Source organism: uncultured Faecalibacterium sp., from assembly GCF_900066275.1.
In the GTDB taxonomy this organism is placed as follows: Bacteria; Bacillota; Clostridia; order Oscillospirales; family Ruminococcaceae; genus Faecalibacterium; species Faecalibacterium taiwanense.
In genome coordinates, this window is the sequence record NZ_FMFG01000004.1 from 61,614 (window position 1) to 116,810 (window position 55,197).

The 55,197-nt window shown below is 56.8% G+C and carries 51 protein-coding genes, 1 tRNA gene and 1 other annotated feature (1 of these 53 cut by a window edge); of the genes, 24 read left to right on the plus strand and 28 right to left on the minus strand.

All coding sequences use genetic code 11. The features are described 5' to 3' along the window. The 7 genes from secE to QZL71_RS02805 form a co-directional block, all read left to right on the plus strand. A protein-coding gene (secE, locus tag QZL71_RS02775; protein ID WP_005944520.1) for a preprotein translocase subunit SecE crosses the window boundary here: on the plus strand, nt 1–172 show its 3' portion. 80 nt of this gene lie to the left of the window's left edge; 172 of the gene's 252 nt are visible here — the last part of the coding sequence; its start codon lies beyond the left edge, outside the window; the stop codon is at nt 170–172. 30 nt (nt 173–202) lie between these two features. After that, entirely contained in the window at nt 203–736 is a 534-nt protein-coding gene (gene nusG / locus QZL71_RS02780; RefSeq protein WP_005944521.1) for a transcription termination/antitermination protein NusG, read from the plus strand. Between the two features lie 136 nt (nt 737–872). Continuing rightward, nucleotides 873–1,298, plus strand: coding sequence for a 50S ribosomal protein L11 (rplK, locus tag QZL71_RS02785; protein WP_005920496.1), 426 nt, complete (start codon nt 873–875; stop codon nt 1,296–1,298). A gap of 57 nt (nt 1,299–1,355) precedes the next feature. Then, nucleotides 1,356–2,048 (plus strand): 50S ribosomal protein L1, encoded by a 693-nt coding sequence (rplA, locus tag QZL71_RS02790; protein WP_005944523.1) that lies wholly within the window; start codon nt 1,356–1,358, stop codon nt 2,046–2,048. A gap of 277 nt (nt 2,049–2,325) precedes the next feature. Next, on the plus strand, nt 2,326–2,841 hold the full coding sequence (gene rplJ, locus QZL71_RS02795) for a 50S ribosomal protein L10 (RefSeq protein ID WP_005944524.1): 516 nt from the start codon (nt 2,326–2,328) through the stop codon (nt 2,839–2,841). 73 nt (nt 2,842–2,914) lie between these two features. After that, complete coding sequence (gene rplL / locus QZL71_RS02800; protein ID WP_005944525.1) at nt 2,915–3,289, plus strand: 50S ribosomal protein L7/L12; 375 nt, start codon at nt 2,915–2,917, stop codon at nt 3,287–3,289. A 448-nt stretch (nt 3,290–3,737) separates the two neighbouring features. Further along, nucleotides 3,738–4,874, plus strand: coding sequence for an aldo/keto reductase (locus QZL71_RS02805; protein ID WP_294647658.1), 1,137 nt, complete (start codon nt 3,738–3,740; stop codon nt 4,872–4,874). A 156-nt stretch (nt 4,875–5,030) separates the two neighbouring features. Here the strand turns inward: QZL71_RS02805 and QZL71_RS02810 are convergent, their stop codons facing one another. Then, nucleotides 5,031–5,690 (minus strand): GntR family transcriptional regulator, encoded by a 660-nt coding sequence (locus tag QZL71_RS02810; RefSeq protein WP_294647660.1) that lies wholly within the window; start codon nt 5,688–5,690, stop codon nt 5,031–5,033. A gap of 344 nt (nt 5,691–6,034) precedes the next feature. Here QZL71_RS02810 and QZL71_RS02815 point away from each other — a divergent pair, with 344 nt between their 5' ends. After that, nucleotides 6,035–6,520 carry a Fur family transcriptional regulator gene (locus QZL71_RS02815; protein ID WP_097775183.1) on the plus strand — a complete coding sequence of 162 codons (486 nt, stop codon included), beginning with the start codon at nt 6,035–6,037 and terminating at the stop codon, nt 6,518–6,520. 14 nt (nt 6,521–6,534) lie between these two features. Then, nucleotides 6,535–6,797: a binding site (T-box leader), on the plus strand. Nucleotides 6,798–6,860: 63 nt separating this feature from the next. Beyond that, nucleotides 6,861–8,435, plus strand: a complete 1,575-nt coding sequence (gene asnB / locus QZL71_RS02820; RefSeq protein WP_005944530.1) for an asparagine synthase B — start codon at nt 6,861–6,863, stop codon at nt 8,433–8,435. A 550-nt stretch (nt 8,436–8,985) separates the two neighbouring features. Here the strand turns inward: asnB and QZL71_RS02825 are convergent. The 3 genes from QZL71_RS02825 to QZL71_RS02835 all read right to left on the minus strand — a co-directional run bounded on the left by QZL71_RS02825 (nt 8,986) and on the right by QZL71_RS02835 (nt 11,590). Continuing rightward, nucleotides 8,986–9,537, minus strand: a complete 552-nt coding sequence (locus QZL71_RS02825; RefSeq protein ID WP_097776457.1) for a TetR family transcriptional regulator — start codon at nt 9,535–9,537, stop codon at nt 8,986–8,988. A 96-nt stretch (nt 9,538–9,633) separates the two neighbouring features. Beyond that, a complete protein-coding gene (locus tag QZL71_RS02830; RefSeq protein WP_005944532.1) occupies nt 9,634–10,152 on the minus strand; it encodes a transcription repressor NadR in 519 nt (172 codons plus the stop codon). 79 nt (nt 10,153–10,231) lie between these two features. Beyond that, a complete protein-coding gene (locus QZL71_RS02835) occupies nt 10,232–11,590 on the minus strand; it encodes an alpha-amylase family glycosyl hydrolase (protein WP_005944533.1) in 1,359 nt (452 codons plus the stop codon). Nucleotides 11,591–11,826: 236 nt separating this feature from the next. Between QZL71_RS02835 and glgB the strand changes: the two genes are divergently transcribed. The 11 genes from glgB to QZL71_RS02890 all read left to right on the plus strand — a co-directional run bounded on the left by glgB (nt 11,827) and on the right by QZL71_RS02890 (nt 27,809). Next, nucleotides 11,827–13,776 carry a 1,4-alpha-glucan branching protein GlgB gene (gene glgB / locus QZL71_RS02840; RefSeq protein ID WP_294647662.1) on the plus strand — a complete coding sequence of 650 codons (1,950 nt, stop codon included), beginning with the start codon at nt 11,827–11,829 and terminating at the stop codon, nt 13,774–13,776. 135 nt (nt 13,777–13,911) lie between these two features. After that, nucleotides 13,912–15,831 (plus strand): hypothetical protein, encoded by a 1,920-nt coding sequence (locus QZL71_RS02845; RefSeq protein ID WP_294647663.1) that lies wholly within the window; start codon nt 13,912–13,914, stop codon nt 15,829–15,831. Nucleotides 15,832–15,867: 36 nt separating this feature from the next. Then, nucleotides 15,868–16,842: a trigger factor gene (gene tig, locus QZL71_RS02850; RefSeq protein ID WP_294647665.1), complete on the plus strand. Its 975-nt coding sequence runs from the start codon at nt 15,868–15,870 to the stop codon at nt 16,840–16,842. Nucleotides 16,843–16,845: 3 nt separating this feature from the next. Beyond that, nucleotides 16,846–18,195 (plus strand): 4Fe-4S dicluster domain-containing protein, encoded by a 1,350-nt coding sequence (locus QZL71_RS02855; RefSeq protein ID WP_294647667.1) that lies wholly within the window; start codon nt 16,846–16,848, stop codon nt 18,193–18,195. Nucleotides 18,196–18,349: 154 nt separating this feature from the next. Then, complete coding sequence (locus QZL71_RS02860) at nt 18,350–20,383, plus strand: ABC transporter substrate-binding protein (protein ID WP_294647669.1); 2,034 nt, start codon at nt 18,350–18,352, stop codon at nt 20,381–20,383. A 256-nt stretch (nt 20,384–20,639) separates the two neighbouring features. Then, on the plus strand, nt 20,640–21,581 hold the full coding sequence (locus QZL71_RS02865; RefSeq protein WP_097776451.1) for an ABC transporter permease: 942 nt from the start codon (nt 20,640–20,642) through the stop codon (nt 21,579–21,581). Continuing rightward, on the plus strand, nt 21,581–22,612 hold the full coding sequence (locus QZL71_RS02870) for an ABC transporter permease (RefSeq protein WP_005944541.1): 1,032 nt from the start codon (nt 21,581–21,583) through the stop codon (nt 22,610–22,612). The genes QZL71_RS02865 and QZL71_RS02870 overlap by 1 nt, the downstream gene beginning before the upstream one ends. Before the next feature lie 12 nt (nt 22,613–22,624). Further along, nucleotides 22,625–23,677 carry an ABC transporter ATP-binding protein gene (locus QZL71_RS02875; protein WP_154255615.1) on the plus strand — a complete coding sequence of 351 codons (1,053 nt, stop codon included), beginning with the start codon at nt 22,625–22,627 and terminating at the stop codon, nt 23,675–23,677. A 1-nt stretch (nt 23,678) separates the two neighbouring features. Continuing rightward, nucleotides 23,679–24,608, plus strand: a complete 930-nt coding sequence (locus QZL71_RS02880; protein ID WP_154255616.1) for an ATP-binding cassette domain-containing protein — start codon at nt 23,679–23,681, stop codon at nt 24,606–24,608. Nucleotides 24,609–24,829: 221 nt separating this feature from the next. Further along, nucleotides 24,830–26,566, plus strand: coding sequence for a class I adenylate-forming enzyme family protein (locus QZL71_RS02885; RefSeq protein ID WP_294647670.1), 1,737 nt, complete (start codon nt 24,830–24,832; stop codon nt 26,564–26,566). A gap of 205 nt (nt 26,567–26,771) precedes the next feature. Next, a complete protein-coding gene (locus tag QZL71_RS02890) occupies nt 26,772–27,809 on the plus strand; it encodes an SGNH/GDSL hydrolase family protein (RefSeq protein WP_294647672.1) in 1,038 nt (345 codons plus the stop codon). 67 nt (nt 27,810–27,876) lie between these two features. Here the strand turns inward: QZL71_RS02890 and QZL71_RS02895 are convergent, their stop codons facing one another. From QZL71_RS02895 to QZL71_RS02930, 8 genes are all read right to left on the minus strand, one after another. Further along, nucleotides 27,877–29,547 (minus strand): amino acid ABC transporter ATP-binding/permease protein, encoded by a 1,671-nt coding sequence (locus QZL71_RS02895; RefSeq protein WP_294647673.1) that lies wholly within the window; start codon nt 29,545–29,547, stop codon nt 27,877–27,879. Between the two features lie 2 nt (nt 29,548–29,549). After that, entirely contained in the window at nt 29,550–31,280 is a 1,731-nt protein-coding gene (locus QZL71_RS02900; protein WP_294647675.1) for an ABC transporter ATP-binding protein/permease, read from the minus strand. After that, nucleotides 31,277–31,681, minus strand: coding sequence for a metal-dependent transcriptional regulator (locus QZL71_RS02905; protein WP_005944549.1), 405 nt, complete (start codon nt 31,679–31,681; stop codon nt 31,277–31,279). Before QZL71_RS02905 ends, QZL71_RS02900 begins: the two co-directional genes overlap by 4 nt. A gap of 110 nt (nt 31,682–31,791) precedes the next feature. Continuing rightward, complete coding sequence (locus tag QZL71_RS02910; protein WP_044954063.1) at nt 31,792–31,974, minus strand: FeoB-associated Cys-rich membrane protein; 183 nt, start codon at nt 31,972–31,974, stop codon at nt 31,792–31,794. 36 nt (nt 31,975–32,010) lie between these two features. Beyond that, nucleotides 32,011–34,197 (minus strand): ferrous iron transport protein B, encoded by a 2,187-nt coding sequence (gene feoB / locus QZL71_RS02915; RefSeq protein WP_294647677.1) that lies wholly within the window; start codon nt 34,195–34,197, stop codon nt 32,011–32,013. Between the two features lie 25 nt (nt 34,198–34,222). Beyond that, complete coding sequence (locus tag QZL71_RS02920; RefSeq protein WP_005944554.1) at nt 34,223–34,444, minus strand: FeoA family protein; 222 nt, start codon at nt 34,442–34,444, stop codon at nt 34,223–34,225. A gap of 82 nt (nt 34,445–34,526) precedes the next feature. Further along, a complete protein-coding gene (locus tag QZL71_RS02925) occupies nt 34,527–34,742 on the minus strand; it encodes a FeoA family protein (protein WP_005944556.1) in 216 nt (71 codons plus the stop codon). A 445-nt stretch (nt 34,743–35,187) separates the two neighbouring features. Next, nucleotides 35,188–35,772, minus strand: coding sequence for a DUF3793 family protein (locus QZL71_RS02930; protein ID WP_005944560.1), 585 nt, complete (start codon nt 35,770–35,772; stop codon nt 35,188–35,190). Between the two features lie 447 nt (nt 35,773–36,219). Here QZL71_RS02930 and QZL71_RS02935 point away from each other — a divergent pair, with 447 nt between their 5' ends. Next, the gene (locus tag QZL71_RS02935) at nt 36,220–36,819 is read left to right on the plus strand and encodes a uridine kinase family protein (protein ID WP_294647679.1); all 600 of its coding nucleotides are present in this window, start codon (nt 36,220–36,222) and stop codon (nt 36,817–36,819) included. 288 nt (nt 36,820–37,107) lie between these two features. Then, on the plus strand, nt 37,108–37,623 hold the full coding sequence (locus QZL71_RS02940) for a hypothetical protein (RefSeq protein WP_294647680.1): 516 nt from the start codon (nt 37,108–37,110) through the stop codon (nt 37,621–37,623). 97 nt (nt 37,624–37,720) lie between these two features. Here QZL71_RS02940 and rfbB read toward each other — a convergent pair whose 3' ends face one another. The 7 genes from rfbB to QZL71_RS02975 form a co-directional block, all read right to left on the minus strand. Further along, the gene (gene rfbB / locus QZL71_RS02945) at nt 37,721–38,785 is read right to left on the minus strand and encodes a dTDP-glucose 4,6-dehydratase (protein ID WP_294647682.1); all 1,065 of its coding nucleotides are present in this window, start codon (nt 38,783–38,785) and stop codon (nt 37,721–37,723) included. Nucleotides 38,786–38,803: 18 nt separating this feature from the next. Further along, on the minus strand, nt 38,804–39,721 hold the full coding sequence (gene rfbD / locus QZL71_RS02950) for a dTDP-4-dehydrorhamnose reductase (protein ID WP_097775168.1): 918 nt from the start codon (nt 39,719–39,721) through the stop codon (nt 38,804–38,806). Between the two features lie 21 nt (nt 39,722–39,742). Beyond that, nucleotides 39,743–40,630: a glucose-1-phosphate thymidylyltransferase RfbA gene (gene rfbA / locus QZL71_RS02955; RefSeq protein ID WP_005944568.1), complete on the minus strand. Its 888-nt coding sequence runs from the start codon at nt 40,628–40,630 to the stop codon at nt 39,743–39,745. Nucleotides 40,631–40,959: 329 nt separating this feature from the next. Then, nucleotides 40,960–41,751, minus strand: coding sequence for a glycosyltransferase (locus QZL71_RS02960; protein WP_294647684.1), 792 nt, complete (start codon nt 41,749–41,751; stop codon nt 40,960–40,962). Between the two features lie 5 nt (nt 41,752–41,756). Further along, entirely contained in the window at nt 41,757–44,180 is a 2,424-nt protein-coding gene (locus QZL71_RS02965; RefSeq protein ID WP_097775165.1) for a glycosyltransferase family 2 protein, read from the minus strand. Between the two features lie 130 nt (nt 44,181–44,310). After that, complete coding sequence (locus QZL71_RS02970) at nt 44,311–45,360, minus strand: SpoIID/LytB domain-containing protein (RefSeq protein ID WP_294647686.1); 1,050 nt, start codon at nt 45,358–45,360, stop codon at nt 44,311–44,313. Nucleotides 45,361–45,515: 155 nt separating this feature from the next. Beyond that, nucleotides 45,516–47,438: an HD domain-containing phosphohydrolase gene (locus QZL71_RS02975; protein WP_207698711.1), complete on the minus strand. Its 1,923-nt coding sequence runs from the start codon at nt 47,436–47,438 to the stop codon at nt 45,516–45,518. Nucleotides 47,439–47,975: 537 nt separating this feature from the next. Between QZL71_RS02975 and QZL71_RS02980 the strand changes: the two genes are divergently transcribed. Beyond that, nucleotides 47,976–48,054, plus strand: a tRNA-Leu gene (locus tag QZL71_RS02980). Between the two features lie 64 nt (nt 48,055–48,118). Here the strand turns inward: QZL71_RS02980 and QZL71_RS02985 are convergent. From QZL71_RS02985 to QZL71_RS03025, 9 genes are all read right to left on the minus strand, one after another. After that, nucleotides 48,119–49,615: a tyrosine-type recombinase/integrase gene (locus tag QZL71_RS02985; protein WP_294647688.1), complete on the minus strand. Its 1,497-nt coding sequence runs from the start codon at nt 49,613–49,615 to the stop codon at nt 48,119–48,121. Then, nucleotides 49,612–49,983 (minus strand): helix-turn-helix domain-containing protein, encoded by a 372-nt coding sequence (locus QZL71_RS02990; protein ID WP_294647689.1) that lies wholly within the window; start codon nt 49,981–49,983, stop codon nt 49,612–49,614. The genes QZL71_RS02985 and QZL71_RS02990 overlap by 4 nt, the downstream gene beginning before the upstream one ends. 114 nt (nt 49,984–50,097) lie before the next feature. Next, on the minus strand, nt 50,098–50,907 hold the full coding sequence (locus QZL71_RS02995) for a DUF6551 family protein (RefSeq protein WP_097775162.1): 810 nt from the start codon (nt 50,905–50,907) through the stop codon (nt 50,098–50,100). Then, nucleotides 50,898–51,572: a type II toxin-antitoxin system PemK/MazF family toxin gene (locus tag QZL71_RS03000; protein WP_097771475.1), complete on the minus strand. Its 675-nt coding sequence runs from the start codon at nt 51,570–51,572 to the stop codon at nt 50,898–50,900. The genes QZL71_RS02995 and QZL71_RS03000 overlap by 10 nt, the downstream gene beginning before the upstream one ends. 86 nt (nt 51,573–51,658) lie before the next feature. Continuing rightward, nucleotides 51,659–51,886, minus strand: coding sequence for a hypothetical protein (locus tag QZL71_RS03005; protein ID WP_097775161.1), 228 nt, complete (start codon nt 51,884–51,886; stop codon nt 51,659–51,661). A gap of 374 nt (nt 51,887–52,260) precedes the next feature. Further along, nucleotides 52,261–52,752, minus strand: a complete 492-nt coding sequence (locus tag QZL71_RS03010) for a sigma-70 family RNA polymerase sigma factor (RefSeq protein WP_015565818.1) — start codon at nt 52,750–52,752, stop codon at nt 52,261–52,263. 533 nt (nt 52,753–53,285) lie between these two features. After that, nucleotides 53,286–53,993, minus strand: coding sequence for an ImmA/IrrE family metallo-endopeptidase (locus tag QZL71_RS03015; protein ID WP_097784816.1), 708 nt, complete (start codon nt 53,991–53,993; stop codon nt 53,286–53,288). Further along, nucleotides 53,993–54,274, minus strand: a complete 282-nt coding sequence (locus QZL71_RS03020) for a hypothetical protein (RefSeq protein ID WP_097775158.1) — start codon at nt 54,272–54,274, stop codon at nt 53,993–53,995. Before QZL71_RS03020 ends, QZL71_RS03015 begins: the two co-directional genes overlap by 1 nt. A 43-nt stretch (nt 54,275–54,317) precedes the next feature. Then, nucleotides 54,318–54,515 (minus strand): hypothetical protein, encoded by a 198-nt coding sequence (locus QZL71_RS03025; protein WP_097775157.1) that lies wholly within the window; start codon nt 54,513–54,515, stop codon nt 54,318–54,320. Nucleotides 54,516–54,724: 209 nt separating this feature from the next. On the opposite strand from QZL71_RS03025, the gene QZL71_RS03030 reads away from it, so the two are divergent. Next, nucleotides 54,725–55,197: helix-turn-helix domain-containing protein (locus QZL71_RS03030; RefSeq protein WP_294647691.1), on the plus strand; the 473-nt coding region annotated here is incomplete at its 3' end.

Here is a 55,197-nt window from a genome sequence, read left to right on the forward strand (position 1 = left end):
CAAGTTCTTCCGCGACACCAAGAGCGAGCTGAAGAAGGTGGTGTGGCCGTCCAAAGAGGACGTTAAGACCAACACCGTCGTCGTGCTCGTGACCGTCGCCATCGCAGCGGTCGTGATGATCCTGCTGGATGCCATCTTCGGCGGCATCCTGGGCTTGATCATCGGCGCCTGAGAATCATCTTGAAACGGAGGGCAGACCAAAATGGAAGAACAATCCAATGAGGCACTTTGGTATGTAGTGCATACCTATTCCGGCTATGAGAACAAGGTCGCGAACGACCTGCAGACCATGGTGGAGAACCGTCATCTGCAGGATCTGATCTGCGATATCAAGGTTCCCGTCGAGATGGTTCCCGAAATTGACAAGAACGGCAAGCAGAAGATGGTGGAGCACAAGCTCTTCCCCGGCTACGTTCTGGTCAAAATGGTGATGAACGACGATACCTGGTACGTGGTGCGCAATACGCGCGGCTGCACCGGCTTCGTCGGCCCCGCATCCAAGCCCGTTCCCCTCTCTGCTGAGGAAGTAGAGAAGATGGGCGTGGAAAAGGCTGCACCTCTGGCAGTCGACTTCAACGTCGGCGACACCGTGCAGATCACCGCCGGTCCTCTGGAAGGCTTTATGGGCCTTGTGGAGGAGATCGATACCGAGAACTTCAAAGTGAAGCTCAAGGTCAACATGTTCGGCCGCGAGACCCCCGCAGAGGTGGAGATCGGTCAGGTCGAGCTGCCGTAACCAACCGGCACAAATCGTTTACCAAGGTAAGACCGCAGTGCGGTTCTTATAGAGCGTGTGCACTGTGCACATGCTCGTGGGAGGCACGGAGACACCGTGCCGCAACTCACCACAGATTTTTGGAGGTGCATTTATTATGGCACAGAAAGTTACTGGCTACATTAAGCTGCAGATCGAGGCCGGCAAGGCAACTCCGGCTCCCCCTGTTGGCCCTGCTCTGGGTCAGAAGGGTGTCAACATCATGGCATTCACCAAGGAGTTCAACGAGCGTACCAAGAACCAGATGGGTTATGTGATCCCCGTCGTCATCACTGTGTATGCTGACCGCTCCTTCAGCTTCATCACCAAGACTCCTCCGGCAGCCGTTCTGATCAAGAAGGCAGCTGGCATCAACACCGCTTCCGGCAAGCCCAACAAGGAAAAGGTCGCTTCTCTGACCGCCGCTCAGGTGGAAGAGATCGCCAAGACCAAGATGCCCGACCTGAACGCTGCTTCTCTGGAAGCTGCATGCAGCATGGTTCGCGGCACCTGCCGTTCCATGGGTGTCACCGTCGAGGGCTGAGACATAAACAGTGGGAGGGCATAAAACTGCCCGCATGACCACACAGGAGGATATACAATGAAACATGGCAAGCACTATGTCGACGCTGCAAAGCTGGTCGATTCTACTAAGGCATATGATGTGAACGAGGCTCTGGAGCTGGCTTGCAAGACCGCTTCTGCCAAGTTCGACGAGACCGTTGAGCTGCACGTCCGTCTGGGCGTTGACGGCCGTCACGCTGACCAGCAGGTCCGCGGCGCTGTCGTTCTGCCCAACGGCACCGGCAAGACCGTCCGCGTCTGCGCAATCGCCAAGGGTCCCGCAGCTGCCGCTGCTGAGGCTGCTGGCGCTGATATCGTCGGTGATGACGAGCTGATCGCAAAGATCGCCGGCGGCTTCATGGATTTCGACGTTGTCGTGACCACTCCCGATATGATGGGCCGCGTTGGCCGTCTCGGTAAGGTCCTGGGCCCCCGCGGCCTGATGCCGAACCCCAAGGCCGGCACCGTTGCTCCCGACCTGGGCAAGGCTGTTTCCGAGGCCAAGGCTGGTAAGATCGAGTACCGTCTGGACAAGCAGAACATCATCCATGTGCCCGTGGGCAAGGCTTCTTTCGGTGCAGAAAAGCTGTACGCCAACCTGGACACTGTGATGGAGGCTATTGCCAAGGCAAAGCCCGCTGCAGCAAAGGGTACCTACTTCAAGAGCGCTACCATCGCCACCACCATGGGCCCTGGCATCCGTCTGAACACCTTGAAGTACGGTGTCTGATTTGAAGTTCTGATCGTTTTTCTGCCGTTCGTATGGGCGGCAGAAAAATTTTGTCAGAAAATTTCAAAAAAGACTTGACAACTCCGCACGTTTGCGGTAAAATAATCATGCTGTTTTTGAGACAGCAGGTACTGGAGTCCAGTGTAAGGCTATGCCGCCTGCCGAGAAACGTGCGTAAAGTTGTTTTATGCCTCTTTCTCGGCCAAGTGCGGGAAAGAGGCTTTTTTCATACTTGCTCCGGTTTTCGATACAAGTTTTTGAAACGAGGTGAAACCGAATGCCCAGTGCAAAGATTCTTTCTGAAAAGCAGGCTTATGTCGCTGATCTGAAGGCAAAGTTTGAGAGTGCGGTTTCCGGCTGCGTCGTCGCTTACGGCGGCATTAACGTCGAGAACGACACCAAGCTCCGTAAGGAGCTGCGTGAGGCAGGCGTCGATTACATGGTCGTGAAGAACACCATGCTGCGTCTGGCTGTCAAGGGTACCTCTCTGGAGGGCCTGGCTGAGCAGTTCAAGGGCGATACCGCTATCGCTTTTGCTCACGAAGCAGATCCCATGTCCGCTGCCCGCATCCTGTGCAAGTATCAGGATGGCGATAAGTCCAAGAAGTTCGTCGTGAAGGCTGGCTTCATGGAAGGCAAGGTCATGGACGCTGCCGAGACCAACGCAATCGCAAAGCTGCCCAACCGCGAAGGCATGCTGTCCATGTTCGCAGGCGCCCTCACCAGCACTCTGTCTGGTCTGGCCGTTGCAATGCAGGCTTATGCCGACAAGCAGGAGGAGCCTGCAGCCTGATTGCTGCATGACCGCTGCTTAAACAAAACAAGAAACTAACAAACAAAACCATTGATATTGGAGGGTTACTACTATGGCTTCTGAGAAGATTACTGCCATCATCGACTCCGTTAAGGAGCTGTCCGTTCTGGAGCTGAAGGAACTGATCGACGCTTACTGCGAAGAGTTCGGTGTTTCCGCTGTTGCTGCTGCTGCTCCCGCTGCTGCTGGCGCTGCTGCTGCCGCTGAGGAAGAGAAGACCGAGTTCGACGTCATCCTGGCTGAGGCTGGCGCTACCAAGATGCAGGTCATCAAGCTGGTGAAGGAGATCACCGGTCTGGGCCTGAAGGAAGCTAAGGCTATCGTCGATGGCGCTCCCAAGGCTGTCAAGGAGAAGGTCTCCAAGGCTGAGGCTGAGGACATCCAGAAGAAGCTGACCGAGGCTGGCGCTAAGGTCGAGGTCAAGTAATTGAACCTCTTCTGAGAGTCGTTCATTCTTGAACAATGAGGTGCCCGTACCGAAAGGTGCGGGCATCTTTTTTTGTTTGATGATTGGAATGCCCTCCGCTGCGCTCTAGGCATGTTTAGATGAATTATTATTTTTAATTTGTGTTCAGAAAATGTCTGCGGACATTTTCTGAACACTTTTTCACAGGAGGGGCGGTAAAGGCAAGTGGCATCTGTGCGGTAGGAAAATGCATTTGACGCTACGACTCTATGGTGAAAAAACAGCTCCGAAACGACCGCAGTCGTTTCGGAGCTGCAAATATGATTTCCGCTGTTTATGCCCAGAGCGAAGCGGAGGGCATTTTAAATCGTCATCGTCGTATCTTTTCTGCATTCAAAAACTATGCTATACTATCCTCAACAGGAGGAACGGCAGAGCCTTTGTCCCCTCTGCCGCAAAAAGAGAGTTTATGGAACACCGCAACTGGAACAAAAACAACATCCGCACTTCCCTTTTGGGTTACGGCTGTATGCGTTTTCCCACCAAAGCCGACGGCACCATTGACGAGGAGCGCGCCGAAGCTTTGCTGAACACCGCTAAGGCCGCCGGTGTCAACTACTTCGATACTGCCTATCCCTATCACAACGGCCAGAGTGAGCCGTTTGTGGGCCGCGTGATCGCCAAATGGGACCGCAGCAGCTTTTATCTTGCCACCAAAATGCCGCTGTGGAAATGCAAAAGCCTGGACGATGCCAAGCGCATTTTTGAAGAGCAACTGCAGCGGCTGGGCGTGGACTACATCGACTTCTACCTGCTGCACTCCCTGCACAAGGCCCGGTACGAAAAGGCAAAAGCCATGGGCCTTGTGGACTGGCTATGGCAGCAGAAGGCCGCAGGACGCATCCGGAACTTTGGGGTTTCCTGCCATGACAACGCCGCCGGGTTTGAGTATATTCTGCGCGACCAGCCGTGGGATTTCTGCCAGCTGCAATACAATTATCTGGACCGGGACGACCGCGCCGAGGAGATCTCCGGTGACCGGGGCTATCAGCTGACCGAAGAATGCGGCGTGCCGCTTATCATCATGGAGCCCATCAAGGGCGGCACGCTGGCATCCCTGCCTGCAGATGCCGCCGCACCGCTGCACGCCCTGCGTCCGGATGCCACCGATGCCTCCTGGGCGCTGCGCTGGGTGGGCAGCCACAAAAACGTGCATGTGATCCTCTCCGGCATGAGTGCTGAGGATCAGCTGACCGACAACCTTGCCACCTTTGGCCATTTTGAACCGCTTTCCCCCGCCGAGAATGCCGCTGTGGAAAGCGTAGCCAACGAGCTGCACCGCCGCATCAAGATTGGCTGCACCGGCTGCCGGTACTGTATGCCCTGCCCCATGGGGGTGGACATCCCGGACAATTTCAGCATCTGGAACAAGCTGGGCATGTTCGGCCAGAAGGATGCCATCAAAGCCCAGTGGACCACCTGCTTCCCGGACAGCGAAAAGGCCCTGCACTGTGTGCGCTGCGGTAAGTGCGAAGCCGTCTGCCCGCAGAAGCTGCCCATCCGCGATTCTCTGGCACAACTGCAAAAGGAGCTGGACGCACTGTAACTCCTTCCGTCATCGCTGCGCGATGCCACCTCCCTCAAAGAGGGAGGCTTTAAGGCCCCATCTCTGAGGGGGCTGTCGCCGCAGGCGGCTGGGGGAGTTTCATAACAAAAAAGACCGTCACACGTTTTTCGTGCAACGGTCTTTTTTATGCAGTTCTTACCACAACCGGATGACCTTGATCACACTTTCAGCCTTATCGCGGGCCAGCTCCAGATGGCGCTGCAGGGAATCTGCAGCACTGTCCCAGTTGTCGGCCAGAGCGGCATCCAGAATTTCCAGATGTTCGTCACAGGTCTGCTCCTGATTGATCATGCTCACCTTGCCGGTCATGATGCGGAAGCGGGTGTTCAGACCGGTGATGCGGTCATACGCCGAACGCAGGTACTTGTTGGGCAAAGTGCTCATGAGCAGTTCGTGGAACTCATCGTCCGACTCGCAGAAGTCGTTGATGCTGTCCGGGTGATGCATCAACTCGGCAAATGTCTCCAGCTGTTCCCGCGGGATGCCGCTGCCATAAGTACGCAGGGCGTAAGGCTCCACCAGCAGGCGCATCTCGAACATGCTGTGCACGTCCTCCTCGGTGATGCCGGAAACCATCAGGCCCTTCTTGGGCAGAATGGTGATCAGGCCTTCCTGCTCCAAACGGCCAAGAGCATCCCGCATGGGGGTGCGGCTGATGTTGCCCATCTCGGCACAAAGCTTCTGCTCGTTCAAAAACTCGTTGGGCCGGTACTCGCAGTTCAGGATCTTGGTCTTAAGGTACTGGTATGCCTGCAGCTTCAGGCTCGGTTTGGTCTGCGACTCCATTTCTTTCATGTTCTGCACAACTCCTATTCCCTTTTCCCTTGCAAAGAAAAAGGTTCTTCTCCTATAATACTCTGGGGCGCATGCTTTCTAACTTCAAAGCATCTTGTATTCTTGCTGCAATCCAAGTAGTATTCCAGTTCTATTATTTCATAATAGGGCAATTATTACAATACTTTTTTGTGAACTTTAGCGCGTTTTATGTTTTATCTAATTTTTATGTCCCATTTTTGCCAAAATCAACAAGTTTTTTTGTGCTTGTAGCCAATGCCGCTTCTTTTGGCCCGGTTCTTTTGCATCCAATGCAAAAATATGCTACAATGTAAAAAATATTGAAAAGGGTGTGGATCTCTCTTATGGCACGAAGCGACGGCTACAATACCAAGACCCGTCAACTGATTTTAGATTATCTCATCAACAACCGGCAGCACGCGGTGAGTGCTTCCAACATTCTGGAGCATCTGGAAGAGCAGGGCGCAAGCCCCAACCCCACCACGGTGTACCGCTATCTGGATAAGCTGGCCGGGGAGCAGCGCATCATGAAATACGTTGCCGACAAGGGCGAAAAAGCCGTGTTCCAGTACGTGGACGAGGGCCGCCACTGCCGGGAGCATCTGCACCTCAAGTGCGTGCAGTGCGGGCGCATCTATCATCTGGACTGCCACTTCATGGACGAGGTGCGCGCCCACCTGATGGCAGAGCATGGCTTTACCCTGCAGTGCGAGGGCAGCGTTCTGTATGGTTTGTGCCGCCACTGCGCCCAAAAAGAGGAACAGTCCGACTCTGATGGTCAAACCGCACAAAAATGCGCCTGCTGTGTTGACACGGACAAAAAGCCGTGATACAATGCATGCAAGAAAAAGCGTTGACCGGGAAAAGTAAGGTTTCAATGTCCTCTTTCAGAGAGTGCGGGTAGGTGGAAGCCGCGCAGAGAGCGAAACCCGAACGAACACCCGCAAGCTTCACCCTGAACCTGTTTATGCAGCAGTAGGGGCCGACGTGCGCCGCTCGTTATCGCGGCAGTGCTTTCAACGGGGAGAGCGCACAAAAGTGACTGGCATGGTTTTATGCCGGTAATTTAGGTGGCACCACGGATACGGCAGCATATTCGTCCTAGCGATTGGGATGAATGAGCTGCCGTATTTTTATTTAAAAAGAGGGGTAAGAAATATGTGTTGTGTTATGGGCTATACCGGGCACGATCTGAGTGCCGCCAAATTCAAGGAATACCTGCTGCGCACGGTCATGCGCGGCCCGGACGACCAACGTGTGGTGGAAGGACCTTTCGGTCTGATGGGCTTTGGCCGCCTTGCCATCATGGGCCTGACGCCGGAAGGCATGCAGCCGTTCTACCGCGGTGCCGACTGCGTGGTGTGCAACGGCGAGCTGTACGGCTTCCGCTTTGAGAAAGAGATCCTCAAACGCCGCGGCTACAAGTTCCAGTCCGACTGCGACTGCGAGATCCTGCTGCCGCTGTACTATGAGTACGGTCTGGATATGTTCCGCCACATGGACTCCGAGTTCGCGCTTATCATGTACGATTCCCGCAAGGACCGGCTCATCGCCGCCCGCGACCCCATCGGCATCCGTCCGCTGTTCTACGGCTACTCCAAGTCCAGCCACCAGATCGCATTCGCCTCCGAGATGCAGAACCTCATTGGCTGGTGCGACGACATCCGGCCCTTCCCCATTGGCAGCTACTACTGCGATGGCCGCTTCGTCCGCTATGAGGACATTGCCGATGTGCCCGCCCCCATGCAGGACGACATGGACACCGTGCTGCGGAACATCCGCGAAAAGCTGATCGCAGGCGTAGAGAAGCGTCTGGACGCAGATGCCCCTGTGGGCTTCCTGCTCTCCGGCGGTCTGGATTCCTCGCTGGTGTGCTCCATTGCCGCCAAGAAGCTTGGCAAGCCCATCCGCACCTTTGCCATTGGCATGGACACCGACGCCATTGATCTGAAATATGCGCGCCAGACCGCAGAATATCTGGGCAGCGAGCACCACGAGATCATCATCAACCGGGATATGGTCATCAACAGTCTGGAAGAGGTCATCCGCCTGCTGGGCACCTGGGACATCACCACCATCCGCGCCAGCATGGGCATGTACCTGCTGTGCAAGGCCATCCACGAGCAAACCGATGTCCGGGTGCTGCTGACCGGCGAGATTTCCGATGAACTGTTCGGCTACAAGTACACCGACTACGCCCCCACCGCCGATGCCTTCCAGCAGGAGAGCCAGAAGCGCATCCGTGAGCTGTACATGTACGATGTGCTGCGCGCCGACCGCTGCATCTCCTCCAACAGCATCGAGGCCCGCGTGCCCTTTGGTGATCTGGATTTTGTGCGTTACGTCATGGCCATCGACCCGGAAAAGAAGCTGAACAGCTACGGCAAGGGCAAGTATCTGCTGCGCAAGGCCTTTGAGGGTGATTGGCTGCCGCCGGAGATTCTGTGGCGCGAAAAGGCCGCCTTCTCGGATGCTGTAGGCCACAGCATGGTGGACGATATCAAAGAGTATGCCGAAAGCCTTTACACCGACGAGGAGTTCCAGCTGCGCCGGGCAAACTATTCGGCCCACTGCATGCCGTTCACCAAGGAAAGCCTGTTTTACCGCGAAATTTTCGAGAAGTACTACCACGACCAGAGCCGCACCATCGTGGGCTTCTGGATGCCCAACAAGGCATGGCCGAACTGCAACGTCAACGACCCCTCTGCCCGCGTGCTGGCAAACTACGGTGCTTCCGGCGTGTAACGCCAGACCATTTTGAATGCGCTCCGCTTTGCTTTGCGCATGAATAGCGGAAAGAATATTCTATAATTTGTAGATCGGGAAAATCTGCGGATTTTCCCGATCTACTTTTTCACGCGAGGGAACCCTCTCCGTCATCACTACGCGGCAATGGGAGATGGGACATCTCCAGTCAAAGCCGCAAGGACGAAAACGGCTTGTCCTTCGCAAGCGTCCTCGCCCTCTCCGTCACCTGCGGTGACACCTCTCCCAAAGGGAGAGGCTCTGGCGAAGCTGGAAACTTCGCAGTTGAGCTGGAAACCTTGCCGCCATGCCAAGGGCTCTCCCTTTGGGAGAGCTGCCGAGCGGAGCGAGGCTGAGAGGGCTAGCTCTTCCCCCGCTGCGCCGCCGCTTCCATAGGAAGCAGGCGCGGCATCCGCCCCTTGCCGTCCAAGCTCCATCTGTGAAAATGCAATGCCGGGCGGTCCGCAGACCGCCCGGCATTGCTCTATTAAAACTATTTTTCCGCTATTCATGCCCAAAGCGCACGCGGCGGGCATTCTAAATTGTTGTGTTACATCCTGATTTTTTGCGCCGCCCGGGCAATGGACGCAAGCAGAGCCACCAGCCGCTTTTCGTCCATCTGGCCGCAGTAGCTGGTGAAGGTGTAGTAGCAGCCCTGCACGCAGAAGGAAAGCACGATCTTACGTACCACGTCGGCATCAAACGAGGGGTCGCTCTCCGAGATGCATTTGCTCATTGCAGCTTCCACGCGGTTGATGAACAGTCCCTGACGGGAGCCGGAAAACAGAATGCCGATCTCGGTCTGATTCCGGGTAAACGCCCGGAACATTTCCCGAGTCAGCCACTCGGTGCGCTCGCTTACATCACGGGCGGTCAGCTGCGGCAGGCTTTCCACCACCACCTCCACCATTTCGTCCTCCATGGCGTTGGCCAGCGCATAGATATCCTGATAATGCGCATAAAAGGTGGACTTATTGATGCAGGCCAGATCGCACAGCTCCTTGACCTTGATCTTTTCCAGCGGTTTCTGCGCCCGCAGCTCCATGAATGCCTGCTTGATGGCACGCTCCGTTTTTTCAATGCGAATATCCAGAAAACCCACCTCTTTTGCTTTTTCGTTGATTATCCAACCATTTTCCTGTTTTGCGGATAGACAAGGCCCTCAGCCTTTTTTATACTGGGTCTATCCCCATCCGCATCACTCCTTGCGGTACAGGATGCCTTTTTCTTCCAGCTCTTTTTTGATGCGCTCAAAGCTCCCGGCATCCGGGCAGTGCAGGGTGTGCAGATGCACGCCGCCGGTCATGCGGCTCAAAAGTGCTTCCGGCGTGTCCTTGGCCTGCTGGATGAAGTTGTCCACATCGTAGCGGCTGGCAAGGTTCAGGTTGCCGCGCAGCTCGCCATACAGGCTGTTCTCCACGGCCACATCCACCACGATGCCGCCCTGATCCACCACGGTGTACAGCTCGGTGCGCATCTCGTCCTCGGTGCTGTGCACGCAGGCCAGAATGGCGGTATAGCCTTTTTCCGCCGGGTGCAGCTGATAGCCCCGGGGCGTTGCATCGATCTGCGCACCGCCTGCCCGCAGCAGAGCCACATCCCCCACCACGATCTGGCGCGAGACCCCCAGCAAAGCCGCCAGTGCGCTGGCACTGACCGGTGCTTCGGCCCCGCTGAGCCGTTTCAGAATGGATTCTCTGCGCTGCGCTGCATTCATGGTTTTCAAAGCTTCCTTTCCGCTTTACGGTATTATGCTCTTATTGTAGCAAAAGACGGCGGATCATGCAAGAATGCGTTTACTTTTCCAGCTGCAGGATGGTAGCATAATTGGAGGGCAGCTGCACTTTCATGCGGCCCCACTCCATGCTGGTCAAAACGGGCTGTGCGCCCACCGTGTCGGCCAACAGGTCCTTTGCAGAGGATGCCTCCACCGGCAGCTGGAATTCCAGCTGTGCGGGACTGTCGCCGTTGTTCAGCACCACGACGCAGGCCTTTCCATCCAGCACCCGGGCAAAGGCATAGCACTGGGTGGTGAGCTGCAGCTCTTTCACCTCGCCGTCGGTCAGCTCCGGCAGCTCCGCCTTCAGTCTGCCCAGTGCGGCATACACGCTGGTGACAGGGTTGGTGGTCTCAGCGTCCTTGAAGTCGGAAAGTTCCAGGCAGGGGCGCAGCGGCCAGTCGCTTCCCCACTCTTTTTTGCCTTCAATGCCAAATTCTGAGCCATAATAGATGGACGGAATGCCCCAAAGCGTATATACTAGAATTGCAATGTGGCGGATGTGCTCCCGGTTGCGCAGCTTGTTAGGCAGGCGCTCCACATCGTGGTTGTCCGAGAACAGATACAGCCGGGTATCGTGGCACAGGCCCTGCAGACGGCGCATGGTGTGGGCGATCTCGAAATAGTTGTGGTCGTTGTGGCCGCTCCACAGGCCCTTGTGCAGCTCGTAGTTGGTCACCGAGTGCAGCATCTCCGGGTTTGCCCAGCGGCTGTAATCGCCGTGGATCACCTCGCCCATGAGCCAGAACTCTGGCTTTACCTCGTTGGCAAGGCGGCGCAGACCGCGCATAAAGTCAAAGTCCAGCACATCGGCTGCGTCCAGACGGATGCCGTCAATGTCAAATTCATCCACCCAGAAGCGGATGGTATCGTAGTGGTAGTTCTGCACCTCCGGGTTGCGCTGGTTCAGCTTGACCAGCAGATTGAAGCCGCCCCAGTTTCCGTAGGAAAAGCCGTCGTTGTACTCGTTGTTGCCCCAGAAATTCACATCGCAGAACCAGTCCTTATAGCGGGCGTTCTCGCGGTTTGCCTTCAGGTCCTGAAACGCAAAGAAATCGCGGCCCACATGGTTGAACACGCCGTCCACGATCACCTTCTGGCCCCGGGCATGGCACCGGGCCACAAAGTCCTTGAACTCTGCGTTCGTGCCAAGGCGGCGGTCTACCAGCCGGTAATCGATGGTGTCGTAGCCATGGGAACCGCTCTCGAACAGCGGGCCGATATAAATGGCCGTGCAGCCGATGTCCGCTGCGTGCTCAGCCCATGCGTTCAGTTTATTAAACGCGCCGGGCACCGCCTGCCCATCGTTCTCATGTGCGCAGCCGCACAGCCCCAGAGGATAGATGTGATAAAATACCGCATTGTCATACCAAGCCATTGTTCATACCGCTCCCATACAAAAAAATCAGCCTCCGCCCACTGCGGCGGCAGGAATAGTATAGCACAGAATCTGTAAAACATGTTAATTTTTGCTGATTTTTGTCAAGAATCTACAAGAATATCAGCCACTATGCCCCATTTCATCTTGTTTTTATTGGATATATTGCCCAAACACCTGTGTCACATGCAGTGCCGCCGGGCGCTGCCTATCATAGAATGTAAGGAGATCTTTGCATGAATTACCCCGCCATTCCCCGTGAATTCTTCAATGGAGACTGCTTTGATGCCTACCGCATCCTTGGTGCGCATCCCTGCTCTGACAACGGCACCGAAGGGTGGCGCTTTGCGGTGTGGGCCCCCGGTGCCACGGCAGTGGAAGTCTGCGGCGGCTTCGACGGCTGGGAGGCAGGCGTGCCCATGGAAAAAGCCGATACCGGCGTGTGGAGCGCATTCGTCCCTGGCCTTGCAGAGGGCGACCTTTATAAATACCGGGTGCATGGTGCCGACGGCAGTGTGGTGATGCGCAGCGACCCCTACGCATTTTCCACCGAGCTGCGGCCGGGCACGGCCAGCCGTCTGGCAAAGCTGGACTTCCACTTTGACGACAGCGCATGGATGGAGCGCCGCGACAAATGCCGCAACCGCCCGCTGAACATCTACGAGATGCACGTTGGCAGCTGGCGGCACAAGCCCGGCAGCAAGGAGGCCGATGGCTCCGACGGCTGGTACAACTATGAGGAGCTGGCCAAGGAGCTGATTCCATGGCTGCTGGACCATCACTTTACCCATGTGGAGCTGCTGCCGCTGGCAGAGCATCCCTTTGACGGCAGCTGGGGCTACCAGACCACTGGCTATTTTTCCGTCACCAGCCGCTACGGCACCCCCGCCCAGTTTGCCGGCTTCGTCAACGCCTGCCACCGCATGGGCATTGGCGTCATCATGGACTTTGTGCCGGTACACTTTGCCGCCAACGCCGACGCTCTGGCAAAGTTTGACGGCACCCACCTCTACGAGTACGACAGCGATGTGGGCCACAGCGAGTGGGGCACCTGCAACTTCAACTACTACCGCCGCGAGGTGTGCAGCTTTTTGAACAGCGCTGCCGCCCTGTGGATGGACGTGTACCACTGCGACGGTATCCGTATGGATGCCATCTCCCGCGCGCTGTACTGGCAGGGCGACCCGAACCGCGGCGTGAACGAGGGTGCCGTGAACTTTCTGCGCAGCCTAAACCACGGCCTGAACGAGCGCTGGCCCACCGGCATCTACACCGCCGAGGACTCCACCAACTTCCTCAAGGTGACAGCTCCCACCCGCTACGACGGCGTGGGCTTCGACTACAAGTGGGACATGGGCTGGATGCACGACACACTGGACTATTTTGCCACCCCCTTCGGTGAGCGGCCGAATGCCTACGGCAAGATCGTTTTCAGCATGCACTACTTCTACAACGAGCTGTATCTGCTGGCGCTGAGCCACGACGAGGTGGTGCACGGCAAAAAGACCATCATCGATAAGCTGTGGGGCACCTATGCGGAAAAATGCGCCCAGCTGCGCACCCTGTATTTTTATATGTACATGCACCCGGGCAAGAAGCTGAACTTCATGGGCAACGAAATGGGACACTTCCGGGAGTGGGACGAAAAACGGGAGCTGGACTGGGACCTGCTGAAATATCCCTTCCACGATGCCTTCCAGAAATACTTTGCCCACCTGTGCCGGGTGTATTCCACTGAGCCTGCACTCTACGATGGCGAGTACAACCCCGACTGCTTTGAGTGGGTGGCCTGCGAGAGCCGCAGCGAGGGCGTGTACGCATGGCTGCGCAAGGGCCGGGGCGAAAACCTGCTGTGCACCATGAACACGCAGGACCACGCCCACAAAAAGTTCCCGCTGTATCTGCGCTTTCCCTGCAGTGCCGAGGAGGTGCTGAACACCGAATCCCCCGAGTGGGGCGGTGCACTCAAGGGCCGCCGCAAGACAAAGCTTCACACCACCGATGGCGGTGTGTTTGGTCGGGACTATACCCTTACAGTAGACCTGCCTGCCATGGGCAGCTGCCTGCTGCGCCTTGCGCCGGAGGCCCCGAACCCCGATGCAGCCCGCATCAGCGCCAACAAAGCCCTGAACGCAAAGCGCCGCGCTGCCCGCAGCACAAAGGCCGCAGCCAATTCCAACAAGTAATATTCGTTTTAAAATGTCCCGTCTGCGTTCAAAGCGGCGGGACATTTTGTTGTTTTCCGTGCACAGCGGCTGGACAGTGCAGATTTTGCTTGCTATACTGTAGCTGTGATATTCTGCAGCTGAGAGGTTTTTGGGATGAGTGGAATCGTTTCCCGTCTGTCTGTCCTTGGCAAGGTCTGGCTGGGCCTTGCTGCCGGAGCGATGGCGCTTATAATATTTTGCCTTGCCGCACCGGGCAGCAGCCTGTTTTTCCCGCTGGTGAGCCTGTGGTGCAATGCAGCATTGTTTGCACTGGCGTTGCTGGTGCTGCGCCGGGCCGGTATGGAGCTGGACCTGTTCCACAAGGCGGTGCTGGTGGGCCTGTGGGCAGCGGCCGTGCTTTACTTTTACTGGACCCTCAGCAGCCGCACCTTCCTCTACCACTGGGACTACGTAAACTACATTCTAAAGCAGTATCATGCCGAAGCCGCCTTTGCCCAGAGCACAGGCGCAGGCTTCCGGTTTCTCCTCGATTCCATCACTGAGGACTATACGAATTTCATCACCCTGTTCACCGAGTTCCCGTTCTGCCTGAGCGGCAAGACCGGCGATGACTACGCATTCTGTCAGGTATTCAGCGTACTGCCCAGCCTGCTGGTGCTGCTGGCGGGCCTGACGGTCAAGGTGGGCCGGATGCTACGGGTAAAGAACCGGTTCTGGTATTTCCTCATCGGCTTTTCGTGGTGCGCTACCTTCCCGTTCGTGCGCATGTCGGCGGTGCTGGGCCAGCCGGACTGGTTCGGGCTGATTTTTGCCTTCATGCTTATGCTGCTCACACTGGACTACCGCTTTGACGGCATCGACCTGCCCCGCTATCTGCTCATCTTCGCCGCCACGGCGGGCATCATCCTCACCCGGCGCTGGTACTTATATTTTGTGGTGGGCTACTGCTTTGCCTATGTGCTGCTGCTGGCATTTTCCAGCATCCGGCTGGCAAAAGATGGCCAACCCAGCCGCGCTGTGCACCGCATGGTACGGCTGGTGGTGTTCGGCCTGTGTGCGGCCGGGGCCATGGTGCTGCTGCTTCTGCCCATGGTGCGCAAAATTTTAAGCTTTGACTACGCCGGGCGCTACTCTTACTACAACTTCGGCGGCATCACGCTGGAGCTGGCCGCACAGACGCTGCGCATCGGTTTGCTGAACTTCATCCTCATCGGAATGGGGCTGTGGTTTGCCGCAAAACGCCGTCTGCCTGCCCTGCCCTGCCTTGCAGGGGCAGAGCTGCTGGTGAGTCTTGTGCTGTTTACCCGGGTACAGAACACCGGCTCCCACCAGATGCTGCTGTTCGTGCCGGGGTGGCTGCTGCTGTTCCTCGTTGGTTCCGCCGCACTGGCCGACGGCCTGAAAAAGCACACCGCCGTCAAGCTCTGCTACTGGGGCTTTACCATGGTGTTTGCGGTGTCCGTGCGCTGCTCGCCGCTGACCACCGTTGCTCTGCCGGGCTTTGTGGTGGATCATTTTCCCCTCAAGGCCGTGTCGGAATTCGTCCGGCTGGACAAGCTCACCTACGACCGCACCGATGCCGCCCAGATCCAGCGCGTGGACGACTGGATCGATGCCCACTGCGATGCGGAAAAGGGCGAGTTCGCCTACATGATCCCCCACGATATGCTGTACAACTCGGACATATTCCAGTACGCCGCCCTGCCGGACATCCAGCTGCAGGGCAAGCTGGCCGCCGGCATCTCCATCCCGGGCACCCACGAGTTCCCGGTGCGGTTCTTTGAGGCGAAGTACGTGCTCACTGCAGAGCCGCTCCCCCAGACCTTTGTCAGCGGTGGCGAGCTTTCCGGCCGGTGGAATGCCCTCTTCTGCGCCGCGCGGGATGAGCACTTTACGCAGGCCGCCAGCTTTGACATGGGCAACGGCACCGTGTTCACCGTGTGGGAGCGCACCGAGCCTGCCGACCGGGCTGAGGTGGAATATTATCTGGATGCCTTCGCGCAGGAGGATGCCCTCTACCCCGAAATGTTCTCGCAGGTGGCGGAAGCCTGGCTTGCCGGACATGGACTTTAAATTGCAAACGCTTTGGATATAAAAGGAGTATTTCCCATGGAACAGAATGCGAACGCCCTGCCCAAGGTCACGCTGGGCCAATACAAGGGGCTGGAATTCACCCGCCGGGTGCGCCCGGTATCGGAAAAGGCCGTGGAGCTGGAGGCGGCGAACCTTACCCGTACCCACGCTCCCTTTGCACCGGTGGAAAAGTCCGCCGCGCGCGGGATGCGCGTCACGCTGGATTTTGAGGGCTTCATGGACGGCGCACCCATCCCGGAAAGCAAAATGGAAAATGTGACCGTAGTGCTGGGCACCGGTCAGCTGATGCCCGCCGCCGAGGATGCCGTGTACGGCCACAGAGCAGGCGAGAGCTTCCGGTTCGATTTTACCTATCCCGCCGAGTTCCGGGTGCCGGAGCTTTCCGGCAAGACGGCGCAATTCGCCATCACCCTGCACACCGTGGAGCAAAAGCAGCCTGTACCGCTGGACGATGCCTTTGCCAAGACACTGGGCTTTGATACGGTGGATGCCCTGAAGGAGAGCATCCGCGAAAAGAAGCGCCGCTCCCACGAGGCCAACGCCGACCGAATTGCCGGAGCCGCCCTGCTGGGCATGGCCGGTGCCAACCTGACGGCGGAGCTGGATAACGGCATTCTGGACCAGAATGCCGACCATGACATGAACGCCCTGCGCGAACGGCTGCGCCGCAGCAAGATGACCATGGAGCTGTACTGCAAGGCAGGCCAGACCACACCGGACGAGGTGCGCGCCGCCTTCCGCCGGGATGCCGAGCGCAAGATGCGCAGCATCCTTGCTGTGCAGGCCATAGCCAAGGCCGAACAGATCACCGTGTCCAACGCAGAGGTGGATGCCGAGTACGTCCGCCTTTCCAAGCTGCACGATACCCCGGAAGCCGAGATCCGCAATGTGCTCAGCCGGGACGCTGTGGCCTCTGCCGTGATCACTCAGAAGGTGCAGCGTTTCCTGATCGACCACGCAAACATCACTTCGGTTGTGGAAAAGGAGTAAACTATGGGCTTTTTTACACGCACCGCGATGGATATGCTGATGAAAACTACCCATCCCGAGATCAACCGCCGCCAGTGCTGGAACCTGCATCCCCATCGCAAGCCCTGCACCGAGTGCAAGGATATCTGCCCCTATGGCGAACAGATCTTTACCCGCCCGAACCTTGTGAAGGACTGGGACCCCTGTACCGAGTGCGGCCTGTGCGTCTCTGCCTGCCGCAGCGGCTGCATCATCCCTTCGCCGGAGCAGGTGCAGCGGGACACCTCTGCCGCCGATACCGACAATGACACCATCTGGATCGGCTGCAAAAAGTCCACCCGCAAAAATTCCATGGTGCGCACCTGCATCTCTGCCCTCACATGGGAGACACTGGCCTACCTTGCCCTGAACAAAAAGATCGTGCTGGACCTGACCCCCTGCGGTGAATGTGAGAACGACCTGTGCGCCGCCCAGCTGCGCAAGGAGCTGACAAGGCTTGTGGATTTCTTTGGCCAGCCCATGTTCGAGGCACGGTTCACTCTGGCCTACGAGCCGGACGAAGCGCTCTACCACGTAAAGGAGCTGAGCCGCCGCGAAATGTTTGAGCAGGTGAGCCACGGCTCCAAAAGTGGCACCAAAAAGCTGCTGCAGATGCTGCCCGGCCTGCACAGCGAGGACGACGGCGGTGTGGATTTCCGCCTTTTGCTGCACCAGCGCACAAAGCAGCTGAAGGCATCCATGGAAACGCCGCTGAAGTACGGCTACTACCTGCCCAACTTTACCGATAAATGCTTTGGCTGCGGCAAGTGCGAAAAGGCCTGCCGCGCCGGTGCGCTGAAGCTGGAGGACCTGCCCGACGGCCAGACCCGCATCGTCATCACGCCGTGGAAGTGCAGCGAGTGCGAGGTGTGCGTGGCCTCCTGCTCCAACCATGGCATCGACGGCATGAAGCTGCGCCAGCTCACCACCCTTGGCCCGGTAAGTGTACACAAATGCACCAAGACCCTGTGCAAGGAATGCGGCAAACCCATTGCGCCGGGCAGTGTGGATGGTGTGTGCACCGTGTGCCGCATCAAGGCCCGCACCAAAAAGCGGCAGGAAGAAGCCGCTGCCAAGGCAAAGCAGCTGCGTGAGGAGCGCGAAGCCAAAAAGGCTGCAGAGGAAGCCGCCAAGGCAGCAGCCGAAGCCGGTGCCGACGCTGCTGAGACAGCTGTACAGACGGCTGCCGCCCCCGCAGAAACCGCTGCGGCCGGTTCCGTGATCACAGCACTGACCCCGGAAAAAGCAGCCCCCGCCGCGCTGGACGAAACCCCTGCTGCCGCACCGGAAAACACCGCAGAAAAGGATGTGCCCGACACACCGAAAAACGATTGACGGCGCACAGATTCAATGCTATACTGACCATAAGACCACGCACCGTGGCCACCGACTGTTACAAAGGGGTAACGGAGCTATTTCCGTTACCCCTTTCTTATCCCAAAGCACGAAGCAAGCTTTTGCCAAGATCTTACGAAAGAAGGATTTTACTATGGCTCATTCCATCTCCCGCCGCCAGTTCCTGCAAGGCAGCGGTGCAGCCGCCCTTTCTGTAGCAGCGGCTGGTCTGCTGAGCAGCTGCGGCGGCTCTTCCGCTTCCAATGGCGGCAGCACCGGCGCTGCCGGCAGCAGCTCCACCTACACCGTGCTGTATTCCCGTCAGCCCGCCACCCTGAACTATCTGGTCTGCTCAGCTGACCCGGACCTTTACCACGGCACTCAGTGCATCGACACGCTGGTGGAGTACGACAACCGCGGCAAGATCCGGGAGGGCCTTGCCACTGCTTGGGAGTGGGATGCCGACAGCCTGACATGGACGTTCCACCTGCGGGATGAGAACTGGGTGGACTGCAACGGCGAGGTGCTTGGCCCTGTGACCGCGCAGGACTTTGTGGATGCGCTGGCCTATGTGCTGAACCCGGACTACGCTTCCTCCACTGCAAGCCTTGTCACCCCCTATGTGGCCGGTGCGGACGACTACTATAACTACTGCGTTTACCGCAACAACGCCAATAACGGCACCGTGGCCGAGGACGGCACCACCTACGCCATTGATGCCAACGGCACCGTGACCGCCGCTGCCGCCGACGGCACCACCACCGAATACCCGGCTGTGGATTTTTCCACCGTGGGCGTGAAGGCTGTGGACGACCACACCCTGACCTACACGTTGAACTTCGACTTTCCCGGCTTCCTCAGCCTGCTGAGCTATGCTCCCTACGAGCCTGCCTACGGCCCGCTGCTGGAGGAGTTTGCCGACCAGTTCTGCACCAGTGCCGAGACCGCCTGCAGCTGCGGCGCGTTCTATCTGGCCGAGTACACCCCGCTGGAAAACTGGGTGATGAAGAAAAACCCCGAGAACTACGATGCCGACAGCGTTTACATCGACACGGTGCGCTACATCTACAATCAGGAAGAGCTGATCAGCGGCCCGGAGATGGTCAAGCGCGGCGAGATCGATCAGGCTACCATCAGCTCCGACATTCTGGACAGCTGGCTGGCCGACGACACCACCAAGGACATGGTTTCCATGGAGCGCCCGGAAACCGGCAAGAGCTACTTCTACATCTTCAACTTCCTGCCCTACCGCCACGAGTTCTCAAACTGGACCGTGACCGGCGTGGATGCCCAGTACGAGCCGGACAATTGGGCCAAGGCCATCAACTCCACCAACTTCCGCAGGGCTTTCCTGTATGCCATCAATCCCTCCGTCACGCTGGCCGTCACCGCGCCGGAAGGCTACGATAACTACAAGCTGCACACCATCACTCCGCCGTCCTTCTGTGCCAACAGCAAAGGCGTGGATTATACTGAGTGCGGCGGCCTTGCAAACCTCTCCGACTTCTTTGACGAAGCCAAGGCCAAAGAGTACCGTGATGCCGCCGTGGAAGAGCTGACTGCCGCCGGTGTCACCTTCCCCATCAAGATCCAGTATCCGTACAACCCCGCTGTGGTGGACTGGGACAAGCAGTGTCAGGTGTTCAAGCAGCAGGTGGAAGCCGTGCTGAACGACGGCTTCGACTTCATCAGCATCATCATCACGCAGGGTCCGTCCGACAACTTCCTGAACGCGGTGCGCCGGGTGGGTGCCTACCAGCTGATGTCCTACTACTGGGGCGCCGATTACTCCGACCCCGAGACCGAGGTGTACCCCTTCTATCAGGAAGCCGGCGACCGCGGCACCTGCTACAGCTTCCTGCGCACCGGCGTGGAGGACGGCATCGTGACCGGCGAGACCGCCGACCTCGTGATGCAGTACATGTCCATGGTGGAGAACGCCAAGACCATCACCGAGGATCTGGATGCCCGGTACGAAGCCTTTGCGGATGCCGAAGCCTTCCTCATTGAGAACGCACTGGTCATCCCGCTGGGGATGCCGGTGCCGCCCTACATTGCCACCCGCCTGAACCTGTGGGAGGGCCAGTACGCTCCCACAGGCCTTTCCACCAACCGACTGAAGGGCGTGCACATCCTCGACCATTACGTTTCCATGGAGGAGTATAACGCCAACCGGGATGCGCGGTAAAAACTGAATCGGAAACTCCCCCAGTCTGCTGCGCAGACAGCCCCCTCTGGGATGGGGCCTCTGGCGAAACCGGAAACTTTCCCGTCATGCCAAGGGCTCCCTCCCCGAGGGAGCTGACTTTGCGCAGCAAAGGCTGAGGGAGTTTTTGTTTGCTCCTCATTTTTCCCGCAAAAACTCACAAATCACTTTCCAAACGTAAGATTTTGCGTTATTCTATACTTATCTGTATTTATAAAGAAAAGAGAGGTGCACGGCTATGGTGCAATATCTCGCAAAACGCATCGGGCGCTCCATTCTGACCCTGTTCGTCATTGTGACGCTGGTGTTCTGCCTGCTGCGGCTCATGCCGGTGGAAGGCTACTTTGCAAACTACGAAAAAATGACCGAGGCACAGATCCAGGCCGGGCTGCAGTCCATGGGCCTGCTGGACCCGCTGCCGGTGCAGATCGGCCATTTCTGGCGGGATGCGCTGCACGGTGATCTGGGCGTGAGCCACATTTACAAGCTCAACGCTCCCGTGACCAAGATCCTTGCCCAGAAGCTGCCCATTTCCATCGAAATGGGTGTGCTGGCCATGCTGCTGAGCCTTGTGCTGGGCATCCCGCTGGGCCTTGTCATGGGCCGTTATAAGGGTCGCTGGCCGGATAAGCTGGGCACGGCATTCATCGTGCTCATTCAGGCGGTACCTGCGGCAGTGTACTTTTTGTATATCCAGATGTACGGCACCACCGCCATGGGCGTGGGCCTGCTGTTCGATGCCGCCAACTGGCGCTATTGGGTGCTGCCGGTGTGCAGCATGAGCCTTGCAAACCTTGCGTTCTACGCCATGTGGCTGCGCCGCTATATGGTGGACGAGAGCAACAAGGACTACGTCAAGCTGGCCCGCGCCAAGGGCGTGAGCGAGAACAATATCGCCCTGCACCACGTATTCCGCAACGCCATGGTGCCGCTGGTGCAGTACATTCCCTCCGCATTCCTGAACACCGTCGTCGGCTCCATCTACATCGAAAGCCTGTACAGCATCCCGGGCATGGGCGGCCTGCTGGTCACCTGTGTGCAGCGCCACGACAACACCATGGTGCAGGGCATCGTGCTGCTGTACGCCTGCGTGGGCATCATCGGCCTGATTTTGGGCGATGTGCTCATGGTGCTCATTGACCCCCGCATCAACTTTGGCAAGAAAGAAGGTGGACGCTGATGCTCTCTTTTCTGAAACGCGAAAAATCGAAGCAGCTGGAGGATCAGCTGAATGCTGCTCAGGCACAGCGCCGCACCGGCTGGGAAAATCTGCCGGAGGATGAGCTGTTCACCCCCGCCGGGTTCAGTGAGGAACAGGCCGAAGCCACCGCCAGCTCCAACTACAGCTACTGGGGCAGCACCTTCCGTGCCTTTTTCAAGAACAAGTTCGCCGTGGCCCTGCTGATCGCGCTGGTGGTCGTGGTTGCCTTTGCCTTCATCCAGCCCCACCTGCCCGGTCAGGCAGACCCGAACCTGTGCGCCGTGGACCCTGTGACCGGCATCCAGTACCGCAACATCGCCCCCGGGCAGGACGGCTTTATCTGGGGTTCCAACTCCATCGGTCAGGACCTGTGGGCACGCATCTGGGCCGGTGCACGCACCAGTCTGACTATCGCCTTCTTCGTGGCCCTCATCGAAGCGGTGGTGGGCATTACCGCCGGTGTGCTGTGGGGCTATGTGCGCGGGCTGGACTTTGTGTTCACCGAGCTGTACAACATCTTTGATAACATTCCCACCGCCATCGTGCTGATCCTCATTTCCTATGTAGCCACCCCCAGCATCTGGACCATGGTCCTTGGCATGGCCATCAAGGGCTGGATCGAAATGGCACGCTTCATCCGCAACCAGATCCTCATTATCCGCGACCGGGATTATAATGTGGCTTCCCGCTGCATCGGCACGCCCACCATCCGCATCGTGCTGCGCAACCTGCTGCCCTACCTCGTCTCGGTCATCATGCTGCGCATGGCCCTCACCATCCCGGAAGCCATTGGCAACGAGGTGTTCATCACCTACATCGGTCTGGGCCTGTCCGTGGAGACCCCCTCGCTGGGCAACCTGGTCAACGACGGCCGCAAGGTGATGATGCAGGCCGGGCTGCGCTACCAGCTGCTGTATCCCACCCTCATCCTGAGCTTTGTTACCATTGCGTTCTATCTGATCGGCAACGCCTTCTCGGATGCTGCCGATCCGAAAAACCATCTGCAGTAAGGAGGGGATATCATGGAACACAACCAGCTCATTCTCTCCGCAAAAGATGTCAACATCCAGTTCAACCTGCGTGGAAAAGTGCTGCATGCCATCCGTGGCATCGATCTTGACCTCTATCAGGGAGAGGTGCTTGCCATCGTAGGCGAGAGCGGCTCCGGCAAGAGCGTTTTTACCAAGAGCTTCATGGGCCTGCTGGATGCCAACGGCTCCATTACCAGCGGCACCATTGATTACTACGGCATGGCGGACGGCAAGCCGCTGCGCCTTTCTGACCTCAGAACCGAAAAGGACTGGCTGCGGGTACGTGGCCGCGAGATCGCCATGGTCATGCAGGACCCCATGACCAGCCTGAACCCGCTGAAGACCATCGGGGCACAGATCATGGAAGCCGTTGCCCTGCATCAGGGCTTAAAGGGTGCTGCCGCCAAGGAAAAAACGCTGGAATACCTGCGGGATGTGGGCATCTCTGACCCGGAAAAGCGCTTTAAGCAGTACCCGCACGAGTTCTCCGGCGGCATGCGCCAGCGTGTGGTCATTGCCATTGCGGTGGCCTGCAGCCCCAAGATCCTGATCTGCGACGAGCCTACCACCGCACTGGACGTGACCATTCAAGCCCAGATTTTGCAGCTTTTGAAGGAAATGCGGTTCAAGTACGATCTGACCATCGTCATGATCACCCACGATCTGGGCGTTGTGGCAAACATTGCAGACCGCGTAGCTGTGATGTACGCAGGCGACATTGTAGAGATTGGCACTGCTGACGAAATTTATTACGATCCCCGCCACCCCTACACATGGGCACTGCTTTCCAGTATGCCGCAGATGGGCGTGAAGGGCGAGGACCTGTTCAACATCGTGGGCACACCGCCAAACCTGTTTGCGGAAATTCGCGGCGATGCTTTTGCGCCCCGCAACCCGCAGGCGCTCAAGATCGATTTTGTCAAGCGCCCGCCTTACTTTAAGGTAACGCCCACCCACAAGGCTAAAACATGGCTGCTGGACCCCCGGGCGCCCAAGATCGAGCCGCCTGCTGCGGTAAAAATGCTGCGAGAGGAGGGGCTGTAAGATGGAAAATGAACGCGAAGTTCTTTTGGAAGTGAACCACCTGAACGTAACCTACGGCTCCGGCAAAAAAGCATATGAAGCTGTGCAGGATGCCAACTTTAAAATTTATAAGGGCGAGACCTTCGGCCTTGTAGGCGAAAGCGGCAGCGGCAAAACTACCATTGGCCGGGCCATCCTGCGCATTCTGCCCACCTCGGGCGGCGAGATCCTTTATAAAGGCCAGAAGATCAACGGCAGAATTTCCCGCCAGCTGGACAGGCAGATCATCAAAGAGATCCAGATGATCTTTCAGGACCCGCAGTCCTCGCTGAACGAGCGCGCCAAGGTGAGCTACATCGTGGGCGAAGGCCTGCAGAACGTCCGGCCTGATCTTTCCACCGCCCAGCAGGAGGAAAAGGTGCGTCAGGCTCTGCTGGACGTGGGTCTGCTGCCGGAATTTGCCTCCCGCTTCCCCCACGAATTTTCCGGCGGACAGCGCCAGCGCATCGGCATTGCCCGGGCCCTGATCGTGGAGCCGGAGTTCATCGTTGCCGATGAGCCCATCAGCGCACTGGATATGTCCATCCGTGCACAGGTGCTGAACCTGCTGCGCCGCCTGCAGAAGGAACGCGGCATCACCTACCTGTTCATCGCCCACGATCTTTCCGTGATGCGCTACATCTCCGACCGCATCGCCGTCATCCACAAGGGCCGCATCGTGGAGCTGGCCGGGGCCGAAGAGTTGACAGCCCACGCCATCCACCCCTATACCCGCAGCCTGCTTTCCGCCATTCCCATGCCGGACCCCCGCAGGGAGCGGCAGAAAAAGCTGCTGGTGTACGACCCCGCCATGCACGACTACTCCAGAGAGGCCCCCCAGTGGCGCGAACTGCGGCCTGAGCATTTTGTACTGTGCAGCGCTGCCGAAGCCGAGCAGTGGCTGCCGCGCTGACCCCCAACATTTCGGGCTGAATCGTTGTTTTACGGCTCTTTTACGCAACATTCAAAGTTTATTTCTTGACATTCTCCGGCAGCTCCACTACAATAGAATCTGCATCATTGATTCTGATTTTTGAGTTATTAGCGTGTTCTGACCGGCGGCTTTCATCTTCTTTGCAAAGTTGTCGGCTTTTGGCAATGAAAAGAAGAAGAAAGAAAAGAGGACTTTATTCTATGACTACTGAACAGCGTGAACCGCTCTATGCGTCCACTGCGAAGCCCTGGCTGAAGTACTATGACCAGAAATACATCGACATGCCCCTGCCCAAGTGCAGCGCCTTTGAGTATCTCTGCCATCAGAACAAAAACCACCTGAGCGAGACCGCTCTGGAGTATTATGGCCGCAAATTCACCTTTGCAGACCTCTTTGTGAATATCAAGAAAACCGCTGCCGCCTTCCGTGCTCTCGGCGTGAAAAAGGGCGACATCATCACCGTTGTCAGTGTGATGACCCCCGAGGTGATCTATGCCTTCTACGCTGTCGATATGATCGGTGCAACGCTGAATCTGGTGGACCCGCGCTACAGCGTTGAGGGCATCCACGAGTACATCGAAGAGGTAGATTCCCGCCTGCTGATCTGCCTGAATGTGACCTATGAGCGCTGCCACAAGGCAGAAAAGCGCACCAATGTGGAGCGCGTTCTGGTCATCAGCCCTGCAGACTCCCTGCCGCTGCATCTGGCCGTCGGCTACAAGCTGACCAACCCCGATAAGAACCGCTACAAGTCCAATGTGATCCACTGGAAGGACTTTATTGCACAGGGCAAGGATCAGAGCATGAACGCCGAACCCTACGACCCGCAGCACGCCTGCGTGGTGGTACACACCGGCGGCACCACCGGTTCGCCCAAGGGCGTTATGCTGACCGACGACAGCTTTAACTCTCTGGCCCACGAATTCATCGCCCAGAGCAACCTGTTCTGCCGCGGCCAGAAGCTGATGAACGTCATGCCTCCGTTCATTGCCTACGGCTATGCCTGCGGCGTGCACATGCCGCTGGTCATGGGCCTGCACGTCGTCATCATCCCCAATCTGGACCCCGACAAGCTGGGCGCACTGATCTGGAAGCACAAGCCCGAGCACATGTTCGGCGTTCCGGCCCACTACCAGCAGATGGCAGCTTCTCCGCTGCTCAAGAAGAAGAAGGATCTCTCCTTCATCCGCAACTATGCCGCCGGCGGCGACTCGCTGCCGCTGGGCGCTGAGCTGACTGTGAACGAGTTCCTGAAGGCGCACAACGTGGAATATCCGCTGGCCAAGGGCTATGGCATGACCGAGGTCGCCTCTGCCGCTACCGTTGCCGCCGGCAACGTGACCAAGCCCGGCAGCGTGGGCATTCCCATGCTGAACACGGTGGTGTCCATTTTTGAGCCTGGCACCGAGACCGAACTGCCCATCGGTGAGCGCGGCGAGATCTGCATCTGCACCCCCACCGTCATGAAGGGCTACTACAATAAGCCCGAGGAGACCGACATGATCCTGCGCCGCCATGCAGACGGCCAGATCTGGGCACACACCGGCGATGTCGGCTACATGGACGAGGACGGCTTTGTGTATCTGGATTCCCGCATCAAGCGCATGATCATCCGTCACGATGGCTTCAAGGTGTTCCCGTCCATGATCGAGAACGTCATCAGCCGCCACCCGGCCGTGCATCAGTGCTCGGTGGTGGGCTGCACCGATAAGGACCATGTGCAGGGCCGCCTGCCCTTCGTCTACGTGGTGCTGGACCCGGAAGGCGACAAGAAAAAGCGCCAGATCGTGCGGGAACTGCGCCAGCTGTGCAATGAAGAGCTGCCGGAGTATGTGCAGCCGGTGGGCTACAAGTTCATCTCCGAAATGCCCTTTACCCCTGTTGGCAAGGTGGACTACCGCAAGCTGGAAGAAGAGATCACTCCCCGCGATTACTGATCCTGAACTTCACCCTGTAATTTTTCAGACACTGAGCTCTCCCGAAAGGGAGAGCTTTTTTGTATGGAAGAAACTGCAGAATACGGACGCAGCGATGGCCGCAATTTTTTGAATTTTGTCAGTTGACAATTTTTACTTTCCATTTTATCATAGAGACAACAGCTGTGCCGCACAGGTGCAGTCATTCCAGAAAGAAGGAATTACAATGAAAAACAAAAAGTTTGCCAGCTTTCTGGCCGCAGCGGCAGCGCTTGTGCTGCTGGCCATGCCTGCATTTGCTGCCGACGAACAGACGGAGCTGCCTGCCGCCGAAGCAGCAGAGGTGCAGCAGGAGCAGACCGCAGCGCCTGCTGAGCAGGAGACCGCCCTGCCCGCCGATGCCCAGACAGCCGGCGAACCGGAGCAGCAGCTCACCTATGTGGCGCTGGGCGACAGCATCACCTCCGGTGTCGGCCTTGCCGATATGAAATACAACATCGCCCAGATCGGCTACGATCTGCAGCCGAACTTTGAGGGCTACCCTTCCCAATGCTACACCGCCCTTGTGGGCAAGGGCCTTGGGCTGGACCGCCAGCACGCCATCAATCTGGGCCTGCCCGGCCTGATGAGCCCTGACATGCTGGATATGGTGCAGAACAGCGCCATGCCCAAGATGAATCAGGCTTCCGGCGCATATTACGTCTACCCGGAATATCAGGAGTATCTGCGCAAGGCCGATATCATTTCCATCCAGATCGGCTCCAACGACGCGCTGGTGCCCTGCATCGTAGGTCTGGGCGAGGCCACCAACTGGAAGAGCGAGCAGCTTGCCGCACTGATGGTCAGCGGTGCCCTGCGTGATTTCAACTTCCAGAAGCTGGGGCTCTTCCTCGAAGCGCTGAACCGTATGACCCTTACCTTTGACGAGAGCCGCGCCACCAACCGCCTGCTGTTCCGCGGCATGGATGAGATCTGCGATCAGGCCTATACCAATGTGACCAACAGCCTGCCGCAGATCGTGGCCAGTATCCGCGCACTGAACCCGGATGCCAAAATCGTGCTGCTGGGTTACACCAATCCGGTGCCTCTGCTGCCCGCATGGAACCGCTATTTCAGCAAATTGAACCGCTTTGCCAAAGACCTTGCCGCACAGGAAGGCTTGATCTATGTGGACATTCCCCGTGCGCAGACCGCTGCCGACGGCCACCCCACCGTTAAGGGCCACCAGTACATTGCAAACCAGATTTTGAATGCTCTGAAGTGAGCTTTCCATCAAAAAAGCCTGTCTCATTTTTGCGAGACAGGCTTTTTTTGTTTGCGCTGTTCTGTTTTCAGCTCAGCCGGCCGCTTTCCACCGAAAAGCTGATATCTGCCGCAGCCATGGTAGACTTGCGGTGGGAGACCAACAGCACCGTTTTGTCTTTGCACTCTGCCCGCACAGCCTTGAGGATCACACCCTCATTCAGGCTGTCCAGATTGGAGGTAGGCTCGTCCAGCAGCAGGAAGGGTGCATCATGCAGGAAGGCACGCGCCACACCGATGCGCTGGCGCTCGCCGCCGGAAAGTGCACCGCCCAGCTCACCCACCGGGGTATCATAGCCCTTGGGCAGGCTGTGGATAAAGCCGTCCAGCGCAGCCTTTTTGCAGGCTGCTTCCACCTCTTCCCGGGTGGCATCCCGCTTTGCAATGCGGATGTTGTTCTCAATGGTACCGTCGAACAGCTCGGTCTCCTGCGTCACAAGGCTTTCCTGTTCGCGCAGGGCGGCGGTGTTCACGCGGCGGATATCCTCTGCGCCAAAGCGGATGCTGCCGCTGGATACATCCCAGAAGCGCATCAGCAGCCGCAGGAAGGTAGACTTTCCGCTGCCGGAGCGGCCGGTGATGCCCACAATCTTCTTTTCCGGAATGGTCAGGCTCAGGTCATGCAGCACCTCCTCCTTGGCATAGGCAAAGTTCACATGCTCTGCCGCAGCACCTGCAAATGCGGTGTCTGTGCCGTCGGTCACATCGGCGGTGACGGGCTGTTCGTCCAGCAGGTCCAGCACGCGGTCTGCGCTGGCGAACACCTGCGTCAGGCTGGCACCAAGGTTTGCCAGCGCCACCACCGGGCCAAAGGAGCTGAGGGCCGAAAGGGTGCACACCAGTACGCCCTCCACGCCCATTTTACCGCTCTGGTAAAGGTTCAGGCTCACACCCAGCACGGCCAGCACCGTGAGCAGGATCAAGGTGTTCGTGATGGCCACGGTCAGGCCCTCGCGGTATTTCATCGCCTTCTGCTTTTCGCCCAGCATCTCACTGTGGGCCGTGATGCCCTCGGCGCGGGCTGCGGTGTCCTGATACTGCAGGGTATCCTTCAGGCCGCGCAGGCTTTCCAGCACATAGCTGTTGGTATCGGCCAGTGCCTGACGGTACTCCCGGGCGGCACGGTCGCCGCGCTTTGCGCTCCACACCGGCAGGGCCACGCCCACCAGCAGATAGCCCGCCAGCAGCACCAGCGCAGGCAGGATGTGCCAGCTGCCCACAAAGCCCGTCATGCCGATGACGCAGATGAACGCGATGCAGATGGGCGAAATGGTGTGGGCATAGAACACCTCCAGCGCTTCGATATCGGCGGTGATGAGCGAGATCAGGTCACCGCGGTCACGGCCTTCCAGCTTTGCCGGGGTCAGACGGCGCAGCGCCCCGAACACCTTATCGCGGATCAGGGCCAGCAGCTTGAAGGCGATATAGTGATTGGACGCCTGCTCTGCATAGCGCAGAACACCGCGCAGCAGCGCAAACACCAGAATGCAGGCAAAGGCCGTGCCCACGGTCCTCACCGGGCTTGCAAGCCCCAGCGCACGCAGGATGCCAAAGCCGCCGAAGATGGTAATAAAGGTGGCGCAGAAATGGCCTGCCACCCCCATCACGATCGCTGCCAGCATGATGGGCAGCATGGGCTTTACCAGCACGATCAGCCGTCTCACAATGGCAAAGGGGCTGCGATGATTGCTCTTGTTCATGCTCAGGCATCCTCCTCTTCCAGTGTTTCCAGCTGCCGCTGTGCCAGATACAGGCGGCTGTAAGCCCCCTGCTTTGCCAGCAGCTCGGCGTGTGTGCCCTGCTCGATCACACGGCCATTGCTCATTGCATAGATGCAGTCGCTGTGCACCACGTTTGCCAGACGGTGGGAGATCAGGATGATCGTCTTTTTCCCGGCAAGGCTGTGGATGGCCTGCATGATGTCGTTCTCGCTCTCGGCATCCACGTTGGAAGTGGCTTCGTCAAACAGGTAGATGGGCGTATCGTGCAGCAGGGCGCGGGCCATGGCAAGGCGCTGGCGCTGGCCGCCGGAAAGATTGCTGCCGCCCTCATGCAGAGCGGTCTGCAGGCCGTTCTGGCTGCGGCAGAAATCGGCCAGATTCACCTGTTCCAATGCCGCCCAGAGCTGTGCCTCGTCCGCGTCCGGCTTTGCCATGCGCAGGTTGCTCTCCACCGTGCCCTTGAAGATGGCGGCGTTGTGGGGCACCAGCGTCAGGGTGCGCAGACGCTGTTCCTGCTGCAGCTCCTGCACCGGCACGCCACCCAGCGTCACGCTGCCGGTATAGCCGGTGCGGCTGCCGGACAGCAGCGCCGCAATGGTGCTTTTGCCGCAGCCACTCTCACCCACCAGCGAGACAAAACTGCCCTGCGGAATGGTAAAGGAGACATCGTTCAGGATAGTGCGGTCCTTCTCGTAACCAAAGGTGACATGCTCAAGCTTCAGAGTCGTATTCTCTCCGGGCACGCGGTCGCCGTCGGCAGGCTCTTCCGCTGCCAGAAGCTTGAAGATCTTCTCTGCCGAAGCGGCACCGTTCATGGCAATGTGGAAGTAGCTGCCCAGCAGCCGAAGCGGCAGGAAAAAGTCCGCCGCCAGCAGCACGATGGTCAATGTGGCGGTCAGGGTCAGCCGGCCTTCCGCAAATGCAGCCACCGCGCTGATGATGCCAAGGCCCGCACCGCCGTAAGCCATCAGGTCCATCAGTGTCACCGAGTTCAGCTGCATGGTGAGCACCTTCATGGTGATCCTGCGGAAGCGCTCAGCCTGCGCATTCATCTGCTCGTGCTTCCAGCCGTCGGCCTGATAAATTTTCAGGGTGGTCAGGCCCTGAATGTTCTCAAGGAAGCTGTCGCCAAGGGTGGTGTATTCGCCCCAGTAGTTTGCCAGCAGCTTTTTGGCAAACTTCTGCACTGCCACAATGGACATGGGGATCAGCGGCACGCAGCACAGCAGGATGATGGCCGACCGTGCGTGCACACCCACCAGCAGCACAAACAGGGTAACGGGTGCCAGCAGGCTGTAGAACAGCTGCGGCAGGTATTTTGCAAAGTAGGTGTCGATCTGCTCCACACCTTCGCTGGCCAGCATCACCACCTCGCTGGTGGCCGCCGTCTCGGTGTAGTTGGGGCCAAGGCGGGCAAGCTTTGCGTAGATGCTGCTGCGCAGGGTGCGCTTGACATCCTTGGAAGCCTGATCGCTCATGGCCGATGCCAGCATGGTAAAGGCAAAGCGCATGGGCACCGTGGCAAGGCAGAGCACAAGGTTCTGCCACAGCTGTGCACTGGTCAGGCTGCCTGCAAAGGCTGCGCCCACCAGCTGGGCAATGGCCCGCACAAAGATCACGTTGCACAGCATCCCCAGCCATTGGAAAGCCACATTGGCTCCCACATACCGCAGCGCACCGCGGTCAAAGGACAGCAATTTTTTGTTGATCACTGGGCTTTCTCCGTTTCTGCTTTTTCTGCATCACTGCCAAACAGACGCTCATATTCGCCGGTAAAGATGCGCTCCGGCAGTGCACTGGTCATGGCAAGGGCAGCGGTAAAGCGCTCTTCTTCGCTCAGCGGCTCACTGACCGGTGGGAAATGGGTCAGGATCGTTTTCAGCTCCCGATCCACCTGTTTTGCCACCCAGATGCCCCGGTCTGTCATATAGATCTTGCCGTAGTGCTCCTTTACGATCATGCCGCGCTCCATGAGCAGATTCATGATACGCACCACCGAGGGCTTGGTCACGCCAAGCTTTTCCGCAATGCTGCGGGAGCTGATATCCAGATGGGTCTGTGAGACTTCGTAGATCGCCAGCAGATAGCGCAGATGCGCCGACGTAAGTTCCATCCCGATCACTCTCTTTCGTTTTGATGTTACTCAAGGCTAACTTTTTTCTTTTGAAAAAAGGGCGCGAGCCGAATGTTCCAGCCCGCGCCCTTTGCGGATCATTTCAATGCTCAGTGACAGCCGCTGCAACCACTGCAGCTGCCATTGCAGCCGCCTTCGCCGCAGCCGCTGCACCCACTGCAGCCGCCGCCATGCTTGTGGGAGTGCCATGTGATCCAGCCCACACCGCCAAACACGATGACTGCCACAATGATCGTGGGCAGATTAAAATTTGCAGCGAGGAATTCCATCATACAAAACACACCCTTTCACAATGTCATGCGGTTCGATCAGATCTTGGTCACGTCGATCTTGACTTCGTTGTTGCCCGCGTACTTGTTGGGACGCACCAGCAGGTAGATGAAGGCCACCAGAACAACAGCAGCCACGATGGTGAAGAAGTTGAAGCCAATCTCACCGGTGATCAGGCCGCCCAGCTGGTACACCACCAGAGCGGCGCAGTAAGCCAGAGCGCACATATAACCAATGGCGATGGCGGTCCACTTGCCGTTGTTCATCTCGCGCTTGATGGCGCCCATAGCAGCGAAGCAGGGAGCGCACAGCAGGTTGAAGATCATGAAGGCGTAAGCCGACAGAGTGGTGTAGTCCTGCGCAACAGCAGCCCAGATCTCATCGCCGTTCTCAGACAGCTCGCCGCCGAAGTGATACAGAACACCGAAGGTACCAACCACGTTCTCCTTTGCGATCAGGCCGGAGACGGAAGCGACAGTTGCACGCCAGTTGCCGAAGCCCAGAGGTGCAAAGATCCATGCGACCTTGGTAGCGATCGCAGCCAGCACGGAGTTGTCCTGATCCTCGACCATGCCGAAGACACCATTCTCGAAGCCGAAGCCCTGCAGGAACCACAGCACAACGGTAGCGGCCAGAATGACGGAGCCTGCGCGCTTGATGAAGGACCAGCCGCGCTCCCAGGTTGCACGGAACACGTTGCCCCATGCAGGCACATGGTATGCGGGCAGCTCCATCACGAAGGGAGCGGGATCACCTGCGAAGAGCTTGGTCTTCTTCAGGATCACGCCGGAGCAGATGATGGCAGCCATGCCAATGAAGTAAGCAGAGACAGCCACCAGAGAAGAACCGCCGAACATCGCACCTGCGATCAGGCCGATGATGGGCATCTTTGCGCCGCAGGGGATGAAGCAGGTGGTCATGATGGTCATGCGGCGGTCACGCTCGTTCTCGATGGTACGGGAAGCCATAACACCGGGCACGCCGCAGCCGGTACCGACCAGCACGGGGATGAAGCTTTTACCGGACAGGCCGAACTTGCGGAAGATACGGTCCATGATGAAGGCGACACGGGACATATAGCCCACATCCTCCAGAATGGACAGCAGGAAAAACAGCACCAGCATCTGGGGAACGAAGCCCAGAACTGCGCCGACACCGGCAACGATGCCGTCCATGATCAGGCCGTACAGCCAGCCTGCCACGCCGATGCTCTCCAGCAAGCCGCCCAGAGCATTGGGAACAATTTCACCGAACAGGACATCGTTGGTCCAGTCGGTGGCAAAGGTACCAATGGCCCAGCCGCCGTCTGCAATGGAGGTGCCCATGGACAGGGAGTACATCAGGAACATGACCAGTGCGAAGATGGGCAGAGCCAAAATACGGTTGGTCACGATCTGGTCGATCTTATCGGAAACGGTCAGGTGCTCCACGCGGGCCTTTTTCTTAACAGCTTTGCCCACGACGGTGTTGATATATGCATAGCGCTGGTTGGTGATGATGCTCTCAGCGTCATCGTCCATCTCCGCTTCGCAGTCCTTGATGTGCTGGTCGATGTGGTCGGTCAGGCTCTTGTCGAGCTTCAGCTCGTCCATGACCTTCTCGTCGCGCTCGAACAGCTTGACGGCATACCAGCGCAGGAAGCGGTCATCCACCTTGCCCTGAATGGACTCTTCGATGTGGGCAATGGCGTGCTCCACGCTGCCGGTGAACACATGGGGCAGCTCAGCAGCCTTGGTAGCCTTTGCAGCAGCCACAGCAGCCTTTGCAGCAGCCTCGGTGCCCTCGCCCTTCAGTGCGCTGATTTCAACAGCCTGACAGCCCAGCTCTGCGCTCAGCTTCTTCAGGTCGATCTTATCACCGTTCTTGCGCACCAGATCGATCATGTTCACAGCCATGACCACCGGGATACCCAGCTCGATCAGCTGGGTGGTCAGGTACAGGTTACGCTCAATGTTGGTACCATCGATGATGTTCAGGATGGCATCGGGCTTCTCCTTGACCAGATAAGTACGGGAAACCACTTCTTCCAGCGTGTACGGAGACAGCGAGTAGATGCCGGGCAGGTCCTGAATGATAACATCCTTATCGCCCTTCAGCTTGCCTTCCTTCTTTTCCACCGTAACGCCGGGCCAGTTGCCGACATACTGGTTGGAGCCGGTCAGATTGTTGAACAGGGTCGTTTTACCGCAGTTCGGGTTGCCGGCAAGTGCAATTTTAATGCTCATTGCTTAATCCTTCCTCCCTTTGGGATCAGACTACTTCGATCATTTCAGCATCGGCCTTGCGCACGCTCAGCTCGTAGTTGCGCACGGTCAGCTCCATGGGGTCACCCAGAGGTGCCACCTTGCGGACATAAATCTCAACACCCTTGGTGATGCCCATGTCCATGATGCGGCGCTTGACCGGGCCTTCACCGTGCAGCTTTGCCACAGTAGCGGTCTCGCCGACCTTTACGTCTTTCAGAGTTTTCATACTTAACCATCCTCCTCTGCTTGTCTTTATAGAGAGACTATTCCAGTTTCGGAGCAGCTCCCAAACAGCGCCGGGGCACTGTTCAGCCAATCATGATACGGTTTGCCATGGTCTTGTCCAGCGCGATGCGGCTCTCCTTGACCTGAATGATCAGGTTGCCTGCGATCTCGTTGACGACCGTTACCTCACTGTCCACCACAAAACCCAGCTCTGCCAGATGCAGCCGGATCTCGTCCTTGCCGGTGATCTTTTTGATGGTGACGGTCTCCCCTGCTTTTGCCATTGTCAAAGGCATCATACTTCCGCTTCCCTTCCTGTTTGAATCTGGGATATCGCTGCGGTTAGTCAGCCGCAACTACCAACGTGGATAGTTTACGCTCACTAACCTTTTATGTCAATAGTTTTTTCACAATTAAAAGTTAGTTCATATGAACAAACAATTTTTCTGCCCGATTTTTTCCGTTTTTTCACCACAATCAACAACAACTAACTCAAATTATTGAATCAAAGTTAGCCATTGTTTACATTTTCTTGTTCTTTTTGGGCGGCATCTTGTAAACTATCACAAAGCTTTTTCTCTGCTCTGCTGTGCTCTTTTGCTGCAAATGACACAGCCGCGTGGTACAGTGGTCAGTCTGCACCGCGCGGCCGCATGTCAAAAGGAGGATTTCTTTCCTGCCAGTGCGTGGACACCAGCAGGTGCCAGGATAAAAAGAGAGTATTTGAAAAGAGAATGACAAATTTTAAGCCGCCACGGCAAGGCGGAGAATGGGCGTTCCACTGTGGAACAGCCGCAGATAGACTGCTGTGCACTTGCTCAGCTGGTCAAAGTGCTTCTGCGCTGCATCCGGGTCGCCATAGGACTTCCAGCAGCCGCAGCAGGTAAAGTTCTTGCCGCGGTTCTCGATAAAGCCCACAACATCGCCCAGTGGATAGCCAAGGAACACCCCGATCTCATGCGGAAATTCTGCCGAACAGCACAGCTTGCGGGAAAGCTGAGTGAGCATATTGCCCACATCCGGTGCTTCGCCCGCTTCCGGCAGGCGGTAGCCCTCCTGCCGCAGAAAGCTCTGCACCTTTTCATCTGCCAGCACGGCAGCCAGCCTGCTTTCGCGGTAGACATACACAAGATATCGGTGGTTGAGCACGCAGCCCTTGAGCACCCGCACACGCAGGCCCTTGGGGTTCAGCTGAGTGTTCCAGTTTTTCACCCGGCGCGCAAGGTCGGCGCAGTCGCGGGTCTCATAGCGGAACAGGCCTGCCGGTTTCAGGCTGGCCAGCACCGGGGCACACTGTTCGATCATGACCGTCTCAAAATTACGCTCCATGTCTGTGCCCTCCCGCCTTGTTTCTCCGGGCTATTGTTCCCCGGATGCGCCGTGGTTATAAGTTAGATATTTCTAACCCTGATTCCAAAAAAGAAGCAGCTTTGCGCGGAGCATTCAAGGCTTCGGTCTGCCGATCTGTTTCTTGCGGTTAGGTATTTCTAACGTGACTGTATCTTACCACAGCGGTGGGCCGTTGTCAACACTTTTCTTGAAAAAAGTTATTCGTGGCAAACCACGGTTTTCTCCACCTCGCTTTTTGTGCATTCTACCGTTTTGGCGCAGGCTGTGGTATAATAAGGAAAACCCTCTCAGGCGCTAACGCGCCAGCTCCCCCGAAGGGGGAGCTCTTTATAGAGTCAGCGCATTCAAAAGCTCTCCCCTTCGGGAGAGCTGGCATTGCGCAGCAATGACTGAGAGGGTTCTATCTTATAAAAGGAGCACGCATCCATGCCACAGAACATTGCACCGCCGGGCCTGATCTCCCTTCTTGCCGCCGCACTGGCACAGCAGCCCACAAAGCCGCTGGTGCTGGCGCTGGATGGCCGCTGCGGCAGCGGCAAGACCACCCTTGCAAATACGCTGGCCCGGCAGTTCCCGGCCAGCATCACCCTGCACACCGATGATTTTTACCTGCCGCCTGCACAGCGCATCCGCGGCTGGGAGAAAACGCCCTGCGCCAATATGGACCTTGACCGCCTGCGGGACGAAGCCCTGCGCCCAGCCTACGAGGGCCAGCCGGTGCAGTACCGTGCCTATTCCTGCCGCGAGGGTGCGTACCTGCCCGCGCGGGAGCTGGCCGCGCAGCCGCTGGTGATTTTGGAGGGCAGCTACAGCCACCACCCGCTGCTGACCGGCTGCGAAACGCTGCGGGTGTTCCTGACCTGCGCAAAAGAAGAGCAGACCCACCGCCTGCAGGCGCGGGAGGGGGAGCGATATGTAAACTTTGCCGCCCGGTGGGTGCCGCTGGAGGAGGGCTATTTTGCCCAGTACCACATTGCGGAGACGGCAGATTTTGTGGTAGACACCACCCAAGGCGGGACGATTTGAAATGGCTTCTGCTTCGCTCTAGCCATTATCAGCGGAAGAATTATTTTTATTTGTAGTTCCGAAACGCCTGCGGGCGTTTCGGAACTACTTTTTCACGGGGAGGGGGCTCCCTTTTTGCGCACCTTGCCCAAAAAGGCGGGAAATATTTTTCTCTCCCCCTGCCCCCCTGCGGGAATGGGGGGTTATTTTGCATCAAGTCGCACTTGCGGGGAGGGGGTAGCATCTGTTAAACTTATAGTCACGAAGAAAGCAACGCCACGCTACAACAAAGAACGGAGAATGACCCTTATGAAAAAACTGGCAAGACTGACCGCCCTTTTGCTCACCGGTGCGCTGCTGGCGCTGACCGCCTGCGGGGCTGCGCCGCTTGCGCCGGAGCAGCAGGCAAAGCAGCGGCTGCTGGGCGAGATCAACAGCTACCGCGCGACCCTTGAGTTTGCTGCGCCGCTTGAGGAAGTAAAACAGCTCTCTGATGCCGAGCAGATCTGGGTAGAGCAGTTCCGCGCCGCCGGCAAGACCGAGCTGCCAGAGAGCACAACGAACGAAACCCATCAGAAATGGGCAAGCATGACCGGGAACTGGACGCGTTGTGATACTTTCGGCTTGGGTATGAAGAAAGATGCGAGTGGCGAGTTGATCGACATTCTGCTTGCCAAGGTTCCAGCCAATACCCCGGAGGGCAAGGCAGAGCTGTCGGAAGCCTTGAAGCATCCTGCCTTTAATCGCAGCGCTTGCACGAAAATCGGCATTGCCGTTGTGACCATTGACGGGCAGATGTACTGGACCTGCAGCGTGTATTCCTGATTTTCCCTTTCCCCCACAGAACAACACCCCTTGAACCAAACAAAGCCGGACAGCTTGCGGGCTGTCCGGCTTTTGATTTTGCTTGGTTTACAGGCTGTTACTTATTCTTGTACATATCCTGATAGTAGTTCTGGTAATCACCGCTGGTGACATGGTCCATCCACTCCTGATGGTTCAGGTACCAGTCAATGGTCAGCACGATGCCCTTTTCAAAGGGGGTCTCGGGGTACCAGCCCAGATCGTTCTTGATCTTGGTGGGGTCGATGCCGTAGCGGCGGTCGTGGCCCAGACGGTCGGCAACGTGCTTGATGAGGTCCTCGCTGATGCCCTCGTCCTGCAGGCGGTCATGCAACTGGTTGATGATGGTCTTGACGATGAAGATGTTGGGGCGCTCGTTGTGGCCGCCCACGTTGTACACCTCGCCGACCTTGCCGCCGTTGGCTACCATGTCGATGGCCTTGCAGTGATCTTCCACATACAGCCAGTCGCGGATCTGCATACCGTCGCCGTAGACGGGCAGCTGCTTGTGGTGCTTGACGTTGTTGATCATCAGGGGGATCAGCTTCTCCGGGAACTGGTAAGGGCCGTAGTTGTTGGAGCAGCGAGTGATGTTCACGGGCATGCCGTAGGTATCGTGGAATGCCATAACGAACATATCGGCGCTGGCCTTGGAGGAAGAATAGGGGCTGTGGGGGCACAGGGGGGTGGTCTCCATAAAGTAGCCGTCCGCACCCAGTGCGCCGTACACCTCATCGGTGGACACCTGCAGGTACTTCTTGCCCTCTTTCCAAGTCTTGGCATCGGCATCATACCATGCTTCCTTGGCGCGCTGCAGCAGGTTGACGGTGCCCATCACGTTGCTCTGCACAAAAATTTCGGGGTTCTTGATGGAGCGGTCCACGTGGCTCTCGGCGGCAAAGTTGATGACGTAATCGAAATCGTACTTCCGGAACAGGCCTTCCACCAGCTCCTTGTCGCAGATATCGCCCTGCACGAACACATGGCGGGGGTCGCCCTCCACATCCTTCAGGTTTTCCAGATTGCCGGCGTAGGTCAGCTTATCCAGATTGACCAGCAGGATCTCCGGGTATTTCTTGAGCATATAATGCACAAAGTTGGAGCCAATAAAACCGGCGCAGCCGGTGATCAGATAGGTTTTCATAGGTTCAATTTCCTCTTTTCAGTCTTTCATCCCATTGTCGCCGTCCCAGTGGGCGAAGAAGCAGGCCAGAGCGTCTCTCCAGTCGCGCACATCGTTGCCCACGGTGCAGCGCAGCATCCGGTTGTCCAGTGCGCTCCACTTGGGGCGGTCGGCGCTTTCCGGGTGCTTTGCCTTGTATTCCTCGCTGGTGCAGGGTGCCACAGCGGCATCCACGCCGGACAGGCGGATGATCTCGGACGCAAAATCATACCACGAGCAGATGCCCTCGCCGGTGCAGTGATACAGGCCGTACTCGTGGGTGACGCACAGCTGCAGGATCTCGTGGGCCAGATCCACCGCGTTGGTGGGGTTGCCGCACTGGTCATTGACCACTTCCAGCTTGCCAAACTTCTTGCCTGCGTTCACGATGGTCTTGACGAAGTTTTTGCCGTAGTAGCTGTAGAGCCACGCGGTGCGCACGATGAAGTGACGGTGGCAGAACTGCTCCACATACTTTTCGCCCATGAGCTTGGTAGAGCCATATGCGCTGATGGGGCCGGGAATGGTGGCTTCGTCCTGTGCAACGCCGCCGTTCTCACGGCCGGAGAACACATAATCGGTGGAGACGTGTACCAGTCGTGCACCGGTCTTTTCCGCTGCCTGTGCCAGATTGCGGGGGCCGAGGGCGTTTGCCTTGAAGGCGGCATCATGGTTCACTTCGCAGCCGTCCACATTGGTGTAGGCAGCGCAGTTGATGATGACATCCGGGCGGTTGCGGCGGATGAACTCGTCCACCATTTTGTAGTTGGAGATATCCAGATCCGGCAGGTCCACGGCGATCACCGTGGCATTGAGCAGCTTTTCGGGGATGGGGCCGATCTCGCTGCGGCCTTCGCGCAGCTGCTTGAGGATCTCGGTGCCTAGCTGACCCTTGCAGCCGGTAACAATGATTTTCATATGGGTATGCCTCTCTTTTGCTTAATAGCGCAGCTTGCCGTCTGCAACGTTCTTCAGGTGCTGGCCGTAAGGACTCTTGCCGTAGCGCTCAGCGCTTTCCAGCAGGGTGTCGCGGTCGATCCAGCCGTACTTGAAGGCGATCTCTTCCGGCGCACTGATCTTGATGCCCTGGCGCTTCTCGATCATGCGCACAAAATCGGCTGCTTCCACCAGACTGTCCATGGTGCCGGTGTCCAGCCATGCAAAACCGCGGCCCAGCAGCTGAACATCCAGCTCGTCCTTCTTCAGATACATGTCGTTCAGGGTGGTGATCTCCAGCTCGCCGCGGGCAGAGGGCTTGACCTGCTTTGCCATCTTCACGACCTCTTTGTTATAGAAGTACAGGCCGGTGATGGCGTAGTTGGACTTGGGATGCTGAGGCTTTTCCTCCACGCTGAGCACCTTGCCGTCCTTGTCGAACTCCACGATGCCAAAGCGTTCCGGGTCCTGCACATAGTAGCCGAACACGGTGCAGCGGCCTTTGTTTTCCGCATTGGCAGCGGCGGTCTTGAGGATCTTGGAGAAGCCGTTGCCGTAGAAGATGTTATCGCCCAGGATCATGGCGCAGCAGTCGTCGCCAATGAACTCTTCACCCAGAATGAAGGCCTGTGCCAGACCGTCCGGAGAGGGCTGAACTTTATACTGCAGATGGATGCCGTACTGGCTGCCATCACCCAGCAGCGCCTCAAAGCGAGGCGTATCGGTCGGGGTGGAGATGATCAGGATGTCCTGAATGCCTGCCAGCATCAGCGTGGACAGAGGATAATAGATCATCGGCTTGTCGTAGACCGGCAGCAGCTGTTTGCTGGTGACCATGGTCAGCGGGTAAAGCCGGGTGCCGGCACCGCCGGCAAGAATGATACCTTTCATATTTGTGCACTCCTTTAAAATAGATTGAAAAGTTGTGCAGCTGTACGCCGCCCAGACGGGAGACCGCCCGGATGACGTATGGATTCAAAGCGGAGCTGCGTCCGCTGTAAACAAATTCAGGAGCCGCTCCCCCCTGCCCAAAATGGCAAAATGGGAATAACAGTTCACTTTATTTTACTATCAAATCACACAAAAAGCAAGAAAGAACGGCTTTCCCGAAAAATTTTCCGGAAAAGCCGTTCTGAAACTCCTTCAATCTCGCATTTGTTCCGCCCAAAAGGCCCCCTCTCCGAGGGGGCTGGCAATGCCGCAGGCATTGACTGGGGGAGTTACCACGCAAAGCCCCACTTGGAGAAATAGCGCAGCAGGCTGTGCAGCTGCCACAGAAAAGGCTTCAGGCTGCGGTGCGCCGCGCGGTGCCATGCATGGATGGCGGTGTACTGGGGCACCAGATACGCCTTGCCCCGGGTGCGCATCTTCTGGGTCAGGTCAGCGTCCTCCACATACATGAAGTAGTCCTCATCAAAGCCGCCCACGGCCTTGAAGGCTGCAGTATCCACCGCCGAGAAGCTGCCGGTGCAGAACTCGATCTCGGTGGGGCTGGTCAGGTCTTTGTCCGCCATGAGATAGCGCTCGTTGTACTTTGCCCAGAATTTCAGGCAGGGCAGCTGGCGGTACACCATGGCCCGCACACTGCACCGGCGCAGCGGCAGACGCTGGGGCCGCCCGTCCGGGAAGGTGAGTGCGGGCCGCGCCATCACCACGCCGGGGTGCTGTGCCATCCAGTCCGCAAGGTCACTGAGGGTGTCCTCCGTCAGCTGGATGTCCGGATTCAGGATGAAGTGCACCCGGCTTTGCAGCAGGCTGAGCACCGTGTTGTGGCCGGTGCCAAAGCCGCCGTTCTCTGTGCGGCAGAGCACCTCCACCTTCTGGTCCTTGCGGATGTGCAGGGTGCCGTCCTTCGCAGCCTTTGCAAGGCACTGGCCGCTGCCGTCCGGGCTGGCGTTGTCCACCAGATACAGTGTCAGCGGGTGGCGGCGGGTGCAGTCCAGCACGGTCTGTGCCGCCCTGAGCGCTTCATCCGCGCCGTTATAAACTACAATACAAGCAGAAAGTTCCATGTCGTTCACTCCAGCGGTTTGATGTCAAAGCTGAAGTCCTCTTTCATCAGGTCAAAGTTCGGGTTCATGCAGGGGTCGCCTGCGGCCAGCTGCTTTGCCCACCGCTTCTGGAAGCGCTCCACCTCCGAGATAAAGCGCTTGCGCTTGACCGGGTTCTCGTCCAGACCGCGGCTCTTGCTCTCGTAGTGGTACAGCTGTGCAAACGGAGTGAACACGTTGGTATAGCCCGCTTCGCGCACGCGCACGCAGAAGTCCACGTCGTTGAAGGCCACAGCAAAGCTCTCGTCCAGACCGTTCACCTGCTCGTAGACGCTCCTGCGCACCATCAGGCAGGCGGCAGTGACCGCATACACATCCTGTGCATAGACCAGACGTCCCATATAGCCGGGGTGGCCCACCGGGAAGTTCTTGTGCATGTGGGCCGCAAGGGTCAAAAAGCCGAAGCCGATGCCCGCGTGCTGGATAGTGTTGTCCGGATAAAGCAGCTTTGCGCCCACGCAGCCCACACGGTCCTGCTGGGCGTACATGAGCATTTCCTCGATCCAGCGCGGAGAAATGACCTCGGTATCGTTGTTGAGCAGCAGCAGGTATTCGCCGGTGGCTTCCTTTGCGCCAAAGTTGTTCAGGGCGCTGTAGTTGAAGCCGGTGCCCTGCCATGTGATCACCTTCAGGTTCTTGTGCTCCTTCTGCAGCTTTTCATAGCAGCGGAAGGTGGCAGGCTCCCTGCTGTTGTTCTCGATGACGATGATCTCAAGATCCTCATAGGTGCTCCTGCGGTAGATGGACTCCACGCAGGTGCGCAGGTCGGAAGAATGGTCGCAGCTAGGGATCAGGATGCTGACCCGGCCCGGCTTTGTGATGGTATAGTCCGTCTTATAGAAGCCCGGCGTACCCGGGATCATGGAAACTTCATCCACCGGCACACCCACACGCTCGTAGTGAGCATACAGAGCCTTGACCGCAGCTTCCAGACAGTAGGTCTTGGCCGAAATGTTGCTTGCCACGCTGGTGGGGCTGGAGCGCCAGTAGTACAGCAGGTGCGGGATATGCACGATCTTGTGCGCCTTTTCAGTCAGGCGCAGGTAGAGGTCATAGTCCTGACTGCCGTTGTAGGCTGCACGCTCATCGCCGCCCACAGCGGCCAGCAGCTTTGCGCTGAACACGCTCAGGTGGCAGATATAGTTGTTGGAGCGCAGATTATCCAGCATATAATCCGGCTTGAAATGGTAAACGGTCAGATGGTCGATGTCGCCCTCAAAGGTCACTTCATCCGTATACACAAAGTCTGCGCCCTGTTCGGCAATGGCCTGTGCCACGTACCACAGAGCACAGGGGTGCAGGATATCATCGTGGTCCAGCAGGGCGATGAACTCGCCCGTTGCCAGCGCAAAGCCCTGATTGGTGTTGCCCGCAATGCCCTCGTTCTTTTCCAGCTTCTGGTAACGGATGCGGGGGTCTTCCGCAGCACGGGCTGCTACGGTCTGGCCCACCGTCTCGTCCTGACCGGCATCCACAAGGCACAGCTCCCAGTTCTGATAGGTCTGGTTCTGCACCGAGTCCAGCAGCTCCACCAGAAACTGCTGCGGCGTATTGTACAGCGGCACCACAATGCTGATGCGCGGCGCGGCGGGCTGGTCGGCCGCCTGCCTTACCAGCAGCTCTGCGCTGGCAAAGCGGTCGGCGCGCATGGTCCTGCCCGGGAACAGCTTCGCATATTCCTTTTTGGCCTTTGCCTGCGCACGCACGCCGGAAATGCCCACCCGGCGCAGCTGGCCCAGAAAGACGAACGGCGGGAAGGTGTGTGCCAGCTGACGGCCCTTGCTGACAAAGTAGCGCAGCGGCCAGCTCATCTTCCAGAAAGTAGAGCTGGTCACATTGTTCAGTGTCTTTTCCAGATCCTGCTCATGGCTGCGGCTCAGCGAAAGATCGCTGCGCAGACGCTCCAGCTGAGCCGTCTGCTCTTCGCCGGTGCGCTCGGCCTGCTGCATCCGCTCTCGCAGATCGTCCAGCGTCATCTCGTAGCCTGCCAGCAGCTGCTGTGCATCCTGCACAGCGGCGCTGCGGCAGAACAGCGCGGTCTGCTGGGCTTTGCCACGGTTCTTCCACTCAAAATCCCGATACAGGCCCTGTGCGGCCAACTGCTTTGCACAGTCAGCCATGGCCGATGCATCGGTGCATACCAGCAGCACCTGTGCACACTGCAGTGCGGGCAGATCCACCCATTCCGGGTCCTCCACCACCAGCAGGGCAGCGGTGCCCTGCTCTGCATTCTCCGGCAGCAGCTGTGCGCCGGCCTTTTCCAGTGCTTCGGCCAGTGCGCCGCTGCCGCCCAGCACCTGAATGCTGGCAGGGGTCAGCTCCCGCACGATGCGCTGCGCCAGTGCACGGCAGCGCTCGGCCTGTCGTTTGGTTTCTTTTTCCTGATCCATTCCAATCTCCGCTCCTATGGAACTTTTTTATCTTAAAATGATCTCTCAAAAAATCACACGATTTATAGTATACCAAATCCGGCATGATTTGAGAAGGTTTTGCGCGCATTTCTTTGCAGTTTTCCACTGCTTACCAGTGGAACAGGCTGTGTAGCCAGCCAAAGAGCCCACCGCCGGAGCTGCCGGAAGCGGAAATGCTCACACCCGTGTAGTAGTGGCTCAGGATCTCCCGGTAGCCCATGCCCTGCTCCTGTGCGTAACCCACAGCACCGCACTGGCTCATGCCCACGCCATGGCCAAAGCCGTAATAGGTCATGCAGGGAGTGCCGCTTTCGTCCGCGCCAAAGTCGAAGCAGTAACGGGAGGAAACGAACTGGCCGATATAGCGGTAGCTGCGGCCATTGGAAACAAAGGTGTTGTACTGCACAAAGCCGCCCAGATCCTTGTGGGTGGTGTCGGCGTTGACGTAGGGCTCGCCGGTGCGGCTGTCGTTATACTCTTTATAGGTATAATCTTTTCCGATGACCCGGCGCAGCTTGTTGTGGTACTGCTCCTCGTAGGGGCTCTCCACGCTCTGCAGATACGGCACATCGGTGCCCCATGCGTCCCGGCTGGAGCAGGTGCCGTACACGCCGGTCTGGGTGTTGTAGCCCGCACTGGCCGACCACACGGCGTCGCAGACGCTGCCGTTGTAGGTAAGGATCTCATTTTTCACCGGTTCCACCGCCCTGCGGATGGCTTCCCGTGCCGAGGACGGGATCTGATCCACCGGAGTGTAGATGAGCGCATTGGCAGAGGAGCCGTACTGCTTGTGGTATTCCAGATAGGAATGGATGGCCACCGCCTGCGCCTTCCACGCCTGCTGGGCGGCGCTGGCGCTGACATAGCTGCCAATGGAGCCAAGCTCCGTGTAGGTAATGCCCACAAGACAGTCCACAAGGTTCAGCGTGACATTGCGCTGCAGGCCTTTTCCCTTGATGTTGAGGTAAGGCATGGTGATGGTATCACTGGTGCCAAAGAGCCATGCAAGGCAGTTTTCCTCCTCGGCAGGGATCAAGGTCGTGTCCGCGCCACCCATAGTGGTGGCTGCCGAAGCCGCCGGGACCAGCACGCAAACGCACAGCGCTGCTGCCAGCACAAACGCCGCCGCGCGGCGCACAAACCGATGCAGATGTTTCAAAAGTGATCTCCTCCTGTTTTTTGCAGATTTCCGACTGTGTTTTTTACAGTGTAACACAGCCTGCGCCTGCGGGCAAGGACTGGACTTTCGTTTTCACATCTGGACAAAGAAGAAACCGGAGGGCCTTTCCCGTTCGGGCAGCTCTCCGGTCTGATTTATAAGGTCTCCGGCCGACGACGCATGGCATCGTCGATCTCGTTCTCGATCTCCCGCAGGCAGTCCAGCAGCACCGGATTGAACGCCCCGGCCTCGCCGGTGCAAAGCATCTGCACTGCAGCCGCGCAGGGTACCGGCGGCTGGCTTCCGCTGCCAGTAGTCAGCGTTTCGTAGGCATCCGCAAGGCCGACCACCTGTGCCGCAATGGGGATCTGTTCGCCAACCAGCTGGTCCGGGTAGCCGCTGCCGTCGTACCGCTCGTGGTGCCAGCGGCAGATCTGATAGGCTACCCGCACAAAATCTTCGTCGCGGTAGGCATCCAGCTCTTCCAGCATCCGTGCACCCAGCAGGGTATGCTGGCGCATGGTTTCTTCATCCTCCGGCGTGCGCGGCTCCGGGCTGTTCAGGACCTGTTCCCCGATCTCCATTTTGCCAATGTCGTGCAGCACCGAGGCCATGCTGATGGTACGGCGCATCTCCTGCGTCAGGGGGTAAGTCTCGGTCTTTTGCACCAGATGGTCCAGCAGCATTCCGGTCAGGGTGCTGATGTGCTGCACATGGGTGCGGCTCTCGCCGTTGCGTCGCTCCACCACCCGGCTCAGAATGCCGATCATCATTTGGCTGCGCTTTTCCTTTTGCGACACCTGATCCGCCACCATGGCGCTCAGGCGGCGCTGCTTTGCATACATGCGGATGGTGTTGGTAATGCGCTGATACACCACCCTTGCATCAAAGGGGCGGCTGATATAATCGGACGCACCCAGATCAAAGGCGCGGCGCACCGTGTCCACATTGTCCTCGCTGGAGATCATGATGACCGGGATCTCTTCCAGCATTCCGCGCTGGCTCATGGCTTCCAGCACGGTAAAGCCGTCAATGCCGGTCATGTGGATATCCAGCAGCACAACGGAGATGCCGGTGGGGTTCTGTTCCAGCAGGCGCAGGCAGTCCTCGCCGGAAGCCGCTTCGGCAGTGTCGAACTGGCTGTTCAGCATCTGGCTGAGCAGCATCCGGTTCATGGCCGAGTCGTCCACGATGAGCACACTCTGGCGGCTGTGGGTGGGCTGCAGGGCGTGCGGCTCCGGCTGACGCTCGGTGATCACGGTGTTTTTCTGGATGCGTGCATAGTGCATCAGCCGTTCCGCGTGCTGCACCGCATCGTCCACATTTTCGTCGTCGATCCACACGCCGCCAATGCTGGCTGACATGCGGATGCGGGAGTAGCCCGGCACGCTGGCCGCCTGCAGCTGCAGACGGATCTGTTCCAGACGCGGGCTGAGCTGTTCCTGCCGGATGTCCGGCAGCAGCAAAAGCAGCCTGCCGCCGTCGTAGCGGATCAGGCGGTCTTTTTCCGAAAGGCCGCGCCGGATGGTGCTTACCGCCGTTTCCAGCACGCTGTTGCCTGCACCGGAGCCGTAAACATCGTTGGAGAACTTCAGATCGTCCATATCCAGCATCGCCACACCGGCGGTAATGCTGCGGTAGCGATAGTTTTCATCATAATAGGTGCGGTTGTAGGCACCGGTCAGCGGGTCGCGGTAGCGCTTTTCCCGCTCGTCGGTAATACTGTTGAGCAGCCGCTCACCGTTTTCCGGGTCCAACAGAACGCTGCGGTCGATCTTGCGGGTCAGCTCCAGCACACAGAGTTGGCCATCCACCTGCACACAGCTGGCCGTGATCTCGTACAGCTCCTGCCCAAAGTATTCCAGCCTTGTTTTCCGGGTGTTCTTTTCCAGCGCCTGCCTTGCCACGCAGTTTTCACACGGACGGCTGCGCCGCCACTGGGCATAGCAGGGCGCGCTGCCCTTTTTGCCGCCCTGCACCTCGTCCGCCTTCATCAGGCGCACCGTCATGAACACCTTGCGGAGCTGGCGCATTTCCTCTTCCATCTGCTGGCGTGTTCTGTCTTTTTTGCTCATCATCGCATATCCCCCGCTGCAAAACCGCGCGTTTTGGGCCGCACGGCATTCCTTCACGAATAACATTATACTATTTTTTACCAGAATACGTCAATCTTCACCCCTTGCAGCCTGCGGTGCGGAATGTGTCGTTTTGATCCTGTAAAATCAACGTAAGCTCTTTATTTTTGTCAAATTTCCTCATCAGACGCCGTACTGTGCCGCACAAAGCGACGCAAATTGGGGAGTGCAGTTTTCCGGCCGTCTGCTGCCCGCTCTGCCCGGGAACAGTCCACGTGTTTCCGCCGGAAACTCAGTCTTGATTTTGTGCGCAGAATCCGCTATAATAGTAACGTTCTTTTGAATTGCGTATCAGCCGGTGTGTCGGAATGGCAGACGAGGGGGACTCAAAATCCGCTTCGTGATTTTTCGTGTCTGTGCGAGAAATTTACGAGTATTCGTTGAATTTTGAGAGTTTGTCGAAGCAGGATTTCTTACATCCCTCCTGAACATCCCTCCAATCTTCAGAAACCGGTACTAATGTATCAAAATTGAATATAAGCCGATGTGGCGGAATGGCAGACGCAAACGACTCAAAATCGTTCGGGAAACCATGTGGGTTCGAGTCCCACCATCGGCACTCCATCATAAAACAGCTTAGAATCGAAAGATTTTGGGCTGTTTTTCTTTTTCTGCTCAGTTTCTTATACTTTGGTGTTTTCCGGGAAGATATTAACGATTGCATTCGCCGAGGATACCTTACTGGAGAAATCCAGATGTGTATAAATGTTGCTTGTTGTGCTGATGTCACTGTGACCCAGCCACTCCTGAATCTCCTTCAGGCTCACGCCATTGGCATAGAGCAGACTGGCACAACTATGGCGCAGATCGTGAAAGCGGATACGCTTCATCTGGTGTGCTACCAGAAAATCTGGGAAATGCTGGCTCAGGAAATCTGGCCGAATCCGCTTTCCCATCGGGTCTACATAGATATAGTCAAGATAATCGGTGCAATAGCTTTTGCCGCAGACCTTCCGATTCTGCTCCTGCTCCTTTTTCATTTTATTGAGCATCTGCTCACAGGCAGGGATTAGGGGAAGTGTCCGGCAGCTCGACTTTGTTTTTGTCTTATCTCGTGCGATTTCCGTTACTGTTCCGTTGATCTTTGCGGTCACAACCGTATGCTGAATGCTGATTTTCTTGTTCTCAAAGTCAATGGCATCCCATTTCAAACCAACAATTTCACTGCGCCGCAGCCCGTAGAATGCAGCCATGATGACGCCAAACTCCGAAGGGTCACCTTGAATCACCTTGAAAAGTTGCTCCAGTTCTTCACCGCTGTAAATCTCCGACTTGAACTTTTCCTTACGAGGACGTTCAACGCGATCTGCCGGGTTGGAACGGATCATGCCGATTTGAAAAGCATACTGTAAGCATTTGCGGATGTTGGCGTGATAGTGAATGACGGTGTTTGCCGTAAGGCCACAATCCAACTCATGCTGGTAGAAGTCTTGGATGTATTTGGGATGCTGTTCCATATCCTGCAATGTATAGTGGAGCGGTTCAAAATATGGGACGATCTTGTGAATGATTGCTCTTTCATAGCTGGTATAGGTTGTGATTTCCACTCGTGACTTCATCATTTTCAACCAGTCCGTGATGAAGTCGGTGAAAAGTACCGGGGAGTTATCAAGGCAGGGGTCAACTTCTTTGATGGGGCTGACCTTCAGCCAATTATTGGCAACGGCATATTGCAGGGCATCGGTCAACTCCTTGTGCCAATCAAGAAGCTGCTGTACACTGGCCTCCTCCTGCTGACGCTCGTAGCGGAAGAACGTTTCCAGATCGCGCGGAGAGAGTGCTTTCAAAGACAGCCGCTTCTTTTCAAAGTATGGGACAACTACTCTTCCCAGATCATAAGCATATCTGCCATAGGTTTCGGGCGGAAGGTTCATCACACTTTCCCGAAGCCAGCGGTTCAGATATTCCGATACCGGCAGGTCGGAAACCTGCTGCATCGTTTCAGGGTTAAACTCTTTTTGTGTTTTACGCAACAGAGATTCAGCTCTTTTTTTGTTTCCTTTAACCGGAAGTCCTGTGCTGATGGATTTGGTTCTGCGCTTTCCATTTGTGTCTTTCCAGCTCAGAATCATCTGATACATACCGTTTTGTTCTCTTAAATGTCCGGCCACATTTGTCATAGTGATGCTCCTTTCTGTTCGTAGCCAAACGTCCTTTGCTTAGGCATCATAAGTTTAGAAGACTCTGGAGTGTTTTGCAAGGATGGCGCAAGAGAGTTTGAAAGGCGCATCCCTCCAAGTTGCCGATTCTGATCGATCAGGTACTCTACCACGCAGAGTTTTGGTATCTTATAACTGCGTCCTACACGCGCCGAGTGGATCTTATTCTGCTTGACCAGCAGATACGCATTCTTCCGGCAGATGCCAAGCATTTCCTGAAGAATGTCTACGGATACCACATCCGGGTAATCCTTGAACATCATCATGTACCGCTCTGTCTTGCGGTCGGGCTCTTCCTGAATCAAAGTGCAGGCTGCGATCTCGCTCATTCCGGTCCTCTCCTTTCCAGTTCAATATGTCAATTATTTGAAAGAAAATACTATATGTAAAGAGCGATGGCCTTTTCCGGGAACCATCTCACTTGCCAAAGGAGATATTTGAGCTTAGAACTTCATCGGCAGTGCGTCTTTCCTGCACTTGCCGTTGTAGGTGGTGTAGATGGGGTAAACGTACCGCCGCCAGCCCGGAAGCTTGGCGGGGTTATCCCGGCTGACACGGTAGAGCTCCATGGGATGGACGCCGCTCAGCGCACGGACAAGCCGCTCCTCGCTGTACTGCCCATGATACAGCTGCACAAAGTACATCACGCCCCGCAGGACAGCCGCCCGGAAGGAATCCGGTTTGCCCTCCCACGCTTCCACGATGTGCCGCAGAGCTTCGCAGTAGATCTCTTCGCCCAGCTGGTCGTACAGCTTCAGCGCCGTGCCCACGCAGCCGATGCGGTAGTCGCTCAGCTGCATACTGTCGTAGTTGAGGGAAAGCCCCGCCCGGTTAGTGGCTGCGACAAACGCCTTGGAAGGCGCATCGCCGCCCACCACCTTGGCGCGCAGCTTGATGCCCGCCGACAGGGGTGCGGCGTGACCGTTCTGCTCGGCAAAGAGCAGGGCTTCCTGCTCCATCGTCAGACCGGTGTAGACCTTGCAGAGGATCGGGCGGTCCTCGCCGCCGTTGAGGAGGATGCAGCCCTCGATGGTGTGCTGCCCATCCATTACATAGTACCTGCCGTTGCGGAAGCTGACCTTCGGCTCGTTAACGATGTACTCGTTGAAGTCCCTTGCAATCAGCTCCACCCTCTTGCGCTCTACGCCCCGCTGGTAGATCTCGCGGGGATAGATCAGCTTGCTGCTGTGGATGACCGAAAGCTGGTACGGCGGGTTGATACCAATGAAAGTATTGTTGTCGTTCAGGCGCATCGCATTTCCTCCTTGATTCTCCAAATGTACTTCTCGGCTTCCTCTAAGATCTCAGTCACCTGCTGCTTCCGCTTCGGGCTGGTGAGCAGGCTGGGATTGAAGGTGAAGCTATATTCGAGCCGCTGGATCATGGCATGAACCGCGGATTGCAGTTCGGTGTACAGCATCATTTCCTCGATGCTTCCGGCGTTCTCAAAGGACGACCGGATGGGCGTATAGGGGTAGACAGGCGGTTTGCCATCCACCACCTCAGGCGGCGCATAAACCGCCGTAGAGCGCCGGATAGGCTCTATCTGCTGGATGCTGCCCATAGGGTTCAGCGCAAGGCTGATGCGAACCGCATCATCCACCCGGCGCATCTCCTCTGGGGTCAGATGCCCCAGATACTTCAGTGCCCGGCTTTTGTCGATGGTGAAGATCTGCTCTGCCTGCACAACGGACGGCATATTCAACCCTGCGTTTTCCAACAGGCAGTGGGTCGGCTGGTTTACTTTCTTTTCCGCCTTGCTTGTCATGGTCGCAACGATCAGGGTCGGAGAGTGATAATTGCCCACGTCATTCTGAAGAATGACCGCCGGGCGGTCACCGTGCTGTTCCGAGCCGGTGCTCGCCCCGAAATGGGTGAAGAAGATGTCTCCGCGTTGGAATTTCCAGTTTTGCTGCAAAATTGTACCTCCATGTTGTTATGTGCAAAGCCCGCTGCCGGATGTTCCGCAACGAGCTTCGTTCAAGGTATGGTGGTATGGTTGGGTCAGCGGTGCATGACCACATAATCATAGCCGCGCCGCATCTGGCAGACGGTGCATGTGTCCATGCTCCGGTCTGGGCTGGGTACAAGCGCGATTTTGAAAGCCTTTGCATCCACAAAGTGCCGCAGACAGGTACCGCAGAGAGTTCGGATGGACTTGACCATCTCAGGGGTCAGCTCCATCTCCTCGTAGATCTCCTGCTCGCGCACCGTGGGGTTCAACTCGTCCATAAAAGTGTCCTCCTATGTATCAAAAGTGAATATTCGGATAAAGAATAAATAAGAGTACGTAAAAAAACGGGAACTGCCGGATGCGTGGAACGTACCCGACAGTTCCCGGATCAATATGATTAAAGGTCTCGCATATTCGCCCTCGGCTCCCTGCGAGTGGGGCATGAACATCTGGCAGCGGACTTGTACCGCTTCATTGGCATTTCAGCCACCCCGTCTGCTTTGTGACCGGGCCGCGAATTACGGAAGTATCATTATCGGAGTACCAGATGACGGAACTATTCAGTTTTCAAGGTCCCTGAGGTCGGACGTTTCGCCCTGCGGCAGGTGCCGCTTGGGAAATTGTCCTCTCACTTGGTAGCCGACGAGAAAGGTCAATTCGTAGCATTGAAATTGAAGTTTTTCAAAAATTTAGTAATTCTCTTGATTTTGATACTAATAGTGGGCCGAGATACGCCGTAGACTTTAGAAATTTCAGTGATGTCGTATCCCTCGTAAGCGTACATGGTGATGATTTCCAAATCTTCGGTTTTCAAAGTTTCGAGTGCAGTAAGCAACTGCTCGTTCTCAATCTCACCAATCCATGCAAAACGGCTTTTAGTTTCGTGGTAAGTATCTGTCACGGTAATCGCATCCTGATAGCGTAGCATCAAAGGCGACGCTTCTTCCTCAGAGCTTTCATACGCAGGAGCGGTGAATTCCTGCGTCCGCTCGATAAAGGTACGCTCCGAATTGAATTGCTGACGGTCATAATCGTACATCTTCTGGATGGCCTCTTTCGTCATTCCCGCAGCTGCGTACTCGATGCGCAACTTTTCCCAGTGTGCTTCAAACTTCTTCAACTCATAGCCTTTATTAAAAGACATCGTAAACCTCCAAATTTTCGATAAGTCGTAAAAAGTCGAAAATTTGGAAGGCTACGGATATTTCGCCGCTTGGGGCATCCATGAAAAACGGACAAACATAAAGCCTGCTCCTTTTTACGGGAGCAGGCTACCTGAAGGCTAAAAAAATAGCCGGACAACCAACTAACAGAGCGGTTCTAAAGCAGAATCACTCTATCAGCTGTTGCCCGGCTATTTGGTGCGCGTTTCATACATTGCCTTGCGGCAATGGCCCGTTGCTCGGTGACGAACAGTCCATATTCAGGGTGCAATGCACCCGATTTTTGAAATTGTGGTTTGTCTAAAAAAGTCAGCGTCTGCGGTAGGCTAAGTCAACTGTTGCTATGTTACCGCACTTGAGGCACTTTATGCTGATAGAGCCTGAACAGCTCTCGTTTTTTTGGTAGAGCTTGTGTCCGCAAACCGGACAAAACCTCCAGCCAATGCTGAATTGTGCCTGCTGTATATTGTTCAGCGGTTTACTCTTAAAAGAGCGATTATTTGACCAAGTCATATTATTCTCCAAATCGAATGACGTCCAATGGATGGCAGTGGATGGGTTTTCCGTTGATGACCTGCATCTGCTGTAATCTGATCCTGATCGCAGACCACGATACCCCGATCCGTGCAGCCATCTCCAGAATTCTTTCATAGTTCGGGTCCGATGCGGATTTGTACAGGATTCCATTTGGCAGGCACAGCGCTGCACGTTCTATTTCGGCGTTGACCAGAAATGTTGGCATCAGCAGCTCCGCTGCAAGGGTATTCGCCTGCCATTCTTCCCATGAGGGCTGTCCGTTTCGTTCCCGATAGGCAATGTGCCCACGGCACTTGACTGCTTTTCCGTAGTCGTTCGGAAACAGGTCAGCCAGTATATGGTGCGCCGCTTCATGCGCTATCGTGAAATTCCGGCATCCGGTGCAGCTGTCTGACGCAAGGGCGGAATCGATTACAACGTCCTTCGGCATGAACACCTCCACAAGCTTTGTCCCGTCCCCCAAGGTTACGGTAAAACCGCATTTCTGGAAAACAGTCAGTCCTAGAATACTTCCATCGCTGCATAGCGGCAGCATTTTCACATTCAGCCCAAGAACAGAACTTGCGAGCCGTTCAGGGTCAATGGGTTCTGGGTCATCTTTACTGATCCCGAAACGGGTATAGTACTGGTCGATATACTTACCCGCTATGTGCGAAAGATCTGCGCGGGATAAGTATCTTGCCATTACGAAGCACAGCTTTCCGGCACGGAGCAGTAGGCTTCCACGAACCACTTGCCCCGTTCAAGCCAAAGATTCCGCTTCTGACCGCAGATCAGGCAGGTGAAGCAGTGACCTTTTCCGCCTAGGCGTGATGTCCCATGTTTGACTGCCAAGACACGATCAATTCCATAAGTGTGAGCCTTGTCATAGTTTATGGCAAGAGGGCGGATCTTACCGTCAGGAGTAAAACGAACGTCCACTTCGACGTATCTTTTCTCACGGCGAAGGTTGTAATCACCACACATCAGAATTCCTCCTTTTTGCGGATTTATCAAAACACGGCGTGCATTACTTGCGAATCATACTGCGTGCCACGAGCTGTTTTTCGTTCAACAGCGGAACGGACACTGTATGTTTTTTCCACTCATCCATAGAGCAGGTCACTGCTTTGCACAGACGGCATTTTGTCCAGCCACCGGTTTCATCAAGATCCACATCATAATTCATGGTTCCGCACATTGGACATCTTACATTTTCTTTTCTCATAGTATCACCTCGCAAAAAAACGCCAAACAAACACAATCCCATACGAAAATAACACCAAAAGGCTGTTATTTGTGGATTTGGTTTGATTATACACCCACTTTATGGAGATGTCAATTACGCATTTATCGCCATTTTAGAGATTTCCTGTTGATTTCTTATATTTTCTATACTATAATAGAGCTACCGGATCACAAAGGAGTGTTCTTGTTATGAAAAAGAAAACCACGCTCACTAAAATGCACATAGCCCCATCCACAGTGCGCTATGATGCAGTCGCTGCGAGGGATAGCAATGAGGTTGGTCAGATTCTCGCAGGCACACGAAAAAGGAATGGCTATTCACTTGTAACTTTCTCTGAACTTCTCCGTCACTATGGCGTCGATGTCAGTGATAAAGGAATCAGCAAATGGGAAAAAGGCTATACCACTCCTAGCATCTACCAACTAGTTGCAATCTGCTACGCATTGAACATCAAGGAGGGTCCTTCCTACTTTACAAAGAACTTCCAGAAACCCGCCCTTCTAAATGACATCGGGCAAAAAAAAGTCGCTGAGTACGAAATGGACTTGATTGCATCCCGGCGCTACCAGCCAGACGCAGAAGAGCCCGCGGAAATCGACTACATAATGATGCCTGTATCAGAGTTGCCAGTATCGGCAGGTCTAGGAGCTTTTCTTGAGGG

What these genes read in the sequence shown, in the direction of transcription:
- QZL71_RS03010 (WP_015565818.1), bottom strand. Translation starts at nt 52,752, where the DNA reads ATGTCTTTTAATAAAGGCTATGAGTTGAAGAAGTTTGAAGCACACTGG.
- QZL71_RS02885 (WP_294647670.1), top strand. Translation starts at nt 24,830, where the DNA reads ATGACTACTGAACAGCGTGAACCGCTCTATGCGTCCACTGCGAAGCCC.
- QZL71_RS02920 (WP_005944554.1), bottom strand. Translation starts at nt 34,444, where the DNA reads ATGAAAACTCTGAAAGACGTAAAGGTCGGCGAGACCGCTACTGTGGCA.
- QZL71_RS02995 (WP_097775162.1), bottom strand. Translation starts at nt 50,907, where the DNA reads ATGCGCCTGAACGACAACAATACTTTCATTGGTATCAACCCGCCGTAC.
- QZL71_RS02905 (WP_005944549.1), bottom strand. Translation starts at nt 31,681, where the DNA reads ATGGAACTTACGTCGGCGCATCTGCGCTATCTGCTGGCGATCTACGAA.
- QZL71_RS02870 (WP_005944541.1), top strand. Translation starts at nt 21,581, where the DNA reads ATGCTCTCTTTTCTGAAACGCGAAAAATCGAAGCAGCTGGAGGATCAG.
- QZL71_RS03015 (WP_097784816.1), bottom strand. Translation starts at nt 53,993, where the DNA reads ATGGCAAGATACTTATCCCGCGCAGATCTTTCGCACATAGCGGGTAAG.
- QZL71_RS02835 (WP_005944533.1), bottom strand. Translation starts at nt 11,590, where the DNA reads ATGGCTTGGTATGACAATGCGGTATTTTATCACATCTATCCTCTGGGG.
- QZL71_RS02815 (WP_097775183.1), top strand. Translation starts at nt 6,035, where the DNA reads ATGGCACGAAGCGACGGCTACAATACCAAGACCCGTCAACTGATTTTA.
- QZL71_RS02895 (WP_294647673.1), bottom strand. Translation starts at nt 29,547, where the DNA reads ATGAACAAGAGCAATCATCGCAGCCCCTTTGCCATTGTGAGACGGCTG.
- QZL71_RS02910 (WP_044954063.1), bottom strand. Translation starts at nt 31,974, where the DNA reads ATGATGGAATTCCTCGCTGCAAATTTTAATCTGCCCACGATCATTGTG.
- QZL71_RS02865 (WP_097776451.1), top strand. Translation starts at nt 20,640, where the DNA reads ATGGTGCAATATCTCGCAAAACGCATCGGGCGCTCCATTCTGACCCTG.
- QZL71_RS02925 (WP_005944556.1), bottom strand. Translation starts at nt 34,742, where the DNA reads ATGATGCCTTTGACAATGGCAAAAGCAGGGGAGACCGTCACCATCAAA.
- rplJ (WP_005944524.1), top strand. Translation starts at nt 2,326, where the DNA reads ATGCCCAGTGCAAAGATTCTTTCTGAAAAGCAGGCTTATGTCGCTGAT.
- QZL71_RS02810 (WP_294647660.1), bottom strand. Translation starts at nt 5,690, where the DNA reads ATGAAAGAAATGGAGTCGCAGACCAAACCGAGCCTGAAGCTGCAGGCA.
- QZL71_RS02940 (WP_294647680.1), top strand. Translation starts at nt 37,108, where the DNA reads ATGAAAAAACTGGCAAGACTGACCGCCCTTTTGCTCACCGGTGCGCTG.
- rplK (WP_005920496.1), top strand. Translation starts at nt 873, where the DNA reads ATGGCACAGAAAGTTACTGGCTACATTAAGCTGCAGATCGAGGCCGGC.
- QZL71_RS03025 (WP_097775157.1), bottom strand. Translation starts at nt 54,515, where the DNA reads ATGAGAAAAGAAAATGTAAGATGTCCAATGTGCGGAACCATGAATTAT.
- QZL71_RS02965 (WP_097775165.1), bottom strand. Translation starts at nt 44,180, where the DNA reads ATGGATCAGGAAAAAGAAACCAAACGACAGGCCGAGCGCTGCCGTGCA.
- QZL71_RS02930 (WP_005944560.1), bottom strand. Translation starts at nt 35,772, where the DNA reads ATGGAGCGTAATTTTGAGACGGTCATGATCGAACAGTGTGCCCCGGTG.
- QZL71_RS02860 (WP_294647669.1), top strand. Translation starts at nt 18,350, where the DNA reads ATGGCTCATTCCATCTCCCGCCGCCAGTTCCTGCAAGGCAGCGGTGCA.
- QZL71_RS03005 (WP_097775161.1), bottom strand. Translation starts at nt 51,886, where the DNA reads ATGGACGAGTTGAACCCCACGGTGCGCGAGCAGGAGATCTACGAGGAG.
- QZL71_RS02935 (WP_294647679.1), top strand. Translation starts at nt 36,220, where the DNA reads ATGCCACAGAACATTGCACCGCCGGGCCTGATCTCCCTTCTTGCCGCC.
- QZL71_RS02855 (WP_294647667.1), top strand. Translation starts at nt 16,846, where the DNA reads ATGGGCTTTTTTACACGCACCGCGATGGATATGCTGATGAAAACTACC.
- QZL71_RS02975 (WP_207698711.1), bottom strand. Translation starts at nt 47,438, where the DNA reads ATGATGAGCAAAAAAGACAGAACACGCCAGCAGATGGAAGAGGAAATG.
- QZL71_RS02805 (WP_294647658.1), top strand. Translation starts at nt 3,738, where the DNA reads ATGGAACACCGCAACTGGAACAAAAACAACATCCGCACTTCCCTTTTG.
- QZL71_RS02990 (WP_294647689.1), bottom strand. Translation starts at nt 49,983, where the DNA reads ATGAGCGAGATCGCAGCCTGCACTTTGATTCAGGAAGAGCCCGACCGC.
- glgB (WP_294647662.1), top strand. Translation starts at nt 11,827, where the DNA reads ATGAATTACCCCGCCATTCCCCGTGAATTCTTCAATGGAGACTGCTTT.
- rplL (WP_005944525.1), top strand. Translation starts at nt 2,915, where the DNA reads ATGGCTTCTGAGAAGATTACTGCCATCATCGACTCCGTTAAGGAGCTG.
- tig (WP_294647665.1), top strand. Translation starts at nt 15,868, where the DNA reads ATGGAACAGAATGCGAACGCCCTGCCCAAGGTCACGCTGGGCCAATAC.
- rfbB (WP_294647682.1), bottom strand. Translation starts at nt 38,785, where the DNA reads ATGAAAACCTATCTGATCACCGGCTGCGCCGGTTTTATTGGCTCCAAC.
- QZL71_RS02985 (WP_294647688.1), bottom strand. Translation starts at nt 49,615, where the DNA reads ATGACAAATGTGGCCGGACATTTAAGAGAACAAAACGGTATGTATCAG.
- QZL71_RS02845 (WP_294647663.1), top strand. Translation starts at nt 13,912, where the DNA reads ATGAGTGGAATCGTTTCCCGTCTGTCTGTCCTTGGCAAGGTCTGGCTG.
- QZL71_RS02960 (WP_294647684.1), bottom strand. Translation starts at nt 41,751, where the DNA reads ATGGAACTTTCTGCTTGTATTGTAGTTTATAACGGCGCGGATGAAGCG.
- rplA (WP_005944523.1), top strand. Translation starts at nt 1,356, where the DNA reads ATGAAACATGGCAAGCACTATGTCGACGCTGCAAAGCTGGTCGATTCT.
- QZL71_RS03020 (WP_097775158.1), bottom strand. Translation starts at nt 54,274, where the DNA reads ATGTGTGGTGATTACAACCTTCGCCGTGAGAAAAGATACGTCGAAGTG.
- asnB (WP_005944530.1), top strand. Translation starts at nt 6,861, where the DNA reads ATGGGCTATACCGGGCACGATCTGAGTGCCGCCAAATTCAAGGAATAC.
- QZL71_RS02890 (WP_294647672.1), top strand. Translation starts at nt 26,772, where the DNA reads ATGAAAAACAAAAAGTTTGCCAGCTTTCTGGCCGCAGCGGCAGCGCTT.
- rfbD (WP_097775168.1), bottom strand. Translation starts at nt 39,721, where the DNA reads ATGAAAATCATTGTTACCGGCTGCAAGGGTCAGCTAGGCACCGAGATC.
- QZL71_RS02830 (WP_005944532.1), bottom strand. Translation starts at nt 10,152, where the DNA reads ATGAATGCAGCGCAGCGCAGAGAATCCATTCTGAAACGGCTCAGCGGG.
- QZL71_RS02875 (WP_154255615.1), top strand. Translation starts at nt 22,625, where the DNA reads ATGGAACACAACCAGCTCATTCTCTCCGCAAAAGATGTCAACATCCAG.
- rfbA (WP_005944568.1), bottom strand. Translation starts at nt 40,630, where the DNA reads ATGAAAGGTATCATTCTTGCCGGCGGTGCCGGCACCCGGCTTTACCCG.
- QZL71_RS02880 (WP_154255616.1), top strand. Translation starts at nt 23,679, where the DNA reads ATGGAAAATGAACGCGAAGTTCTTTTGGAAGTGAACCACCTGAACGTA.
- nusG (WP_005944521.1), top strand. Translation starts at nt 203, where the DNA reads ATGGAAGAACAATCCAATGAGGCACTTTGGTATGTAGTGCATACCTAT.
- feoB (WP_294647677.1), bottom strand. Translation starts at nt 34,197, where the DNA reads ATGAGCATTAAAATTGCACTTGCCGGCAACCCGAACTGCGGTAAAACG.